This is a genomic window from Streptomyces sp. NBC_01267 (genome assembly GCF_036241575.1).
In the GTDB taxonomy this organism is placed as follows: domain Bacteria; phylum Actinomycetota; class Actinomycetes; order Streptomycetales; family Streptomycetaceae; genus Streptomyces.
This window is the reverse complement of the sequence record NZ_CP108455.1, coordinates 6,221,840-6,279,510: the sequence shown is the minus strand read 5'-3', so window position 1 is coordinate 6,279,510 and position 57,671 is coordinate 6,221,840. Positions and strand designations below refer to the sequence as shown.

Annotated in this window: 14 protein-coding genes (2 of these 14 running past the window's edge); 6 read left to right on the top strand and 8 right to left on the bottom strand. The window is 73.4% G+C overall.

What is annotated here, in order from left to right; translation table 11 throughout:
• From OG709_RS28425 to OG709_RS28405, 5 genes are all read right to left on the bottom strand, one after another.
• Window positions 1–5,436: the 5' end (the start) of a type I polyketide synthase gene (locus tag OG709_RS28425; RefSeq protein ID WP_329168070.1), read on the bottom strand. Its footprint begins 9,150 nt before the window's first position; 5,436 of the gene's 14,586 nt are visible here — the first part of the coding sequence; it begins with the start codon at window positions 5,434–5,436; the stop codon falls past the left edge of the window.
• A 1-nt stretch (window position 5,437) separates the two neighbouring features.
• Window positions 5,438–16,069 carry an SDR family NAD(P)-dependent oxidoreductase gene (locus OG709_RS28420; RefSeq protein ID WP_329168069.1) on the bottom strand — a complete coding sequence of 3,544 codons (10,632 nt, stop codon included), beginning with the start codon at window positions 16,067–16,069 and terminating at the stop codon, window positions 5,438–5,440.
• Window positions 16,070–16,138: 69 nt separating this feature from the next.
• Window positions 16,139–31,261, bottom strand: a complete 15,123-nt coding sequence (locus OG709_RS28415) for a type I polyketide synthase (protein ID WP_329168067.1) — start codon at window positions 31,259–31,261, stop codon at window positions 16,139–16,141.
• Complete coding sequence (locus tag OG709_RS28410; RefSeq protein WP_329168066.1) at window positions 31,261–43,695, bottom strand: type I polyketide synthase; 12,435 nt, start codon at window positions 43,693–43,695, stop codon at window positions 31,261–31,263. The genes OG709_RS28415 and OG709_RS28410 overlap by 1 nt, the downstream gene beginning before the upstream one ends.
• Before the next feature lie 281 nt (window positions 43,696–43,976).
• Window positions 43,977–45,353, bottom strand: a complete 1,377-nt coding sequence (locus OG709_RS28405) for an NDP-hexose 2,3-dehydratase family protein (RefSeq protein WP_266640326.1) — start codon at window positions 45,351–45,353, stop codon at window positions 43,977–43,979.
• Between the two features lie 269 nt (window positions 45,354–45,622).
• Between OG709_RS28405 and OG709_RS28400 the strand changes: the two genes are divergently transcribed.
• The 5 genes from OG709_RS28400 to OG709_RS28380 all read left to right on the top strand — a co-directional run bounded on the left by OG709_RS28400 (window position 45,623) and on the right by OG709_RS28380 (window position 50,876).
• On the top strand, window positions 45,623–46,384 hold the full coding sequence (locus OG709_RS28400) for a thioesterase II family protein (protein WP_250304658.1): 762 nt from the start codon (window positions 45,623–45,625) through the stop codon (window positions 46,382–46,384).
• 44 nt (window positions 46,385–46,428) lie between these two features.
• Window positions 46,429–47,697, top strand: coding sequence for a macrolide family glycosyltransferase (locus OG709_RS28395; RefSeq protein WP_329169223.1), 1,269 nt, complete (start codon window positions 46,429–46,431; stop codon window positions 47,695–47,697).
• Window positions 47,694–48,671, top strand: a complete 978-nt coding sequence (locus OG709_RS28390) for an ATP-binding cassette domain-containing protein (protein WP_250304661.1) — start codon at window positions 47,694–47,696, stop codon at window positions 48,669–48,671. The genes OG709_RS28395 and OG709_RS28390 overlap by 4 nt, the downstream gene beginning before the upstream one ends.
• Window positions 48,668–49,471 carry an ABC transporter permease gene (locus OG709_RS28385; protein ID WP_250304663.1) on the top strand — a complete coding sequence of 268 codons (804 nt, stop codon included), beginning with the start codon at window positions 48,668–48,670 and terminating at the stop codon, window positions 49,469–49,471. Before OG709_RS28390 ends, OG709_RS28385 begins: the two co-directional genes overlap by 4 nt.
• 181 nt (window positions 49,472–49,652) lie before the next feature.
• A complete protein-coding gene (locus tag OG709_RS28380; protein WP_329168063.1) occupies window positions 49,653–50,876 on the top strand; it encodes an aminotransferase class I/II-fold pyridoxal phosphate-dependent enzyme in 1,224 nt (407 codons plus the stop codon).
• A 93-nt stretch (window positions 50,877–50,969) separates the two neighbouring features.
• Here OG709_RS28380 and OG709_RS28375 read toward each other — a convergent pair whose 3' ends face one another.
• Both OG709_RS28375 and OG709_RS28370 read right to left on the bottom strand, forming a co-directional pair.
• Window positions 50,970–51,413: a sugar 3,4-ketoisomerase gene (locus OG709_RS28375; protein ID WP_250304666.1), complete on the bottom strand. Its 444-nt coding sequence runs from the start codon at window positions 51,411–51,413 to the stop codon at window positions 50,970–50,972.
• A gap of 132 nt (window positions 51,414–51,545) precedes the next feature.
• Complete coding sequence (locus OG709_RS28370; protein WP_329168061.1) at window positions 51,546–52,730, bottom strand: alpha/beta hydrolase; 1,185 nt, start codon at window positions 52,728–52,730, stop codon at window positions 51,546–51,548.
• 144 nt (window positions 52,731–52,874) lie between these two features.
• Here OG709_RS28370 and OG709_RS28365 point away from each other — a divergent pair, with 144 nt between their 5' ends.
• A complete protein-coding gene (locus OG709_RS28365; protein ID WP_326693826.1) occupies window positions 52,875–53,834 on the top strand; it encodes an acyltransferase domain-containing protein in 960 nt (319 codons plus the stop codon).
• Between the two features lie 58 nt (window positions 53,835–53,892).
• Here OG709_RS28365 and OG709_RS28360 read toward each other — a convergent pair whose 3' ends face one another.
• Window positions 53,893–57,671, bottom strand: the 3' portion of a protein-coding gene (locus OG709_RS28360) for an SDR family NAD(P)-dependent oxidoreductase (RefSeq protein ID WP_329168059.1). The gene runs 5,695 nt beyond the window's last position; the window shows 3,779 of its 9,474 coding nt (coding positions 5,696–9,474); its start codon lies beyond the right edge, outside the window — the gene reads right to left on this strand; the stop codon is at window positions 53,893–53,895.

Sequence of the window (57,671 nt, the reverse complement as noted above, 5' to 3'; positions counted from 1 at the left end):
GACGCCCTCGCCCCAGCCCGTACCGTCCGCCCCGTCGGAGAACGCCTTGCAGCGGCCGTCCCCGGCGAGTCCGCCCTGGCGGCTGAACTCGGTGAAACTGTCGGGCGTCACCAGCACGGTGACCCCGCCGGCCAGCGCCAGCGTGGACTCGCCCGAGCGCAGCGACCTGCTTGCCCAGTGCAGCGCCACCAGGGACGACGAGCACGCCGTGTCCAGTGTCACGGCGGGGCCTTCGAGCCCCAGGGTGTAGGCGACCCGCCCGGAGACGACGCTCGTCGCGTTCCCGACGAGCAGATGCCCCTGGACGCCTTCGGGGATGTCGGGGCCCGTCCCGTATCCCTGGTTGTTGGCTCCCATGAACACGCCGGTCCGGGTGGCGCGCACCGAGTCGGGGGCGATGCCCGCGTGTTCGAAGGCCTCCCAGGCGGCTTCGAGGACCAGCCGCTGCTGCGGGTCCGTCGCCAGTGCCTCGCGTGGGCTCATCCCGAAGAAGGCCGGATCGAAGTCGATCGCGTCGTGGACGAATCCCCCCTCGCTCACGCCGCCTTCGACGTGGGACGGCCAGCCGCGGTCGGCGGGGAACGGGGTCAGCGCGTCGGTGCCCGCGGCCAGGAGCTGCCAGAGCTCTTCCGGCGACCGCACGTTGCCGGGGAACCGGCAGCTCATCCCGATGATCGCGATGGGTTCGTCGTCGGCCGCGCCGCCCGGTACGACCGTGTCCTGCCCGGAGTCCTCCCCGGTCAGCTCGGTACGGAGACGGGCGGCCAGCGCCTGTGGCTGGGCGTGGTCGAAGACCAGGGTGGCGGGCAGTCGCAGCCCGGTCACCGTGCTCAGCCGGTTCCGCAGTTCGATCGCGGTCAGCGAGTCGAAGCCGAGTTCCCGGAAGGCGCGTCCGGCCTCGATGGCGCTCGTGTCCTCGTGGCCGAGTACCGCGGCGGCATGCGTGCACACCAGGGTGAGCAGGTCCCTCAGCTGCTCGGCCGGGGACCGTCCGGCCAGCCGGGTGCGGAGCGCGCCGGTGGTCGAGTCGGGATCGGCCGGGGGCTCCCCCGTCTCCGACACCGCCCGTACTTCGGCCAGTTCGTCGAGCAGCGGCCTCGGCCTGGCCGCCGTGAACGCGGGGGCGAACCGTTCCCAGTCCATGTCCGCGACGACGGTGAACGTCTCGTCGCGCTCGACCGCGCCACGGAGTGCCGCGAGGGCCAGTTCCGGCTGCATCGCCCGGATGCCCCGGGCGGTCAGGTGCTGCGCCATGCCCCCGTCGGCCGCCATGCCCGCGCCGCCCCAGGCGCCCCAGGCCACCGAGGTCGCCACCCGGCCGCGGGAGCGGCGGTCGGCGGCCAGCGCGTCCAGGAACGCGTTGGCCGCGGCGTACGCGGACTGCCCGCCGCTGCCCCAGACACCGGCGTTGGACGAGAACAGGACGAACGCGTCGAGCGGTCGGTCGCCGAGCAGCTCGTCGAGGTGCCGGGCGCCGAGCACCTTCGCTCGCATGACGTCGGCGAGGTCCGCGGGGTCGCAGGCCTCCAGCTGCCGGAACTGCCCGACGCCTGCCGCGTGCACGACCGTGGTGAGCGGGTGCTCGTCCGGTACGGAGTCGAGCACCCGGGCCAGCGCCGCGCGGTCCGCCACGTCACAGGCGACGACGGTGACCCCGACGCCGAGCGCTGTCAACTCCTCCTGGAGTTCGGGTACTCCGGGGGCTTCCGCACCGCGTCGGCCGGTCAGCACCAGGTGCTGGATACCGTGGGCCGCCAGCCAGCGGGCGAGCGTGGAGCCGATACCGCCGGTACCGCCAGTGATCAGCGCGGTGCCGTGCGGCTGCCACGGGGTGCCCGGCCGGTCGGTGGGCGGGGTGTGCACGAGCCGCCGTACGTAGGAGCTGGAGGCCCGCACGGCGATCTGGTCCTCGGTGCCGTCGGCGAGAGCTGCGGCGAGCCGCTGCGCCGCACGGGCGTCCAGGGCCTGCCCCGCGTCCAGGGCCTGCCCCGGCAGGTCGATCAGCCCGCCCCAGCGGTCCGGGTGCTCCAGTCCGACGACCCGGCCGAGGCCCCAGACCGCCGCCTGTTCCACGCTGCTCAGCGGGTCGGAGCGGCCGATACCGACCGCCCCTTCGGTGGCGATCCAGACCGGCGCCCCGATCCCCGCGTCGCCGAGACTCTGCACCAGGACGGCCGTGGTCGCCAGCCCGTAGGAGACCGACGGCTCGGCGGGCAGCGGCCGTTCGTCGAGTGCGGCCAGGGACAGCACGCCGTCGGGCCGAGGGGTGATCTCCCGGAGCAGGTCGGTGAGTGACGCCCGGTCGCAGGCGTCGGCGGGCAACGGCAGTGTGCGCACGTCCGCGCCGTGCGTGACCAGGGCGTCGACGACGGCCAAGGTCCGCTCCGTGGCCGCGTCGGCCTCGGGCACGACGACCAGCCAGTTGCCCGACAGTGCGGGCCGGCTGCCGGTGGTGCCGCTCCGCGGACGCCACTTGACCTCGTAGCGCCAGCTGTCCGTGGTGTTCTGCTCGCGCTGCTCCCTGCGCCACCGGGCGAGTGCGGGCAGCAGTGGATCCAGTGCTCCGGTATCGGTGTGCAGCGTGTGGGCGAGCGCCGGCGCGTCCTCGCGCTCGACGGCCGCCCAGAACTCCCCGTCCACGGTGTCGGCCCGGGTGGCCGGGGCGGTCTCTTCGGCGAACTCCGGCCAGTAGCTGCGGCGTTGGAAGGCGTACGTCGGGAGGTCGACCACGTGGGGCCGCGCATCCCGGAACGCGGCGGTCCAGTCGACCTCCGCCCCCCGTACCCACAGCTCCGCCACGCTCGTCAGGAACCGGTCCGGGCCGCCCTCGTTCCGGCGCAGCGACCCCACCACCACGCCGGGCTCGGCACCCGCCTGCTCGACGCTCTCCTCGACCGCGGCGGTGAGCACCGGGTGCGAGGAGACCTCCACGAAGGTGCCGTAGCCCTCGCCGGCCAACCGCTCGATCGCGTCGGCGAACCGCACCGGCTCGCGTAGGTTCCGGAACCAGTACGCGCCGTCCATCGTGAGCGGATCGACGAACACCCCGGTCACCGTGGACAGCAGCGGCACCCGCCCCGCGCGCGGAGCGACTCCGCTCAGCTCCGCCGCCAGCCCGACCCGCAGGACGTCCATCGCAGCCGAGTGCGAGGCATAGTCCACCGCGATACGACGGGCCCGGACACCCTGCCGACCACACTCGGCCACCAACTCGTCGACCGCGGCCACCTCCCCCGAAACCACCACCTGAGAAGGCCCGTTCACCGCAGCCACCGACACCCGGCCCGCCCACCCACCGAGCAGCTCCCGGACACGCCCGGCCGACACCCGGACCGACGCCATCGTCCCCTCGACACCGTCCGACCCGACCCCCGCACCAGCCAACGCCGCAATGGCACGCGACCGTGCGACCACGATCCGCGCGGCATCCTCCAGGGACAGCACACCCGCTACACACGCAGCCGCGATCTCCCCCTGCGAATGCCCCACCACCACCGACGGCACCACCCCGAACGACTCCCACAACGCCGCCAACGACACCATCACCGCGAACGACACCGGCTGCACCACATCCACCCGCTCCAACGACGGCGCACCCACCACCCCCCGCAACACATCCACCAACGACCAATCCACGAAGCCGGACAGAACCGTCTCGCACTCGGCCAACCGTCCCGCGAACACCGACGACGAAGCCGCCAGCTCCACCGCCATGCCCACCCACTGCGCCCCCTGCCCCGGGAACACGAACACCGGCCGGCCCACCGGCCCTGCCACACCGCTCACCACACCCGCTGCCAACTCGCCTGCGGCCAGCGCCGACAGGCCCTCACCGGAACCACCCGGCACCACGGCCCGGTGTTCGAACGACGACCGGGTCGTCGCCAGCGACCAGCCCACGTCCACCGGATCAGCCGTTCCGGCCACGTCGGCCAGCACCGCGGCCTGACCCCGCAGAGCCCCGGCGCTGCGCCCGGACAGCACCCACGGCACTGCCACCGGGGCCGCACCGACCGGCGCCACCGGGGGCTCGGCCGTCGCCGGAGGTTCCGGCGCCTCCTCCACGATCACGTGCGCGTTCGTCCCGCTCATCCCGAACGCGGACACACCCGCCCGCCTCGGCCGGTCCCCGCGCGGCCACTCCCGTTCCTCCGCGAGCAGTTCCACCGCGCCCGCCGACCAGTCCACGTGCGACGACGGCGTACCCACGTGCAGCGACCTGGGCATGACGCCGTGCTGCATGGCGAGCACCACCTTCATCACACCGGCGACGCCTGCGGCGCCCTGCGCGTGCCCCAGGTTCGACTTGACCGAGCCGAGCCACAGCGGCCTGCCCTCGGCACGGTCCTGGCCGTACGTGGCGAGGAGCGCCTGCGCCTCGATGGGGTCGCCGAGCGTGGTGCCCGTGCCGTGCGCCTCGACCACGTCGACCTCGGCGGGCGCCACCTCGGCGTTGGCGAGTGCCTGGCGGATCACCCGCTGCTGGGACAGGCCGTTCGGCGCGGTCAGACCGTTCGACGCACCGTCCTGGTTGGTCGCGCTGCCCCGTACGACGGCGAGCACCCGGTGCCCGTTGCGCCGGGCGTCCGACAGCCGCTCCACCAGGAGCAGGCCGACACCCTCGCTCCAGCTGGTGCCGTCCGCGTCGTCCGAGAACGCCTTGCACCGGCCGTCGACCGCGAGACCGCGCTGGCGGCTGAACTCCTGGAACGTGGAAGGGCTGGCCATCAGCGTCGCACCGCCCGCGAGGGCGAGCGAGCACTCGCCGGAGCGCAGCGCCTGCACGGCGAGGTGCAGCGCGACGAGCGAGGAGGAGCACGCCGTGTCGACGGTCACGGCCGGCCCCTCCAGGCCGAGGACGTACGAGATACGGCCCGACGCGACACTCGCGGCGCTGCCCGTCGCCAGGTAACCGTCGGTGTCGATCCCCGACTGGGCCATGAGCGGGCCGTAGTCCGCGCCGGTCGCGCCGGTGAACACACCGGTCGCGGTGGACCGCAGCGAGGCCGGTGGGATGCGGGCCTGTTCCAGCGTCTCCCAGGCGACCTCCAGGAGCAGCCGCTGCTGGGGGTCCATCGCCAGGGCCTCGCGCGGTGAGATGCCGAAGAAGCCAGCGTCGAACCGGTCCGCGTCGTGCAGGAAGCCGCCCTGGCTGACGTAGGTGGTGCCGCGCCGGTCCGGGTCGGGGTCGACGAGCTTCTCCACCTCCCAGCCCGGCCGCTCCGGGAAGTCGGAGATGGCGTCCGCGCCCCGGGACAGCAACTGCCAGAACTGCTCCGGGTTTTCGATGCCGCCGGGCAGTCGGCAGCCCATGCCCACGATCGCGATCGGCTCGTGCGCGACCTGTTCCAGGCGCTGGTTGTGCTGCTTGAGCCGCTCGTTGTCACGCAGCGCCGCACGCAGCGCATCGACGATCTTGTCGGAGGATGCCGTCATCTCAGCTTTCCCGTGAATCGGTGTCGGTGCCGAGTGCCAACTCGACGAGATCGGCCACATTCATGCCTTCGAACCGGTCCACGCCGTCGTCGGCCGCGTCGTCGGCTCCGGCTTCGGTTCCGGCGTCGGCTCCGGTCCGTTCCGGGGTCGCCGCGAGTTCGAGCAGCGCGTCGAGGAGTCCCCGCTCGCGCAGCCGGTTCAGCGGGATGGACCGCAGGGTCGCCCAGGTCGCCGCTTCCTCGGCGCTCTGCGCCGGGGCCTCGGTGCCCGCGCCGAAGAGCCGTGTCACCAGGTAGCGGACCAGGGCGGGGAACGTCGGATGGTCGAAGACCAGGGTCGTCGGCAGCTTCAGTCCGGTGACCGCGGAGAGCCGGTTCCGCAGGGCCACCACAGTCAGCGAGTCGAAGCCCAGCTCCCTGAGCGGGCGGTCGATGTGCATCTCGGCGGCCGACCCGTGCCCGAGCGCCACGGCTGCCTCCCGCCGTACCCGGTCGAGCAGCAGTCGCTGCCGTTCACCGTCGGCCAGGGCGGCCAGTTCGCCGACGAGTTCCGGCTCTCCGACGTCGGCGGTGCCGACGGTGTCCACTTCGGCCAGTGCCTGTCTGGCCTCGGCGACACCGAGGATCAGTGGCCTGCTCCTGGCCGCGTGGTACGTCGGCGCGAAGGCCTTCCAGCCGATGTCGGCGACCACCAGGTTTCCGTCCCGGCGGCCGACCGCGTCGGCCAGCACGCCCACCGCGAGCTCCGGGTCCATCTGCCGGTTGCCGAGCCGGCGCAGCTGGGTGGCGGTGTCCTCGTCCACCATCCCGCCGCCGCCCCAGGCGCCCCAGGCCAGCGACACCATGGGCAGTCCCGCGGCCCGGCGTTCGGCGGCGAAGGCGTCGAGGTAGGCGTTGGCCGCCCCGTACCCGATGCGTCCGGCGTTCCCCCAGGTGCCCGCGCCGGAGGAGAACAGGACGAAGGTGTCCAGCTCCAGACCGGCCGCGTGGGCGGTGAGATGGCGGGCGCCCGCGACCTTCGGTCCGAGCACCGAGGCCAGTTCGCCGGAGGTGAGGTCGTCGACGGACATCTCCCGGCCGCTGGTCCCGGCCGCGTGCAGTACCGCGCGGACCGGTGGCCCGTCGACGGCGACCTTGGCGAACAGGGTGGCGACCGCCTCCCCGTCGGTGAGGTCGCAGGCTTCGATGACCACCTCCGTGCCGAGGTCGATCAGTTCGTCGTGGAGTTCGGCCATGCCCTCGGCGGCGGACCCGCGCCGGCTGACCAGGACGACCCGGTCGGCGCCCGAGCGGGCCGCCCACCTGGCGAGGTGGCCGCCGAGCGCCCCGGTTCCGCCGGTGATCAGTACGGTGTCCCGGGGGCGCCACGGCGCCGAAGGGCCCTTGACGGGCGCGCGGACCAGTCGGCGGGCCGACACCCCGTCGGCCCTGATCGCGAGTTGCTCCTCACCCGTCGCACCGCTGAGGACGGCGCACAACTCCTCGCCGCTCTCCCGGCCGAGAACGGCAGGAAGATCGATCAACCCGCCCCAGCGGCGCGGCAGGTCAAGCCCGAGCACCACGCCCGCGCCCCACATCAGCGCCTGGGTCGGACGCCGCGGCGGGTCGTCCTGGCCGGTACCGACCGCTCCCGAGGTCGCGACCCAGAAGGGTGCCTCGCTCTCCAGGACGGTCAGCGCGCGGACGGCGGCCAGGCAGAGCCGGAGTCCGGTGGGGAGCACGGCGTACCCATCGGCCGGGGTCTCGTCGAGGCCGGTGAGGCAGAGCACCCCGGCGAGAGGGGTGGCACCGCACGCGGTGCGGATCCGGTCGGCGAGGCGGTTCGCTTCCTCCTCCGAAGCCCCCGGTCCATCCGTCAAGTCCCCTGCATTCAGGGGGAGTTCGGTGACCTGGGCTCCTGCGGCGGCCAGCGCGCGGACCGCTTCGTCCACCAGCTCTGCCGTGGCCTGCTCGGTGCCGGTGCCGGTGCCGGTGTCGCTTTCGCTGTCGGTACCAGTCCCGGAGCGCAGTACCAGCCAGTTGCCGGACAGCGAGGCCACGTCTGCGGGCCGTACCGGCACCCACTCCGTGCGGTAGCGCCAGGTGTCCAGGGTGGAGCGGACCCGGCGCCCGACGTGCCAGCGGGACAGCGCGGGGAGCACCGTCTCCAGCTCCTGACGGCCCAGGCCGATCCGTTCGGCGACCGCGTCGACGTCCTGCTCCTGCACGGCCTGCCAGAACTCGTCCTCCTGCGGGTCCGCGGCGGTCTCCGGGGCCGGTTCGTCGAACTCCGGCCAGAACCGCTGCCGGTGGAAGGCGTACGAGGGCAGGTCCACCGGCTGCGCGTCGGTGCCGTCGAAGACGCGGCGCCAGTCGACCGCGGCACCGACCGCGTACGCCTCCCCGAGGGACTGGAGGAAACGGGGGAGCCCGCCGTCCTGGCGGCGGAGCGAGCCGACCGCGCAGCCGCCCGCACCGCGCTCACCGCTACCGCTGTCACCGTCGGCCAGAGTCTCCTCGACGGCGCTGGTGAGGACCGGGTGCGCGCTCACCTCGATCATCGGTCCGAAGCCCTGCTCGGCGAGTGCCCGGACGGATTCGGCGAAGCGCACCGGCCGGCGCAGGTTCTCGAACCAGTAACCGGCGTCGAGCGGAAGGCTGTCCGCCCAGTCGGCGGTCACCGTGGAGAAGAACGGCACCTCCGGCGCCCCGGCGGCGACCGGGCCCAGCACGTCCGCGAGGCGGTCCTCGATGGCGTCCGCGTGCGACGAGTGCGAGGCGTAGTTGATGGGCACGCGCTTGGTACGGATGCCCAGGTCGCGGCAGTCGGAGACGAAGGACTCCAGCGCGTCGTCGTCCCCGGAGACCACGACGGCGCGGGGGCTGTTGACCGCACCGAGGACCAGCCGGTCCGCGTACGGCTGCAGCAGTTCCTCCGTCCGGGCGGGGGACGCCTCGACCGACACCAGGCCGCCGCGTCCGGCGAGCGCGGTGACCTCGCGCCCGCGCAGACACACGACCCGGGCGGCGTCGCGCAGCGAGAGCGCACCGGCGAAGCAGGCCGCCGCCATCTCGCCCTGCGAGTGTCCGACGACGGCGGCGGGCCGCACTCCGTGGGCCTGCCACAGTTCGGCGAGCGAGACGGTGACCGCGAACGTCGCGGGCTGCACCACGTCGTCGCCCTCCAGGCCCGGCGCACCGGGTGCACCGCGCAGTACGTCCGTGAGCTTCCAGTCGACGAACTCCGACAGCGCCCTCTCGCAGCGGGCGACGGACGCGGCGAAGACCGGCGAGGAGTCGAGCAACTCGGCGGCCATACCGGCCCATTGGGACCCCTGTCCGGGGAAGACGAAGACCGGCTTGGTACCCGGCCCGGCGACGCCCTCGACGAGGTTGCCGATCGGCTCACCGGCCGCCAGGGCGCGCAGTCCGTCGAGCAGTTCCGCCCGGTCGGAGCCGACGATCACCGCCCGGTGGTCGAACGGGGACCGCGTGGTGACCAGCGACAGGCCGACGTCGGCCGGGGCCAGGACCTGCGCCCTCGGGAGCAGCCGGGCCGCCTGCCTGCGCAGGGCGGGCACGCTCGGCGCGGACAGCGGCCAGACGACGGGCACGGGCCGGTGCCCGCCGCCGGACCCGGCCGGGCCGGTCGCCTCGGTCGCGGTCACCTCGGTCGCGATCGGATCGGCCCCCGTCACGCCGGTCCCGGCCGTGTCGCTCAAGGCCGTGTCGCTCAAGGCCGTGTCGCTCAAGGCCGTGTCGGTCCCGGCCCGGTCGGCCCCGGTCCGGTCGGTCCCGGTCCGGTCGGTCCCGGTCCGGTCGGTCCCGGTCCGGTCGGTCCCGGTCCGGTCCTTCCGTACGTCCTCGTCGGCCGCCTGCTCCAGCACCACATGGGCGTTGGTGCCACTGATCCCGAAGGACGACACAGCGGCGCGGCGCGGGCGTCCGGTGTCCGGCCAGTCCTGGTTCCGGTCCAGCAGCCGTACCGCGCCGTCCTCCCAGTCCACCCGGGACGACGGCGCGTCCAGGTGCAGGATCTTCGGCAGTACCCCGTGCCGCATGGCCATCACGGTCTTGATGACGCCCGCGACCCCCGCCGCCGCCTGGGTGTGGCCCAGGTTCGACTTGAGCGCCCCGACCAGCAGGGGCACGTCGGCCGGCCGGTCCTGGCCGTACGTGGCGATCAGCGCCTGCGCCTCGATGGGATCGCCCAGCGGGGTCCCCGTACCGTGCGCCTCCACGGTGTCGATGTCGACGGCGTCGAGCCCGGAGTTCGCCAGTGCCTGGCGGATCACCCGCTGCTGCGAGGGGCCGTTGGGCGCGGTCAGGCCGTTGGACGCGCCGTCGGAGTTCACCGCGGACCCTCGGACGACGCCCAGCACCTGGTGTCCGTTGCGGCGGGCGTCGGAGAGCCGTTCCAGCAGGAGGAGCCCCACGCCCTCGCCCCAGCTCGTACCGTCCCCGCCCTCCGCGAAGGGCTTGCACCGGCCGTCGGTGGCGAGGCCGCGCTGCCTGCTGAACTCCAGGAAGACCGTGGGGGTCGACATGACGGTGGCGCCACCGGCCACCGCGAGCGAGCACTCGCCGGAGCGCAGCGCGTTGGCCGCCCAGTGCATCGCCACCAGGGACGAGGAGCAGGCGGTGTCGACGGTGACGGCCGGGCCTTCGAGCCCGTACGTGTAGGCGATACGGCCGGAGGCGACGCTGCCCGCGCTGCCGTTGCCCAGATGGCCCTCCAGGTCGTGCTTGCGCCCGTGCAGCAGAACCGGGTAGTCGGTGTACATCAGGCCGACGAACACTCCGGTTCTGCTGCCCTTCAGCGAGCGGGCCGGGATTCCGGCCCGCTCGAACAACTCCCAGGAGGATTCGAGCAGGAGGCGCTGCTGCGGGTCCATGGCGAGCGCCTCGCGCGGCGATATCCCGAACAGCGACGGGTCGAACAGGTCGGCCCCCGCCAGGAAGCCGCCCTCGCGCACGTAGCTGGTGCCCGCCTGTTCCGGGTCCGGGTCGAAGAGGCCGTCGATGTCCCAGCCGCGGTTGTCCGGCATCGGCACGATGGCGTCCTCGCCACGCAGCACCAGCTCCCACAGCTCTTCGGGCGACTCGACACCGCCGGGCAGTCGGCAGGCCATGCCCACGATCGCGATCGGCTCCTCGGGGTCGGCGCCGCCCGTCGCGGGCACGGCGGCGGCGCGGTCCCCGGGTACGGCCTCCCCGTCGCCCGACAGTGACTCCAGGTGCGCCGCCAGCGCGGCCGGGGTGGGCTGGTCGAAGATCACCGAGGCGGGCAGCCGGACGCCGGTCTCCTCGCTGAGCTGGTTGCGCAGTTCGACCGCCATCAGCGAGTCGAAGCCCAGCTCGGAGAAGGCCCGGTCGGAGTCGACGGCACTCGCCGATGTGTACCGCAGGACCGCGGCGACCCGGGAGCGTACGACATCGATCATCGCGACCGGACGGACACCGGAGCGGGTACGGACGCCGGAAAGGGTACCGGCGCCGGGGCGGGCGGCCGTGGCGGGTACGGACACCGGCTTCCGTACCAGCCCGCGCAGCAGTGAGGGGAGGGCCAGCCGGCCCGCCTGCGCGCGCAGCAGCGAGAAGTCGAAGGCGACGGGCACCAGTCCGGCCTCGTCGCGCCGGAGAGCCGCGTCGAACAGCGCGAGCCCGTCCGGGCCGGTCAGGCTGAGCACTCCGATGCTCCCGGCGCGCTCCAGGTCCGCGTCGGTCAGGCCGCCGACCATGCCGTCGTCGCCCTCCCACAGCCCCCAGGCCAGCGACATACCGGGCAGGCCGGTACGGCGGCGGTGGTCGGCCAGCGCATCCAAGTAGGCATTGGCGGCTGCGTAGTTGCCCTGACCGGGTCCACCGAACGTACCGGCCGCCGAGGCGAACAGGACGAACGCCGAGAGGTCCGCCTCCCGGGTCAGCTCGTGCAGGTTCAGCGCACCGGACACCTTCGGGGCCAGTACGGCGTCGATCCGTTCCGGCGTCAGCGACTGGACGATTCCGTCGTCGAGCGTGCCCGCGAGATGGATGACCGCGGTCAGCGGGTGGTCGGCCGGGACCGTGTCGAGCGCCGCGCCGAGCGCGGCCCGGTCCGCCACGTCGCAGGCCACGAGGGTGACTTCGGCGTCCAGGCCGAGGAGTTCGGCCGCACCGGCGGAATCCGCCCCGGAGCGGCTGATCAGCAGGAGGTGCCGGACACCGTGCACGGCCACCAGGTGCTGGCAGAGTGCACGGCCCAGCCTGCCGGTGGCGCCGGTGACCAGGACCGTGCCGTCCGGGTCGAAGGCGGCGGGTCCTGATCCGGCCTGATCCGGGCGGATCGCCCCGGGGAGCGCGGGAACCCGGGCCAGCCGGGGTGCGTACCAGCGGCCGTCCCTGACCATCAGCTGCGGTTCGTCGTACGCGACGGCCTGCGCGGTGATCACAGGTTCGGCCCCGGCCAACCCGTCGGCCATGTCGGTCCCGTCGGCCCCATTGGTCCCGTCAGCCCCATCGGCGCCATCGGTCCCGTCACCCACGTCGATCAGCACGAACCGGTCGGGGTTCTCGGACTGCGCGGAGCGGACCAGGCCCTGGACGGCCGCCGCGTGCGGGGCGATCCTGCCGCTCTCCCCCGGCAGTTGCACCGCACCACGCGTACGCAGCACGAGCGGCGTGGCGCCCATGGGTTCGGCGAGCCGGGCCTGGAGCACGGCGAGGGTGCGGTGCACGGCTTCCCGTACCGCCTCGTGCGGATCTCCGGGCAGTTCGGAGCCGCCGGGCAGGTCCACGATCTCCGGTGCTTCCGCGGGCTGTTCCGCGCCCTCGGGCAGTCCGGCGGGCAGCTCCTGCCACTCCAGCCGGAACAGTGCGTCGAAGTGGCCCGGCAACCCGCCCACCCCCTGTTCGGCCAGGGGGCGCAGTTGCAGCGAGTCGACGGAGAGTACGGGGACACCGTTGCCGTCGGTGGCTGTGAGGGCGAGCGACCGGTCCGAGGGGCGGCTCAGGGTGACCCGCAAGGCGGCGGCGCCGGGCGTGCGCACCGAGACTCCGGACCAGGTGAAGGGGACCGCGGCGGTCGGGGCGTCCTCGCCCAGGGCCTGTCCGGCCGCTGCCGCGTGCAGGGCGGCGTCGAGCAGCGCCGGGTGCAACTCGTACCGCTCGGCGTCCACTTGGTGGGTCTCGGGCAGTTCGACCTCGGCGTGGATCTGCTCTCCGCTGCGCCAGGCCGCGCGCAGCCCCCGGAACAGCGGGCCGTACGCCAGTCCGGCGGCGGCCAGCTCCTCGTAGAGCCGCTCGGTGTCGACGGGCTCCGCACCGGGCGGTGGCCATGCGGCCGGGCCGTACTCGGTGGGGCCGTTCTCGGCGAGGCCGTCACTGCCGGTGTCGGGGGCCAGCGAGCCGGTGAAGTGGCGGGTCCACGGGCGGTCCCTGCCGCCCGCTTCGGCTTCCGCGTCACCGCTCTTCAGGTCCTGCCGGGAGTACCCGGTGACCGTCCTGCCGCCGTTCGGGTCGGCGGCGCCGATCACGACCTGGAGGGAGATCCGGTCGGTCGCGGTGAGGGCCAGCGGTTCGGTGAGGACCAGTTCGTCGACGCGGGCGCAACCGATCTGCCCACCGGCCCGCAGCGCGAGTTCGAGGAAGGCCGTGCCGGGCACCAGGATCCGGTCGGAGACCCGGTGGTCGGCCAGCCAGGGATGGGTGCGTACGGACAGCTCGCCGCCGAACACGAACCCGTCCGCGTCGGCGCGTTCCATCCGGACGCCGAGCAGTGGGTGCCCGGCGGCGAGGTCCTGCCGGGTCAGCGGCACATCGAGCCAGAAACGGCGCCGCTGGAACGCGAAGGTGGGCAGGTCCACGGTGGCCGCTCCGGTGCCGCCGTAGAACTCCGCCCAGTCGGGCTGCACACCGCGGGCCCACAGCTGGGCGACCGCGTCCGTCAGGGCCTGGGCCTCGGGAACGTCCTTGCGCAGCAGCGGCTGTACGAGGCACTGCTCCGGCAGGTCGTCGGCGACGGCCGCGCAGAGCGGCCCGGCGGGTCCGAGTTCGACGAAGCGGGTCGTGCCGAGCGCGTGCAGCCGTCCGATGCCGTCGGCGAAGCGCACCGCCTCGCGCACATGGCGTACCCAGTGGTCGGCGGTGAACGTGTCGACGACATCACCGGTCAGATTGGACACGACCGGGATCCGGGGCCGCAGATACTCCACCGACTCGGCCACCGCGCGGAATTCGGCGAGCATCGGCTCCATGCGGTGCGAGTGGAAGGCATGGCTGACCGTCAGGCGGTGGGTGCCTCGCCCGGCGAACGGCTCGGCGGCCCGCAGGACCGCGTCCTCGTCGCCGGAGAGCACGACCGAACCGGCGGCGTTGATCGCGGCGATGGACACCCCGTCGGCCGGCAGCGGTGTCACCTCCGCCTCGGTGGCGCGTACCGCGATCATCGCGCCGCCGGAGGGCAGCGCCTGCATCAGGCGACCGCGCGCGGCGACCAGTCGGCAGGCGTCCGGCAGGGACAACACGCCCGCCACGTGGGCGGCCGACAGCTCGCCGATGGAGTGACCGATCAGCCGGTCCGGCCGCACCCCCCAGGATTCGAGCAGCCGGAAGAGAGCCACTTCCAGGGCGAACAGGGCGGGTTGTGTGTAACCGGTGCGGTCGAGCAGGCCACTCTCACCGGATCCGTCGACCGGCTCGAACATCACGGTCCGCAGCGACGGGCCGGTGCCGGTAGCGGAGTCGGCCTCCGTAGCCGTGCCGGTGTCGGGGCCGGTGTCGGGGCCGGTGTCGGTGTCGAAGTGCGCGCAGATCTCGTCGAGAGCCGCAGCGAACACCGGGAACGCCTCGTACAACTCGCGCCCCATACCGATGCGTTGGGATCCCTGACCGCTGAACATGAACGCGACGGAGCCACCGGTGGCGCGCCCGCGCACCACACCGGGGGCGCTCTCCCCCGCGGCGATCGCGGAGAGTCCGGCGAGCAGTGCGTTCCGGTCGGTGCCGACCGCGACGGCACGGTGGTCGAGCGGCGCGCGCGTCGTGGCCAGCGAGAAGCCGATGTCCAGTGGAGCGCCGTCGGTCACTGCGGCCAGCAGCCGCTGCGCCTGGGCGGCGACTCCGTCCGCCGTCTTCGCCGACACCACCCAGGGAACGGCGGGCATCGGCCGGTACGCGTGTTCCTCAGCCGCCCCAACAGCCTCGGCCGACCCAGCAGCCTCAGCCCTCTCAGTAGTCTCAGCAGTCCCAGCCGAAGCCGGTCCTGCCGTCCCGGCCGCTTCGTCCGCCCCGGCCCGGGGGGCCTCCTCGACGATCAGATGCGCGTTGGTCCCGCTGACCCCGAACGCCGACACACCGGCTCTCCGGGGCCGGTCCAGCTCGGGCCACGGCTGCGCGTCCGTCAGCAGCCGTACGCCACCCGCCGACCAGTCCACGTGCCGGGACGGCGCGTCCACATGCAGGGTCTTCGGCAGCTTCCCGTGCCGCATCGCCATGACCATCTTGATCACTCCGGTCACACCGGCGGCGGCCTGGGTGTGCCCGAGGTTCGACTTCAGCGAACCCAGCCAGAGCCGGCGGTCGTCCGGCCGGTCCCGGCCGTACGTCGCCAGCAGCGCCTGTGCCTCGATCGGATCGCCCAGCGAGGTGCCCGTGCCGTGCGCCTCGACGGCGTCCACGTCGGCGGGCGTCAGGCCCGCGTTGTCCAGCGCCTGCCGGATGACCCGCTGCTGGGACGGGCCGTTCGGGGCGGTGAGGCCACTGCTGGCGCCGTCCTGGTTCACGGCGGTGCCGCGGATCACGGCCAGGACGCGGTGGCCCTTGCGCCGCGCCTCCGACAGCCGTTCCAGCGCGAGCAGGCCGACGCCCTCGGACCAGCCCGTACCGTCGGCGCCGTCCGCGAACGACTTGCAGCGTCCGTCCGGTGCCAGCCCCCGGTGCCTGCTGAACTGTACGAAGGTGACCGGCGTGGACATCACCGTCACGCCGCCCGCCAGGGCCAGCGAACACTCCCCCGACCGCAGGGCCTGGCAGGCCAGATGGATCGACACGAGCGACGACGAGCAGGCGGTGTCCAGTGTGACGGCGGGGCCCTCCAGGCCGAGGGTGTAAGCGACCCGGCCGGAGGCGATGCTCGGCGAACTGCCGTTGCCGATGTGGCCCTCCATGCCCTTCGGCGGGCGCAGGACGCGGGTGGCGTAGTCGTTGTACATCACGCCGACGTAGACCCCGGTGCGGCTGCCCCGCAGCGAGGCCGGGCTGATCCCCGCGCGCTCCAGCGCCTCCCACGACGCCTCCAGCAGGAGCCGCTGCTGCGGGTCGGTGGCCAGTGCCTCGCGCGGGCTCAGCCCGAACAGCTCCGGGTCGAACTCCGCCGCGTCGTGGAGGAAGCCGCCCTGCGTGGTGTAGCAGGTGCCCGGCTGGTCGGGGTCCGGGTCGTACAGCGACTCCAGGTCCCAGCCGCGGTCGGTCGGGAATCCGCCCACGGCGTCGGTGCCGTCGTCCAGCAGGCTCCACAGCTGCTCGGGCGACGCGACGTCACCGGGCAGGCGGCAGCTCATGCCGACGATCGCGATCGGCTCGGAGCTCCTCGCCTCCAGCTCCGACAGCTTCTGCCGGGTCCGGTGCAGGTCGGCACTTGCCCTCTTCAGGTACTCGCGCAGCCGCTGCTCATTCATCGGTTCGCCCCTCGTCCGGACCGCGTCGCCTCTTGCACGGCGTGCTCCCCATTCGGCATTCCGCTGCTCTCACGTGTCCAGCTGGTTGTCGAGGAACTGGAAGATCTCCTCGTCGGTGGCCGATTCGAGGTCGTCGACCGCCATGGACGTGACGGTGTCCGCCGTGTCCTCCGACGCCACCTCGGACAGCAGCTCCCGGAGCCTGCTCTCCACCCGGCCGCGCAGTTCGTCGGCGGCGGTCACCTCGGGCAGGTTCGCCGCCAGTTTCGCCAGCTCGTCGAGGATCGGGCCGAGTACCCGCTCGGCCTCCGACGGGAAGATCTCGCCGAGGTACGCGACGAGGGCGGCCGGCGTCGGGTAGTCGAAGAGCAGGGTCGCCGGAAGCGTCAGGCCGGTCTCCTTGCCGAGACGGTTGCGCAGCTCGATCGCGCTGAGCGAGTCGAATCCCATCTCCAGGAAGCCCCGCTCGGCTTCGACGAGTTCGGGCCCCGCGTAGGCCAGCACCCGTGCGGCTTCGGCCCGGACCAGCTCCAGCAGCGCGCGGGCACGTTCGGCGGCGGACATGGCGCCCAGCCGGTCCGCCGAACCGGTGGGCCGCTCCGGTACGGGAGCGACCACGGCGGGCCTGGCCCGGCCGCGCACCAGGCCGCGCAGCAGCGCGGGCACCTCGTGCGGCCCGGCGAACCCGGTGACGGAGATCCGGGCGGGCACCAGTACCGCCTCGTCGCGCGCACAGGCGGTGTCGAGCAGGGCGAGTCCGTCGTCCGAGGACAGCGGGGTCACCCCGCCCCGTGCGAACCGCGCGTGGTCCGATGCGGCGAGTCCGCCGGTCATCGTGGAGAGCTCGGCCCACGGCCCCCAGCACAGGGCGACCGCGGGGAGTCCGTGCGCCCTGCGGCGTGCGGCGAGCGCGTCGAGGAAGGCGTTCCCCGCGGCGTAGCCCGCCTGTCCTGCGCCGCCGAACGTCGAGGCCAGCGAGGAGAACAGGACGAAGGCCGAGACCGGCCGGGACGCGGTGAGTTCGTGCAGGTTGAGTGCGGCGTCGACCTTCGGTGCGAGCACCCCGTCGATCCGCTCGGGGGTGAGCGCGGTGATCAGCCCGTCGTCGACGACGCCGGCCGCGTGCACCACCGCGGTCAGCGGATGCGCGTCGGGGACGGTGTCCAGCAGCGCGCTCAGCGCCGCACGGTCCGCCGCGTCGCACGCCGCTACCGTCACCTCGGCGCCGAGAGCGGTCAGCTCGGCGCGCAGCTCGGCCGCGCCGTCGGCGGCGGGTCCGCTCCGGCTGAGCAGCAACAGCCGCCGGACACCGTGGGTGGTGACCAGGTGCCTGGCGACGAGGCGGCCCAGTGTGCCGGTGGCACCGGTGACCAGCGTGGTTCCGTACGAATCCCAGACCGGTTCCGTACGGTCCGCTGCCGCCGGGACCCGGGCCAGCCGGGCGGCGCGGACCCGGCCCTCGCGCACCACGAGTTGCGGTTCGCCGGAAGCTACGGCGAGGGGCAGCGCAGCCGCGGATTCCTCGGTCGCGTCGGTGTCGACCAGGGCGAAGCGCCCCGGGTGTTCGGAGGCGGCGGCCCGGATCAGCCCGTGCACGGCGGCGCCGGGCAGATCGGTCAGGTCCGCGCCGGGGTCGGCGGCGACCGCGCCGCGGGTCACGAACACCAGCCGGGATGCGGCGAACCGGTCGTCCGCGAGCCACTCTTTGACCAGGGCGAGCGCCCGGTGACACGCGGCCCGGACGGCTCGGGCCGACTCGCCGGCGGCGGGCGTGGCGGTGGTGGGCGTGGCGGCGGGTGTGTCGGCGGCGGGCGTGGCGCTCACGACGACCCGGTCGGGTACGGTCCCGCCCGCCCTGACCGCTTCGGACAGCGCGGCGATCGTCGGATACGCGCCGGGCGTTCCCGCGCGGGCGAGCGGGCCGTCGAGCCCCGGCCACCCATCGGGTGAGCCGATCAGCGCCCAGTCCGGTCCGGTCGGCAGCGGGGCCGCCGGGATCTCGGGCCACTCCGTGCGGAACAGCGTCTCCAGGGGTGCCGCCGTACGGTGCGGCCGGGCCCCGGCGGTCGGCCGGATCGCCAGCGAGTCGACGGAGGCGACCGGACGGCCGGAGGGGTCCCAGACCTGTACGGACACGGTGTTCTCGGCGGTGTCCCGGAGCCGGACCCGCAGGCGGGTCGCCCCTGAGGTGTGCAGGACCACCCCGCGCCAGGAGAACGGCATCACCCCCTGGCCCCGGTCACCCGCCGCGCCCAGCCCGATGGTGTGCAGTGCGGCGTCGAACAGCGCCGGGTGCAGGCCGTACCCGGTGACATCGACGCCCTCGGGCAGGCTCACCTCGGCGAAGACCTCGGACCCGTGCCGCCAGGCGGCACGAAGCCCCTGGAACGCGGGGCCGTAATCGGCACTCAGCTCGGCCAACGCGGCGTAGAAATCGCCCAGTTCGACCGGGGACGCCTCGGCGGGCGGCCACTGGTCCGGGGCGGGCTCCCCGACCGGAACACCGGTCGGCACATCGGCCCGCGCGTCGGACAGCAGCGTGCCGGTGGCGTGCTGCTGCCACGGTTCACCGTCGGGGGCTCCGGCCGGGCGGGAGTGCACCGTCAGGGTGCGCGCGCCCGCCGTGTCCTCGGCTCCCATCCGGATCTGCACCTGTACGGCACCTCGCTCGGGCAGCACCAGCGGCGCCTGCAGGGTCAGTTCGCCGATCTGCCCGCAGCCCGCCCGGTCGCCCGCCCGGACGGCCAGCTCGACGAAGGCGGTGCCGGGCAGCACGGTGGCACGGTCGATGACGTGATCGGCGAGCCAGGGATGGCGCTGGACGGAGAGCAGCGAGGTGAACAACAGCCCTTCACCGGCGGCGAGTTGCAGTACGGCGTCCAGCAGCGGATGGCCGTCCCGGCCGAGGCCCGCCGAGGTGACGTCCCCGTCCGGCCCCGGGGCGTCCAGCCAGTACCGCTGCCGGTCGAACGGGTAGGTGGGCAGCTCGGTGAGGCGGCCGTCCGGGCAGAACGCTGACCAGTCGCAGGGGGCGCCGTGGACGTACAGCTGAGCCGCCGCCGCGATCACCGACCCGGCCTCGTCCCGGCCGCGGCGGACCGCGGGCACCACCACCCCGGGAGCGTCGTCCGCCCGGCAGTCCACGGCCATCGCGGCGAGGACCGCGTCGGGGCCGACCTCCAGGAAGCGGCTGACCCCCTCGCGGGTGAGGAAACCGACGGCGTCGGCGAATCTGACCGGTTCGCGCAGCTGCGACGCCCAGTACTCGGGCGTGCACAGTTGCTCGGCGGTGGCCCGCTCCCCCGTGACGCCGGAGACCACGGGAAGGGTCGGCGGTGCCATCGGAATGCCCCGGACGATCTCGGCGAAGCGCTCCAGCATGGCGTCCATCTGAGGTGAGTGGAATGCGTGACTGACCCGCAACTGCCGTGTCTTCCTGCCCAGTCGGGTGAAGTGGTCCGCCACTCGGGCCACCTCGTCCGGCTCCCCGGAGACCACGGTCGCCGCCGGTCCGTTGAGTGCGGCCAGTGCGATCCGGTCCGCACGTCCGGCCAGCAGGGGCAGTACCTCGTCCTCGGCTGCGGCCACCGCGACCATGGCGCCGGCCGAGGGCAGTTCCTGCATCAGCCGTCCCCGGGCCACCACCAGCCGGCACGCGTCGGCGAGGGTGAACACCCCCGCCAGGTGGGCGGCGCTCAGCTCACCGATGGAGTGCCCGACCAGATAGTCCGGGGTGACACCCCAGGACTCGTAGAGCCGGTACAGCGCGACCTCGACGGCGAACAGTGCGGGCTGCGTGTAGTCCGTACGGTCGAGCAGCGCGGCGTCCGGCCCGTCGGGATCGGCGAACACCACGTCCCGCAGCGGCCGTTCGAGTTCCAGGTCGACATGCGCGCAGACCTGGTCGAAGGCGTCGGCGTAGACCTTGAAGGTCCGGTACAGCTCGCCGCCCATGCCGGGGCGCTGCGCGCCCTGGCCGGAGAAGAGGAAGGCGGTACGGCCGCCGCTCACGACACCTGCGGCGGACGGCGTCGCCGGGCGGCCGTCACCGGGCAGCCAGGCGGTGAGCCGGGCGCGCAGTTCCGCCCGGTCGGCTCCCCAGAGGACCAGCCGGTGATCGAAGCGGGCGCGCCCCGCCAGGGTGTGCGCGATGTCCACGGCCTCGGCGCCGGGGCGTCCTTCGACAGCCGCGAGCAGGTTCTCGGCCTGCGCGGTCAGGGCGGTGGCGGTGCGTGCGGACAGGGTCCAGGGCAGCAGTCCGGCCGTGGGGCCCCGGACAGGTTCTGGCGCCGGAGGCCCGGCCTGCGGGGACGCGGCGTGCGGCGCGTCGGACAGTTCGGCGGGCGGGTCGGTGGACGGGCCGGCGAAGGGGGCGGCCTGGTCGGCCGCCGTTTCGGCGGGCGGGGCCTGCTCGATGATCACGTGCGCGTTCGTGCCGCTCACACCGAACGAGGACACGCCGACCCGGTGCGGAGTGTCGCCGCCGGGCCACGGACGCTCCTCGGTGAGCAGCCGCACGGTGCCCGTCGACCAGTCGATGTACGGCGACGGCTCGGCGGCGTGGAGGGTGCGCGGCATGGTGCCGCGCTGGATGGCCAGTACGGCCTTGATGACCCCGGCGACACCCGAAGCCGCCTGGGTGTGACCGATGTTGGACTTCACCGAGCCGAGCCAGAGCGGCCGGTCCGCCGGGCGGTCCTTGCCGTAGGTCGCCAGCAGCGCCTCGGCCTCGATCGGGTCGCCCAGCTTGGTGCCGGTGCCGTGCGCCTCCACCATGTCCACGTCGGACGCGGTGAGACCGCCGTTGGCGAGGGCCTGCCGGATCACCCGCTGCTGGGCGGGGCCGCTCGGCGCGGTCAGCCCGTTGGACGCGCCGTCCTGATTGACCGCGGCGCCGCGGATGATCCCGACGACCGGGTGGCCGTGGCGGCGGGCCTCGGACAGCCGCTCCACCAGGAGCATGCCCACGCCCTCGGCCCAGCCCGCGCCGTCCGCCCCGGCGGAGAACGCCTTGCACCGGCCGTCCGGCGAGAGGGCGCCCTGCCGGCTGAACTCGATGAAGGTGTCCGGGGTGGAGATCACCGTCACCCCGCCCGCCAGCGCCATGGTGCACTCGCCGGACCGCACCGCCTGGGCCGCCAGGTTCAGTGCCACCAGCGACGACGAACAGGCGGTGTCCACGGTGACCGCCGGGCCTTCCAGCCCGAAGGTGTACGCCACCCGGCCCGAGGCGACACTGGCCGCGCTGCCGGTGGCCAGCTGCCCCTCGTACTCGCCCGGTGCGCTCCTCAGCCTGGACCCGTAGTCGTTGTAGTTGGAGCCGACGAAGACTCCGACCGGGCTGCCCTTGACCGCCGCCGGGTCGATCCCGGCCCGCTCGAACGCCTCCCACGCGGTTTCCAGCAGCAGCCGCTGCTGGGGGTCGATCGCCGGGGCGACCCGCGGCGAGATGCCGAAGAACAGCGGGTCGAAGCGGCCCGCGTCGTGCAGGAACCCGCCGCCCCGGGTGTAGAAGGTGCCGGGGCGGTCCGGGTCCGGGTCGTAGAGCCGCTCGATGTCCCAGCCACGGTCCGCCGGGAGGACCGAGACGGCGTCGCGGCCCTCGGCCAGCAGGTCCCAGTACTCCTCGGGGGTGCTGATCCCGCCCGGCAGACGGCAGCTCATCGCGACGATCGCGACCGGATCGTCGGTGAGGTCCGTTGCGGTGGCGGTCAGTTGCAGGGGGCTTTCGGGGTGCGGGGCCGTGGACGCCGCACCGAAGAGCTCGGTGTCCAGGTGCCTGGCCAGCCGGGCCGCCGTCGCGTGGTCGAAGACCACGGTGACCGGGAGCCGCAGACCGGTGACCGCGTTCAGCCGGTTCCGCAGATCGACCGCCGTCAGCGAGTCGAAACCGAGGTCGCGCAGGGCCCGGTCGGGATCGACCGCGTCGGGGCCCGGCAGGCCGAGCGCCGACGCCGCCTGGGTCCGTACGAGCGCCACCAGCGCCTGTTCCCGTTCGAGTGGCGCGTGCCCGGCGAGCGTCCCGGCGAATCCCGCGTCCGACGGTTCGCCGACGGGCCGGGAGCCGGTGTCGGCGCCGGAGGGGGTCGCACCTGGGGCGGTGGCACGGGCCTCGGGCAGACTGTCGAGTACCCGCCCGGAGCGGCCTTCGGTGCAGGTCGGCCCGTACCGCTGCCAGTCGACGTCGGTGACCGCGAGACAGGTCAGGTCCTGATCGAGCGCCTGCTGGAGCACGGTGAGCGCCAGTTCCGGAGCCATCTGCCCCATGCCGGTGCTGCGCAGCCGCTCACCCAACTCCCCGCTGGCCAGCCCCACTTCTCCCCAGACACCCCAGGCAAGGGAGGTGGCGGGCAGCCCCTGGGACCGTCGTGCGACGGCCAGGGCGTCGAGGTAGGCGTTGGCCGCAGCGTAACTGGCCTGACCGGGCCCGCCGAGGGTTCCGGCCAGCGAGGAGAAGAGTACGAAGGCGTCGAGGTCGGCGTCCTGCGTCAACTCGTGCAGATGGCGTGCCGCGTCCACCTTCGGGCGCAGGACCGTCGCGGCCCGCTCGGGGGTGAGCGCGTCGAGCAGACAGTCGTCGAGGACGGCTGCGGCGTGCACGACCGCGGTCAGCGGGTGCTCGTCCGGTACGGACTCCAGGAGCAGCGCCAGAGAGTCGCGGTCCGCCACATCGCACGCGGTCACGGTCACCTCGGCGCCGAGTGCTCCCAAGCGCGCCTTCAACTCCGTTGCCCCTGGGGCCTGTTCGCCCCGGCGGCTGGTGAGCAGCAGATGGCGGGCGCCGTTCCCGGCGAGCCACGCGGCGATCTCCGCGCCGATGCCGCCGGTGCCGCCGGTGACGAGGACGGTGCCGGTGGGCCGCCAGGAGCGCACGGCCGGGGTGTCGGACAGCGGCTTGCGGATCAGGCGGCGCACGTACAACCCGTTGGGGCGGACGGCCAGTTGGTCCTCGCCCTCCCGTCCGGTCACCGCTGCGACCAGGCGCTCGACCGCGCGGTCGTCCGGGGTGGCAGGGAGATCGACCAGTCCGCCGATCCGCTGCGGATACTCCAGCGCGGCGATCCGGCCGAGGCCCCAGAGCAGGGCGTGACCAGGGTCGACGGACCGGTCCGAACGCCCGACGGACACCGCGCCCCGGGTCGCGCACCAGAGCGGCGCCGTGATCCCGGCGTCGCCGAGCGCCTGGATCACGGCGACCGCCGTGTTCACATGCGACGGCCCGTCCGAACGGTGTTCCTGTCGTACGTCACGTTCATCGAGGGCCAGGAGCGACAGCACCCCGGTGCAGCCGTCGGCTGCCGCGTCCCGCAGTCGGCCGGTCAGTTCCGTGCGGTCGGCGCCCTCCACCTCGACGAACCGCACATGTGCGCCCTGCCGTTCCAGTCCCTGCCCGGCCTCGGACGCCCACGCGGACGCCCCTTCGGCCAGGCCTGCCGGGACGAGCAGGAGCCAACGGGAGCCGTCGATGCGGGAGATACGGGAGATGCGTGAACCAGCTTCGTCGGTGTCGGGCTGCCAGGAGATGCCGTAGCGCCAGGAATCCAGTACGGATGTCTGCTTCCGCCGGTGGCGCCAGTCGGCGAGTACGGGCAGCAGCGACCCGAGCCGGTCCTGGTCGTCGTCGATGCCGAGGGTGGCGGCGAGAGCCGCAGGGTCGTCGCCCTCGACGGCCGCCCAGAACTCGGCGTCGACCGGGTCGGACGCGGGAAGGGCCGGGGCTGCCTGCTCCTCCAGCCAGTAGTGCTGACGCTGGAAGGGGTACGTGGGCAGGTCGACGACGTGCGGCCGGGTGCCGTGGAACGCAGCCGACCAGTCGACCTCCGCACCCCGTACCCACAGCTCCGCCACGCTCGTCAGGAATCGCTCCGTGCCGCCCTCACCACGGCGCAACGACCCTGCCACGACGCCTTGTCCACCACCGCGCGCCTCCAGCAGCTCCTCGACGGCGCCCGTCAGCACCGGATGCGAGGACACCTCGACGAAGACACCGAAGCCGTCCTCCGCCAGACACTCCACCGCATCCGCGAACCGCACGCGCTCCCGCAGATTCGTGAACCAGTACCCGCCGTCCATGGTCAGCGGGTCCACGTACCCGCCCGACACGGACGACACCACCGGCACCCGGCCCGCCCGCGGTGACACCCCGCTCAGTTCGGCGGCCAGCCCCTCCCGCAGCTCCTCCATCGCCGCCGAGTGCGACGCGTAGTCCACCGCGACCCGGCGCGCCCGCACCCCCAGCCCCTCGCACACGCCGACGAACTCGTCCAGGGCGGCGCGCTCGCCCGAGACCACGACCTGCGAGGGACCATTCACCGCGGCGACGGAAACCCGCCCGTCCCAGCGTTCCAGCAGCCCCTCCACCACGGCCACCGAGGCCCCGACGGACACCATCCCGCCCCGGCCGGCCACCGCACCGATCGCCGCGCTGCGCACGCACACCACCCGCGCGGCGTCCTCCAGGGACAGCACACCCGCCACACACGCAGCCGCGATCTCCCCCTGCGAATGCCCCACCACCACCGACGGCACCACCCCGAACGACTCCCACAACGCCGCCAACGACACCATCACCGCGAACGACACCGGCTGCACCACATCCACCCGCTCCAACGACGGCGCACCCACCACCCCCCGCAACACATCCACCAACGACCAATCCACGAAGCCGGACAGAACCCGCTCGCACTCCGCCAACCGTCCCGCGAACACCGACGACGACCCCAGCAACTCCACCGCCATGCCCGCCCACTGCGCCCCCTGCCCCGGGAACACGAACACCGGCCGGCCCACCGGCCCTGCCACACCACTCACCACACCCGCGCCCGGTACACCTCCGGCGACGGCGGACAGGCCCTCGCCCAACTCCCCCACCACGACGGCCCGGTGCTCGAACGAGGACCGCGTACGCACCAGCGACCAACCCACATCCGCGCGGTCAGCCTCCTCGGCCGATCCGGCCAGCGTGGACGCCTGCTCCCGCAGCGCCCCGGCGCTGCGGCCCGACATCACCCACGGCACCACCGCTTCAGGGTCCGTCGCCACCGGATCGCCGGACTCGCCGGACTCGATCGTCTCGACCGCCTCGACCGCCTCGACCGCCTCGACCGCCTCGACCGGAGGCTCCGGCGCCTCTTCCAGGATGACGTGCGCGTTCGTCCCGCTGACGCCGAACGACGACACGCCCGCCCGGCGCGGCCGGTCCGTCCGGGGCCACGCCCGCTCCTCGGTCAGCAGTTCCACCGCTCCGGCCGACCAGTCCACGTACGACGAACGGGACTCCGCATGGAGCGACTTGGGCAACAGCTCGTGCCGCATCGCCAGCACCATCTTGATCAGCCCGGCAGCTCCCGCGGCGACCTGGGTGTGGCCGATGTTGGACTTCACGGACCCGAGCCACAGCGGCTCGCCGTCCGCCCGGTCCGCACGCCCCTGTCCGTACGTCGCGAGCAGCGCCTGCGCCTCGATCGGGTCGCCCAGCGGTGTGCCCGTACCGTGTGCCTCCACCGCGTCCACATCGGCGGGCGACAGTCCCGCGTCGGCCAACGCCTGCTGGATCACCCGCTGTTGGGAGGGGCCGTTGGGCGCGGTCAGGCCGTTGGAGGCGCCATCCTGGTTGGTCGCGCTGCCGCGCACCAGCGCCAGTACCCGGTGGCCGTTGCGCCGGGCGTCCGACAGCCGCTCCAGCAGGACCATCCCGGCGCCCTCGGCGAAGCCCATGCCGTCGGCGTCCTCGGAGAACGCCTTGCACCGGCCGTCCGCCGCGAGCCCGCGCTGGCGGCTGAAGCCCAGGAAGCCGATCGGCGCGGAGATCACCGAGGCGGCCCCGGCCAGGGCCAGCGAGCACTCCCCCGAGCGCAGCGACCGCACGGCGAGGTGCAGCGCCACCAGAGCCGACGAGCAGCCCGTGTCGAGGGTGACCGCGGGGCCTTCGAGGCCGAGCGTGTACGAGATACGGCCGGAGGCGACGCTGGTGACGGTGCCCGTGACCAGATGCCCCTCGACGCCTTCCGGTAGGTGTCGCAGGCTCGCCCCGTACCCGCTGTGTGCGGCGCCGACGAAGACGCCGCACTCGCTGCCGCGGAGGCTGTGCGGGTCGATCCTGCCGTGCTCGATGGCCTCCCAGGAGGTTTCGAGCAGGAGGCGCTGCTGCGGGTCCATCGCGAGGGCCTCGCGTGGTGAGATGCCGAAGAACGAGGCGTCGAAGCGGCCCGCGTCCCGGACGAAACCCCCGGTGCGGACGTACGTCTTGCCCGCCTCGTCCGGGTCGGGGCTGTAGAGCTGATCGAGGTTCCAGCCCCGGTCGTCGGGGAAGGGGCCGATGGCGTCCTCCCCGGCGCTCATCAGCCGCCACAGGTCCTCGGGGCCCGTCACCTCGCCGGGGAACCGGCAGCCCATGCCCACGATCGCGATGGCGTCGTCGTCGGACGCGCCCGTGGTGACGGCCGGTACCGGTGCCGGGGGGCGGGCGTCACCGAAGAGGACCGTGCCCAGATGGGCGGCCAGTCGGGTCACGCTCGGGTAGTCGAAGACGAGCGTGGTGGTGAGCTTCAGGCCGGTTGCCGCGTGGAGCGCGTTGCGCAGCGTGACCGCGAGCAGGGAGTCGAACCCGAGGTCGCGGAAGGGGCGTCCGTCGTCGATCCCGTCCGGGGTCCGGTGCCCGAGTACGGCAGCGACATACGTACGCACCAGGTCGCGCAGGGCGCTGCTCCGGTCCTGCGCGGACAGCGGGCGCAGCTGCTCCCGCAGTGCCCCGGCGGCCGAGTGGGCGTCGGTCGCCGGGGCGTCGGTGCGCTTCTCACGGTCGAGTACGGCGCGGACCTCGGGGACGGTGTCGAGCAGCGGGCGCGGGCGGGCGGCGGTGAAGACCGGGACGAACTGTTCCCAGTCCACGTCGGCGACGGCGAGGAACGCCTCGTCGTCGGTCACCGCCTGCCGCAGCCCGGCGATCGCGAGCTCGGGGTCCATGAACGGGAGTCCCCGCCACTTGAGTTCGGTGCTGACGACGTCCTTCGCCATGCCGCCGCCGTCGGCCGACCAGATGCCCCAGGCGAGGGTGGTTCCGGCGAGGCCCCGGGCGCGCCGGCTGCGGGTGACGGCGTCGAGGTAGGCGTTCCCGGCGGCGTAGGCGCCGTGGTCGGCGGCGCCCCAGAGCGCGGCCACCGACGAGTACAGGACGAACGCGTCCAGGTCGGCGCGGTCGAACAGCCGGTCCAGGTTCGCGGTCCCGGCCAGCTTCACGTGCGCGCCCGCGGCGAACGCGTCCAGGTCCGTCCCGGCCAGCGGCGCCAGCTCGCCGACCCCGGCGCTGTGCACGACGGTCCTGATCCGCGGTCCGTCGCCCTGCACGTCCGCCACGAGGCGGGCCAGCGCCGCGTGGTCGGTGACATCGCAGGCCACGACGGTGACCCGGGGGCCCAGGGCGGTGAGTTCCGCCGCCAGTTCGCGGGCGCCCGGCGCGTCGGGGCCACGGCGGCTGGTCAGTACGAGGTGTTCGGCGCCCGCCTGTGCCAGCCAGCGTGCGGTGTGCGCACCCAGGCCGCCGGTGCCGCCGGTGATGAGCGCGGCCCCGCTGGTCCGCCACTGCCGGCCGTCGTCCTGCGGCGCGGGGGCCCGGCGCAGTCGGCGCAGCAGGGTGGCGCCCGCGCGGATCGCCGTCTGGTCCTCGCCGTCGTCCGCGGCCAGTACGGCGGCGAGCTGCCCCGCGTCGCCGGGGCCGACAGCCGTCGGCAGATCGATCAACCCGCCCCAGTGGTCTGGGTGTTCGAGACCCATGCCCAGACCGAGGCCCCAGGTGGGGCTCTGCCCGGGACTGCTGACCCGGTCGTCGCCACCGGCCGGGACGGCGTCCTGGGTGCACAGCCACAGCGGGACGGGCGTGTCCTGGTCGGTGAGGGCCTGGGCCAGCAGGAGGTTGAGGGCGAGGCCGGTGGTCAGCGCGGGGTGGGCGGGGTGCGGGCGCTCGTCCAGGGCCAGCAGGGAGACCGCCCCGGCGGCATCGGGGTGGCCGGAGAGCAGCGCGGCGATCCCGGCCCGGTCCAGGTCGGCGGTGAGCGTCAACTCGGTTACGGTCGCGCCCTGTTGGCGGAGGGCATGCCCGATCAGTTCAGCTGCTTCATGGCCGGACTTCTCGTAGCCGGATTCGCAGCCGGACTTCCCGTCACCGGGCGTCCCCTCACCGTACGTCCCGTCACCGGGCGCCCGGTCCGCCGAGGTCAGCAGGAGCCAGTGGCCGGTGAGCCGCGCCGGGGTGCGACCGGTGGCCGGTACCCAGTCGACGCGGTAGCGCCAGGAGTCGAGCGTGGAGCGGTCGCGCTGCTGGGCGCGCCAGTGCGTGAGGGCCGGGAGGACGGCGCTCAGCGGCGCGTCCTCGCTCACTCGGAGCGCTCGGGCGACGGCGCTCGTGTCGCCGCTGCCGAGGGTGGCCCAGAAGGCGGCGTCGGCCGGGTCGGGCTCGTGGGCGCTTCCGGTGTCCGGGTCCGTCAGCCAGTAGTGCTCGCGCTGGAAGGCGTACGTCGGCAGGGGCGTGGCCGCCGCGCCGGACGGAGCGTGGAACCGGTGCCAGTCGACGGGGCAGCCGTCCGTCCACAGCCGGGCGAGGGCCGTCACCGCGGTCCGCGGCTCGGGGGTGTCGCGGTGCAGCAGCGCCACGGCGAGCGCCTCGTCGTCGCAGGTCTCACCGATCGCGCCGAGGAGTGATCCGGCCGGTCCCAGCTCCAGGAACCGGGTGACGCCCAGCGCCCGCGCCCCGGTCACCGCGTCGGCGAACCTGACCGTGCCCCGCACCTGGTCCGCCCAGTACCGGGCGGTGAACTCCTGTACGGGCTCGCCCGTCAGGGTGGAGACGACCGGGATCTGCGGGCGGCCGGTGCCGATGCCCGCCGCCGCCTCGCCGAACCGCTTCAGCATCGGGTCCATCAGTACCGAGTGGAAGGCGTGGCTGACCTCCAGCCAACGGTTCTCCCGGCCGGGCAGTGCGGCAGCGACCGACTCCACGGCTACGCGGGAGCCGGAGAGCACGAGTTGCCCCGGCGCGTTCACCGCGGCCACCGACACGCCCTCGGTCAGCAGCGGTGCGACCTCGGCAGCCGAGGCGCGCACCGCCCACATCGCGCCGCCCTGCGGCAGTTCCTGCATCAGCTCGGCCCGTGCCGCCACCAGGCGGCAGGCGTCCGCGAGCGACAGCGCACCGGCCACGTGGGCGGCGGCCAGTTCGCCGACGGAGTGTCCCACCAGACAGTCGGGGCGCACACCCCAGGACTCCACCAGCCGGAACAGCGCCACCTCGACGGCGAACAGCGCGGGCTGCGCCCAGCCCGTGTCCCTGAGCAGGCCGTCGGGGTCGTGGAACATCACCTCGCGCAACGGCAGCTCCAGCAGCCGGTCGAAGTGGTCGCACACGTCACTCAGCGCGGCGTCGAAAACCGGGTACGCGGCGGCCAACTCCCGTCCCATTCCGGCCCGTTGGCTGCCCTGGCCGGAGAAGACGAAGGCGGTCAGCCCGTCGCCCGCCACCCCGGACACCACTCCGGGCGCGGGCAGCGCGCCGTCGGCCAGCGCCCGCAGCCCGGTGCACAGCCCGTCCGGGTCGGTGCCGAGGACCACCGCGCGGTGTTCGAGGGCGGCGCGGGTCGTCGCCAGGGACAGTCCCACATCCGCCCCGGACAGGTGGTCCACCGCGGACAGCAGCCGGGCCGCCTGGGCGGGCAGCGCGGCGGGGGTGCGCGCGGAGATCACCCACGGCACCACCGGTACGGGTACGGACCGCGGGTGGGGCTGAGTCCCCTCGTCGGCCGGGTCGGCTTCGGGGGCCTGTTCCAGGATCACGTGCGCGTTCGTCCCGCTGGCGCCGAACGACGACACACCCGCCCGCCGGGGCCGGTCCGTCCGCGGCCACTCCCGCGTCCCGGTGAGGAGCTCGACGGCTCCGGACGACCAGTCCACGTACGACGAAGGCGTCCCGACGTGCAGCGACCTGGGCAGGGTCCCGTGCCGCATCGCCGAGACCATCTTCATGACACCCGCGATGCCGGAAGCCGCCTGGGTGTGGCCGATGTTCGACTTCACCGAGCCGAGCCACAGCGGGTCGCCGTCGCCGCGCCCCTGGCCGTACGTCGCGAGGATCGCCTGCGCCTCGATCGGGTCGCCCAGCGCGGTGCCCGTGCCGTGCGCCTCCACCGCGTCCACCTCGGCCGGCTGCACCCCGGCGTTCGCCAGTGCCTGGCGGATCACCCGCTGCTGCGAGGGGCCGTGCGGTGCGGTCAGGCCGTTGGACGCGCCGTCCTGGTTGGTCGCGCTGCCGCGTACCACCGCCAGTACCTGGTGACCGTTGCGCCGGGCGTCCGAGAGCCGTTCGAGGAGCAGGACGTTGACGCCCTCGCCCCAGCCCGTGCCGTCCGCGTCGTCCGAGAAGGACTTGCAGCGGCCGTCCACCGCGAGGCCCGACTGCCTGCTGAACTCGATGAAGTTGCGCGGTGTGCCCATCACGGTGGCGCCCGCCGCGAGCGCCAGCGTGCACTCGCCGGAGCGCAGCGCCTGGACCGCCAGGTGCAGGGCCACCAGGGAGGACGAACACATGGTGTCGACGGTGACGGCGGGACCCTCGAAACCGAGGGTGTACGCGATGCGGCCGGACAGGACGGCGCCGGAACCACCGGTCAGCAGGTGGCCCTCGACGCCCTCGGGGGTGGTGCGCAGCGAGGTGCCGTAGCCCTGGTTGCTGGCGCCGACGAAGACCCCGGCGCGCTCGCCGCGCAGGCTCTCCACGTCGATGCCCGCCCGTTCGAACACCTCCCACGCCGTCTCCAGGAGGAGCCGCTGCTGCGGGTCCATCGCCAGCGCCTCGCGCGGGGAGATCCCGAAGAATCCGGCGTCGAACCCGGCCGCGTCCCGGAGGAAGGCGCCGTGCCGGGTGTAGCTGGTGCCGGGGTGGTCGGGGTCCGGGTGGTAGAGGCCCGCCAGGTCCCAGCCGCGGTCGGTGGGCAGGTCGCCGACGAGGTCGGCGCCCGCCGCGACGAGGTCCCAGTACTTCTCGGGGGTGTCCGCGCCGCCCGGGTACCGGCAGCTCATCGAGACGATCGCGACGGGTTCGAGCTGCTGGTCCTCCAGCTCCCTGACCCGGTGCCGGGTGGTCCGCAGATCCGCGGTGACCCGGTTCAGGTACTCCCGGAGCCGCTCTTCGGTCGCGCCGCTCATCAGATGCCCAACTCCCGGTCGATCAGGTCGAAGATCTCATCGTTGGTCGCCGCCGCGAGGTCGTCGTGCGACTGCGCGCCTGTGCCGGAGCCGTCGGCCGCTTCGGCCCTGCGCAGCAGCGTGCGCAGCCGCTCGACGATGTCGGCGCGGGACCGGTCGTCCTCCGGCAGGGACGCGAGGCCTGCCTCCAGCAGGTCCAGCCCGTCCTGTACGGGGTCCGTGCGGCCGGACAGCTGGTCGCGCACCTGCCGGGCGAGGAGCAGCGGAGTGGGGTGGTCGAAGACGAGCGTGGCGGGCAGCCGCAGTCCGGTCGCCGCGTTGAGGCGGTTACGGAATTCGAGCGCCGTCAGTGAGTCGAAGCCGATCTCCTTGAAGGCCCGCTTCGGCCGGATCTCGTCCGGCTGTGCCTTCAACACCCCGGCGGCCTCCCGCCGTACGACGTCCACGAGTACCGCTTCCTGCTCGTCGGCGGACAGTCCGGCGAGGCGGCGGGCGAGCGCCGGGGTCCGGTCCTGCGGATCGGGCTCCGGCCCGCTGCCCTGGTCCCGCTGGTGCGGCACCTGCTGGGCCGCGACGAGCGCTTCGACCAGCGGTCTGGGCCGCTTCATCGTGTAGAGCGGCAGGAAGCGGGAGAGGTCGAACGAGGCGACGGCGATGCTGGTGTCGCGGCTGCCGACGGCGACCGCGAGGGCCCGTACGGCCGACTCGGGGCGCATCATCCGCACCCCGCGCCAGGTGAGCAGGTCGGCCACTTCACCGTCGACCATGCCGCCGCCCGCCCAGGCGCCCCAGGCGACGGCTGTCGCCACCTCGCCGCGGGCGTGCCGCTGGTGGGCGAGTGCGTCCAGGTGGGCGTTGGCCGCGGCGTAGGCGCCCTTGCCCCGGTCGCCCCAGGTTCCGGCGCCCGAGGAGAACAGCACGAAGGCGTCCAGTTCGGTGCCCGCGGTCAGGACGTCCAGATTGCGGGCCCCCTCGGTCTTGACCCGGATGACGCGGGCGAGTTCGTCGGTGGACAGGTGCGCCACGGGGATCTCGGGCTGGGTGAGTCCGGCCGCGTGCACCACCGCGGTGAGCGGATCACCGGCCGGGATCGCGGCGAGCACCGCGGCGAGTGCGCCGGAGTCGGCGACGTCGCAGGCCGCGATCGTGACCCGCGCGCCGAGTCCGGTCAGCTCCTCGTACAGCTCCTTCGCGCCGGGCGCGTCCGCGCCGCGGCGGCTGGTGAGGACCAGGTGCGCGGCGCCGTTCGCGGCGGCCCAGCGGGCCACATGGGCGCCGAGTGCCCCGGTACCGCCGGTGATCAGGACGGTGCCCCGGGGCCGCCACGGTTCGGCGGGTCCGGCGGGGGCCGGTACGAGCCGCCGCCCGAGTACGGTGCCCGCCCGCAGCGCCACCTCGTTCTCCCCGGTGCCCCCGGCGAGTACGTCCACCAGCCGGTCGAGGCCCGCGTCGTCCAGTACGGCCGGCAGGTCGAGCTGTCCGCTCCAGCGTTCGGGTTCGTCGAGACCGAGCACCACTCCGAGGCCCCAGATCTGCGCCTGCGCGGGGCTGGTCACCGGGTCGTCGTCGGCCGTGGTCACCGCGCCCCGGGTCGCCAGCCAGAGCGGTGCGTCGGCGGCTTCCCCGGCGAGGGCCCGTACCGAGGCGACCGTGTCGGCGAGACCCGTGGTCACCGCGGGCTGCGTCGCCTCGGGCCGCTCGTCGAGGGCGGCCAGGGACAGCACCCCGTCGACGAACGGCGGCAGTTCACCGGCCGCCGTCGCCAACTGGCCCGCGGTGAGCCGGTGCACGGTGGCGCCGCGTGCGGTGAGGCCCTTGACCACGGTCTCCACCAGCTCCGGCTGCACGGCCTCGCGCGGGGTCACCACGACCCAGTCGCCGGTCAGCCGGGAGGCGGCACCGGGCGCCGGTACCGGCGTCCACTCCAGGCGGTAGCGCCAGCCGTCGATGGCGGCCGACTCGTCCCTGCGGGCCGCCGCGGCCGGGGGTTCCAGCCAGTGGCGCCTGCGGGTGAACGGGTAGGTCGGCAGGGGTACGGTCCGCGCGGCGCCGTCGGTGAAGGCCCGGCCCCAGTCGACCGGGGCGCCGCGCACCCAGGCGGCGCCCAGCGACAACAGGAAGCGTTCCAGGCCGCCTTCGTCGCGGCGCAGCGAGCCCACCGCGCAGAGGTCGTCGCGGTCCTCCAGGGTCTCCTCGATCGCCGCGAGCAGCACCGGGTGCGGGCTGCACTCGACGAAGAGCCCGAAGCCCTGGGCGGAGAGGGCGCGGACCGCGTCGGCGAAGCGCACCGGCTGCCGCAGGTTCGCGCACCAGTAGGCGGCGTCCAGTAGGGGGCCGTCGATCCAGTCGCCGGTGACGGTGGAGAAGAACGGCACCTCCGGCGTCCTCGGTGCGACCGGTTCGAGCAGGGTGGCCAGTTCGTCGAGGATCTTCTCCACGTGCACGGAGTGCGAGGCGTAGTCGACGGGGATCATGCGCAGCCGGATCTCCCGGCGTTCGCAGACCCGGCGCAGCTCCTCCAGCGCGTCGCGGTCGCCGGAGAGGACCACCGAGCGGGGGCCGTTGACCGCGGCGACCGTGATGCGCCCTCCGTAGGGCCGCAGCAGGTCGGCGGTCCGGTCCTCGGGCAGGAAGACCATGGCCATGCCGCCCGCGCCCGCCAGCGCGGTGATCGCCCGGCTGCGCAGGCAGACCACCCGCGCGGCGTCCTCCAGCGACAGGGCCCCCGCCACGCAGGCCGCGGCGATCTCGCCCTGCGAGTGGCCGACGACCGCGGCGGGCCGCACCCCCCAGGACCGCCACAGTTCCGCCAGCGACACCATGACCGCGAACGACGCGGGCTGGACCACGTCGACCCGCTCCAGCGTCGGCGCGCCGTCCACGCCGTGCAGCACCTCGGTCAGCGACCAGTCCACGTACGCGGACATCGCGGTCTCGCACTCCGCGAGCCGGGCCGCGAACTCCGGGGATTCAGCGGCCAGTTCGACCGCCATACCGGCCCACTGCGCTCCCTGGCCGGGGAACGCGAACACGGTCCTGCCCAGCGGTCCCGCCACCCCCTGCACCAGCCCGGGGGCCGTGCCGTCGGCGGCCAGTGCGGTCAGCGCGGCGCCGTGGTCGCCCGTCACGACGGCGCGGTGCTCGAAGCGGGCGCGCCTGGTGGCGAGCGACCAGCCCACGTCGTACGGATCGGCCTCCCCGGCCGAAGCGGTCAGCGCGGTCGCCGTGGCCCGCAGCGCCGTCGGTCCGGTCGCCGAGAGGGTCCACGGCACGGCGCCCGTCGCGCGGGCGGCCGGGGCCGCCGGGCGGGGAGCGGGTTCGGGTGCCTGCTCCAGGATCACGTGCGCGTTGGTGCCGCTGATACCGAAGGCGGAGACCCCTGCCCGGCGCGGGCGGCCCGTCTCCGGCCACGGGCGGGACGCGGCGAGGAGCCGTACGCCGCCCGCGTCCCAGTCGACCCGTGAGGTGGGTTCACCGGCGTGCAGGGTCATCGGCAGGATGCCGTGCCGCAGCGACTCCACCATCTTGATCACCCCGACCACCCCGGCGGCGGCCTGGGTGTGCCCCAGGTTCGACTTGACCGAGCCCAGCCAGAGCGGGCTGTCGGCGGGCCGGCCGGCGCCGTACGTCGCGAGCACCGCCTGTGCCTCGATCGGGTCGCCGAGACGGGTGCCGGTGCCGTGCGCCTCCACCGCGTCCACCTCGGTGGCCGACAGGCCCGCGTTCGCCAGGGCCTGCCGGATCACCCGCTGCTGGGACGGGCCGTTGGGCGCGGTCAGGCCGTTGGACGCGCCGTCCTGGTTCACCGCCGAGCCGCGCACCACGGCCAGCACCTCGTGCCCGTCGCGCCGCGCCACCGACAGCGGCTCGACGAGGAGTACGGCGACGCCCTCGGCCATCCCGAAGCCGTCCGCGTCCTCGGCGAACGACCGGCACCGGCCGTCCGCCGACAGGGCGCGCTGCCTGCTGAAGCTGACCATCGGCGTCGGGGTCGACATCACCGCGGCGCCCGCGACCAGCGCGCGTTCGCACTCGCCGGACCGCAGGGCCCGCATCGCCAGGTGCAGGGCCACCAGTGAGGAGGAGCAGGCCGTGTCGACGGTGAGCGCGGGCCCGGTGAGACCGAAGGTGTACGCGATCCGGCCGGACGCCACACTCGGCGCGCCGCCCGTCACGTGGTAGCCCTCCAACTCGCCGGGCATGCCGTGCGGTTGTCCGTAGTCCGGCGCGAGGATGCCCGCGAACACCCCGGTGTTGCTGCCCTTCAGCTCGTCCGGGACGAGACCCGCGTCCTCGAACGCTTCCCAGGAGGTCTCCAGCAGCAGCCGCTGCTGCGGGTCCATCGCCAGCGCCTCCCGTGCGGAGATCCCGAAGAACTCGTGGTCGAACTCGGCTGCTCCGGACAGGAATCCGCCCGCCCTGGTGTAGCTGGTGCCGTGCCGGTCCGGGTCCGGGTCGAAGAGCGCGTCCAGGTCCCAGCCGCGGTCGGCGGGCAGCCCGCCCACGCCCTCGCCGCCCTCCGTCAGCAGCCGCCAGAGGTCGGCGGGCCCGGCGATGCCGCCGGGCAGCCGGCAGGCGGTACCGACGATCGCGAGCGGTTCGCCGTCCGCCGCACCGGACGGTCCCGGCTCCTCGGTCTCCGCGATCAGCCCTTCGGCCTCCCGCCACAGCTGCTCGGCGAGCAGCGTGGGCGTCGGGTGGTCGAAGACCAGCGTCGTGGGCAGCTTGGTGCCGGTCACCGCGGCCAGCCGGTTGCGCAGCTCGACCGCGGTCAGCGAGTCGAATCCGATGTCCCTGAAGGCGCGTCGGGCGGCGACGGCGCCGGGATCGGTGTGTCCGAGGACCTTCGCCGTCTCCTCCCGCACCAGGTCGAGAACCGCTTCCCGCCGGTCCGGTTCGGAGAGACCCGCCAGCCGCGTACGGAGCGCGGACGCGGGCGGGGTCTCCTCGGCGGGCCGCGTCCCGGCCGCCGGGGCGGAGGTCAGTTCGCCCAGCAGCGGGCTCGGCCGTGCGGCGCCGAACACGGCGGTGAAGCGTTCCCAGTCGACGTCCGCGACGGCGAGCGCGGTCTCGTCGTGGTCGAGTACGAGTTGCAGCGCGTCCAGGGCCAGGTCCGCGTCGATGACCGGGAGGCCGGTGGCGGCCAGCGCGGGCCACAGGCTCGGGTCGATCATCCCGCCGCCGCCCCAGGGGCCCCAGGCGATCGAGGTGGCGGACAGGCCGCGGGCCCTGCGCTGTTCGGCCAGGGCGTCCAGGCAGGCGTTGGCGGCGCCGTAGGCGGCGTGGTCGGCGACGCCCCAGGTCGCGGAGATCGAGGAGAAGAGGACGAAGGCGTCCAGCGGGGTGTCCGCGAGGAGTTCGTCGAGGACGGCCGCCCCTTCGGTCTTGGCGTGCAGGACGCGGGCCAGTTGCCCGGGTCCCGTCCGTACCAGCGGGTCCAGTTCGCAGGCCCCGGCCGCGTGGAACACCGCGGTCAGCGGCCGGTCCTGGCCGATCCCCGCGAGGAGTTCGCCCAGCGCGGCCCGGTCGGTCACGTCGCAGGCGACGACGGAGAGTGCGGTGGCCGTGTCCGCGAGGTCCGCCGCGAGCGCGCGGGCCCCCTCGGCGTCCGCTCCCCGGCGGCTCACCAGGACGAGGCGTTCGGCGCCGCGTCCGGCCAGCCACCGGGCGAGCCGCAGTCCCAGCGCGCCGGTGCCGCCGGTGATCAGGACCGTGCCGCGCGGCCTCCAGTCCGGTCGTACGGGCGCGCCGCGCACCGACCGGACGAGCCGGCGGGCGAACAGTCCGGCCTGCCGGATGGCCAGTTGGTCCTCCGGCCCGGCGCTGCCGAGCACCGCCGCCAGCCGGGCCCTGGACCGTACGTCCCAGCGTTCCGGAAGGTCGACCAGACCGCCCCAGGTCCGGGGGTGTTCGACGGCCGCGGCCCGGCCCGCCGCCCAGACCGCCGCCGGTGCCGTGCGGGCGGCGGGGTCGGACGGCCCGGTGGACACCGCGCCACGCGTGGCACACCACAGCGGCGCCGCGCATCCCGCCTCGTCCGACGCCCGCACCAGGGCGGCCGTGCCGGCCACCGCGGCGGCGGGGCCCGACCGCTCGTCGAGCGCGAGCAGGGACAGCACCCCGGCGAACTCCCGGCCCGTCAGCGCGTCCACGAGTGCGCGGTACAGGGTCGCGGCCGACGCATCGTCAGTGGCGTCCGCACTGTCCGCGCTGTCCGCGCTGTCCGCGCTGTCCGCGCTGTCCGCGCTGTCCGCGAGGGTGCACGGGACGATGTCCGCGCCCGCGTTCCGCAGGGCGCCGAGCACCTCCTCGTACTGCTGCGTACCGGCGGTCGCCGCAGGGGCCACCACCAGCCAGTCGCCCGACAGGGACCCGCCCGCGGGGTCGGGCACCGGCCGCCAGACGATGTCGTGGCGCCAGTCCGCCACGCCCGGCCCGGCCGCCGACGCCGCGTCGTGCGGCGCCGCCGCGGTCTCCGTCGGCGGCACCCACCAGTACCGCTCCCGGCTGAACGGGTACGTCGGCAGGTCGACCTGGCGCGCACCGTGCCCGGCGAACACCGCGTCCCAGTCCGGCTCCACCCCGTGGGCGTGCGCCTGCGCGAGTGAGGTGCGGAACCGGCGGAGCCCGCCGTCGCCCCGGCGCAGCGAGCCGATGGCCACCCCGTCGTGGGCGTCCGCGTGCTCCAGGGTCTGCTGCACCGCGATCGTCAGCGTCGGATGCGGGCTCGACTCCACGAAGATCCGGTGCCCGGCCTCGGCGAGCCGCCGGGTGGTCTCCTCGAACCGCACGGTGGAGCGCAGGTTGCGGTACCAGTAGTCGGCGTCCAGCTCGGTCCCTTCGAGCACGTTCGCGGTGACCGTCGACCAGAACGGCACCTCGGCGCGGCGCGGCCGGACCGGCGCGAGCACCTCGGCCAGTTCGGCCCGGAGGGTCTCGACCTGGGCGGAGTGGGAGGCGTAGTCGACCGGGACGGCCCTGGCGTGGATGTCCGACTCCGCACAGACGGCGAGCAGTTCGGCGACCGCCTCGGTCTCGCCCGAGACCACCACGGAGCCCGGCCCGTTGACGGCGGCGACGGAGATCCGGCCCTCCCACCGGCTCAGCAGTTCGGTCACCTGCTCCACGGGCCGGAAGACGGAGGCCATCGTGCCGTGCCCGGCCAGGGTGGTCAGCAGCGCCCGGCTGCGCAGTGCGACGACCCGGGCCGCGTCCCGCAGGCTCAGCGCCCCGGCCACGCAGGCGGCGGCGATCTCCCCCTGCGAGTGGCCGATCACCGCGGCGGGCCGGACCCCGTCGGCCTGCCACAGCGCGGCGAGCGAGACCATCGTCGCGAACAGCGCGGGCTGCACCACGTCGACGCGGTCCAGTGACGGCGCCCCCTCGACGCCTCGCAGGACATCGACGAGCGACCAGTCGACGAACTCGGAGAGCGCCAGGCCGCAGTCGCTCACCCGCTGCGCGAAGACCGGTGAGGAGTCGAGCAACTCGGCGGCCATGCCCAGCCATTGACCGCCCTGGCCGGGGAAGACGAAGACGACCCGGTGGTCCTCCGCAGGCACTCCGCGCACCAGTGCGGCGGCCTCGCCGTCGTCTTCGAGCACCGCGAGTGTCCGGTCGAGTTCCGCACGGTCCGCAGCGAGGACCACGGCACGCCGGTCGAACCGCGCCCGGCCGGTGGCCAGGGTGTAGGCGACATCGGCGGGTCGCACGGCAGGGTCGTCGCGCAGCAGCCCCCGGAGCAGACGGGCCTGTTCCCGCAGGGCGGAGGTGGTGCGGGCGGAGAACACGTACGGCAGCGGCTCGCCCGGGGACAGCAGAGCGGCCGGGGAGCCGGACCGGCCCTGGACGGCGGGCGCGGAACCGGTCTCCTCCACGAACCCCGCCCCGGTCTCCTCCGCGAACCCCGCCCCGGTCTCCGGCGCGATCTCCATCCCGGGTTCCGGCGTGAGCCCCTCCCCCGTCTCCGGTGCGACCTCCGCCCCGGCATCCTCCGCGATGATCACGTGCGCGTTGGTGCCGCTCACCCCGAACGCGGAGACGCCCGCCCGGCGCGGGCGGTCCCCCGCCGGCCACGGCGCCGGCCCGGTCAGCAGCCGGACGTCCCCGGCGGACCAGTCCACCTGCGTGGACGGCGGGTCCGCGTACAGGCTCTCCGGCAGCAGTCCGTGCCGGATCGACTGCACCGTCCTGATCACCCCGGCCATGCCCGCGGCGGCCTGGGTGTGCCCGATGTTGCCCTTCACCGAGCTGAGCCAGAGCGGCTGTCCCCCGGTGCGGTCGTGTCCGTAGACCTCGATGAGCGCGCCCGCCTCGATCGGGTCGCCGAGCACCGTGCCGGTGCCGTGCGCCTCCACGGCGTCGATGTCGGACGGGCGCAGCCCGGCATCGGCCAGGGCCTGCCGGATCACCCGTTGCTGCGAGGGCCCGTTCGGCGCGGTGAGTCCGTTGCTCGCGCCGTCGGAGTTGACCGCCGAACCTTCAAGGACGGCGAGCACCCGGTGTCCGTGGCGGCGGGCGTCGGAGAGCCGCTCCAGCACCAGGGTGCCGACACCCTCCCCCCATCCGGTGCCGTCGGCACGGTCCGAGAACGCCTTGACCCGCCCGTCCGGGGAGAGCCCGCTCTGCCGGCTGAACTCGACGAAGATGCCGGGGCGGGCCATCACGGTCGCCGCACCGGCCAGCGCCAGGGAGCACTCGCCGCCGCGCAGCGACCGTACGGCCAGATGGATCGCGACCAGAGAGGCCGAGCAGGCGGTGTCCACCGTCATCGCGGGCCCTTCCAGACCCAGTACGTAGGCGATCCGGCCGGACATCGCGCTGCCGGCGGTCCCGGTCAGTACGTAGCCTTCGAGCCCGTCCGACGCCTCGTGCAGGCGCGGACCGTACTCCTGCGCCATCGCGCCGACGAAGACACCGGTCCGGGTGCCACCGAGCTGCGACGGGTCGATCCCGGCGCGTTCCAGCGCCTCCCAGGAGGTTTCGAGCAGCAGCCGCTGCTGCGGGTCCATGGCCAGTGCCTCGCGCGGGCTGATCCCGAAGAACTCCGGGTCGAAGTCGCCCGCGTCGTGCAGGAATCCGCCCTGCGCCACGGCGGAGCCGCCGGGGAGGCCGGGGCCGGTCAGCAGCCGCTGGAGGTCCCAGCCGCGGTCCGCGGGGAACGGCGAGACGGCGTCGGTGCCCGAACTCACCAGCTCCCAGAGGTCCTCGGGCGAGCGGACGCCGCCAGGGAACCGGCAGCCCATGCCGACGATCGCGATCGGCTCGTGCGGCGCGGGCGCGGAAACGGAAGCGGAAACGGGTACGGGTACGGGTGCGGACCGGACCGCCGGAGCCGGCCGGGCTTCCGAGGCGTCCCGCGTGCCGCCCGGAGCGACGGCCGGGCCGTGCGTCCGGAGATGGTCACGGACATGGTCCGCCAGCCGGGCGGGTGTCGGGTGGTCGAAGAGGACGGTGTTCGGCAGCGTGATGTCCAGGGCCTCGCAGATCCGGTGGCGCAGGCGCAACGAGGACTGCGAGTCGAGGCCGAGGTCCTTGAACGGGCTCCGGGGCGGCACGGACGCGGTGTCGCCGTGGCCGAGGATCGCGGCGGTGTGCGCGCGCACCAGGTCCAGCAGGATGCGCAGCCGCTCGTCCGCTCCGGCCTGCGCCAGCCGCCCCGCCACCGCACCGGCCAGGGTGTCGTCGTCGGGGGTCTCGGGGGCCACGGTGTCGAACCAGTGGCGCCTGCGGCGGAAGGCGTACGTGGGCAGCGCGACGGTGTTCGGCCGCGTACCACGGTAGGCCGCCGTCCAGTCGACCTCGACACCCTTGACCCACAACTCCCCTACGGAGGAGAGGAGTCGGGCGAGTCCGCCGTCGTCGCGGCGGAGCGACCCGGTGACCGCGTCGGGTGCGGCCCCGGCCTGCTCGGCGGTCTCCTCCACGGCAGCGCCCAGCACCGGGTGCGAGGACACCTCGACGTACACGCCGTGCCCGTCGGCCGCCAGCCGTCCGATCGCGTCGGCGAACCGCACCGGCTCGCGCAGGTTCCGGAACCAGTACGCGCCGTCCATGGTGAGCGGGTCGGCGTACTCACCGGTCACCGTGGACAGCATCGGCACCCGTCCCGCGCGCGGGACGATCCCGGCCAGCCGGACGGCCAGCGGTTCGCGCAGTTCCTCCATCGCGGGCGAGTGCGAGGCGTAGTCCACCGCGATCCGGCGGGCCCGGATGTCCGACCGGGCGCACTCCAGGAGGAGTTCGTCGACGGCCGTCGTGGCGCCGGAGACGATCACCTGTGAAGGGCCGTTCACCGCCGCCACCGACACCTGGTCCTGCCAGGGCGCGAGAAGAGCCCCGGCGCGGTCCGCCGGGACACCCACCGACGCCATCGCGCCCCGGTCCGTACCTGGGTCCGTGTCCTCGGCGGTGAGCCCCGCGATGAGCGCGGACCGGGCCACGACCACCGTGAGCGCGTCCTCCAGTGACAGCACCCCGGCGACGTACGCCGCGGCGATCTCGCCCTGCGAATGCCCCACCACAGCCGCGGGCTCCACCCCGTACGAACGCCACAACTCCGCCAACGCCACCATCACCACGAACGAAGCAGGCTGCACCACATCCACCCGCTCCAACGACTCACCACCAGGAACACCCCGCAACGCATCCGTCACCGACCAGCCCACCAGCCCCGCCAACACCTCCTCACAACGCGCCACCATCCCCGCGAACACGGGTGAGGACTCCAGCAACGCCCGGCCCATCCCCGGCCACTGCGCCCCCTGCCCGGGGAACACGAACACCGTCCGCCCCACCGGGCGCGCCACACCCGACACCACACCGGCCGACGGCTCACCCGCCACCAACCCGGCAAGCCCGGACCCGAACCCGCCCACCACCACCGCACGGTGCTCGAACCGCGCACGCGTCGTCGCCAACGACCAACCCACATCCACCGGATCAGCCACATCCACCAGACCGCTCAACGCAGCCGCCTGACCCCGCAGACCAGCCGCACCACGACCCGACAACAACCACGGCACCACCGCGGGTTCCTGACCGGGTGCGACGTCCGCGTCCGACTCGGTGACCGGTGCCGGTGCCTGCGCCTGTGCCTGCGTCGGTGCCTGGGACAGCACCAGGTGGCAGTTGGTCCCGCCCATCCCGAACGCGCTGACCCCCGCGACCGCCGGGCGGTCCGGTTCGGGCCAGTCGGTGAGCTCCTGCGCAACGCGCAGGTTCAGTTCGGACAGGGGTATCCGCGGGTTGCCGCGGGTGTGGTGGAGGCTCGCCGGGATCCGTCCGTGCGCCAGTGCCAGCACCGTCTTGAGCAGGCCGGTGATCCCGGCGGCGCTCTCCAGGTGCCCGAGGTTCGTCTTGGCCGAGCCGACCAGCAGGGGGTTTCCGGGTGCCCGGTCCGCCCCCAGTACCGCGCCCAGCGCGGCGGCCTCGACCGGGTCGCCGACCGGCGTCCCGGTGCCGTGCAGCTCGACGTACTGCGCGGCGCCCGGCCGGATGCCTGCCGACCGGTAGGCCTCCCGGAGTACCGCCGCCTGCGCCTGCTCGCTCGGGACGGTCAGCCCGTCCGTGGCACCGTCGTTGTTGACGGCGCCGCCGCGGATGACGCTGTACACACGGTCCCCGGCGGCGAGGGCGTCCGAGAGCAGCTTGAGTACGACGACCACGCCGCCCTCACCGCGGACGAACCCGTTCGCCCGTTCGTCGAAGACGTAGCAGCGGCCGTCCGGCGAGAGCCCGCCGAACTCCTCGGCGATCAGGCCGGTTTCGGCCGCCAGGTTGAGGTTGATGCCGCCCGCGAGGGCCAGCGTGCTCTCCCCGCGCCGCAGGCTGTGCACCGCGTGGTGCACCGCGACGAGCGAGGACGCCTGCCCGGCGTCGATCACCAGGCTGGGCCCGCGCAGTCCGAGGAAGTGCGACACCCGGTTCGCGATGACGCCCCGGCTCACACCGGGCATCGTGTAGTGGTTGGCGGCCTCGGCGCCCGCCCGGTTGAGCAGGACGGCGTAGTCGTCACGCATCGCGCCGACGAACACGCCGGTCGGGCTCTCCCGCAGGTCGTCGCCGACCGTCCGGGCGTCCTCCAGCGCCTCCCAGGCGAGTTCGAGCACGAGGCGCTGCTGGGGATCGAGTACGGCCGCCTCGCGCGGGGTGATACCGAAGAACTCGGCGTCGAACCGGTCGACGCCGTCGAGGAACGCGCCCCAGCGGCCACCGGCCGGCTCGCGCCCCGCGGGCACCTCGGTGACGGCGTTCCGCCCGTCGCGGAGCAGCTGCCAGAAGGCCTCGGGGTCCGGCGCTCCGGGCAGTCGGCAGGCCAGTCCCACGATCGCGACCGGCTCGTCGCCGGAACCGAATGAGCCGGAACCGAATGAGCCGGAGTCGAGTGAGCCGGAGTCGAATGAGCCGGAACCGGACATGTCGGAACTGGACATGTCGGAACCGGGTGCGCCGGAGCCGGATGCGAAGTCCCCTGATGCGTCCACTGGTCGCCCTACTCCCGACTGTTCGGCGATCCCGGTGGTCCCGAGCCCGGCGCGGCGCCGCCGTCCGGCCCCCCGGTGGTGGCCGGGTCCGACGGTCTGCACGGTCTGCGCTGCCTGCTCGTCACCGGATCTGTGCTGGATCCTGGACTGTTCTGCGTGGGCCGCACGGGCTGCCGTGCGCCACCGCGCGGGCGGCTCGTGCCGCCCGCGTGTCCCGCGTACCGGCGGGGTCAGCCCGTGCAGGCGCGCAGGCAGGCGATGAGGCTGCGGGCCTGCACGTTCAGATAGTGCTGGTGCTGGAGGAGCCAGGTGATCTGCGGCAGGGTCGTCCAGCGGAACCCTTCCGGCTCCTGGTCCGGGTAGTTCTCGCCGACTTCGATGATCATGTAGCGGCTGCGGGAGTGGTAGAACCGGCCGCCCTCCTCCGACATCTCCGCGTCGAACAGCACCCGGCCCTCGTCGCGGTACCGCTCGATGTCCCGCAGTTGGTCCTGGACCAGACCCGGCAGATGGGCATGGTTCTCGGGGGTGCCCTGCACGGTCGGCGCGAGCTCGATGACGTCGACATAGCCGGGTTCGATGCGGGCCCTGAGCAGCGCGTGCAGCACTCCGTCGAAGCGCTTCACCAGCAGTGCGGCGACGCCGATGCCGTGCGGTTCGATCAGCGGCTGGGTCCACCCGGACACCTCGCGGCTGTTGGCCCTGACGTCCACGGCGCCCACGTGGAAGAAGAGTCCCCGCTCGTGCGAGATCGACCGCTCGGACCGTTCCCAGCCGGGCAGTCCGGAGAGCCCGACGACGGTGGTGGTCACATCGCGGGTGGCCTGGTTGGTGGTGATCCAGTGCAGCAGTTCGGTACTGGTGTGCACCCCGCTGCCGACACCGGGACCCGGCAGGCAGGAGAGCACCGTACGGGCGTCCATGTTCACCCGGTGGTCGATGCGCAGCTGCTCCTGCACCTGTCCGAGCGTCATCCAGCAGAAGTCCCCGTCGGCCTCGACCTCGGGGCCGACCTCGATGACCATGTTGCGGTTGCGCTTGCGGTAGAACCAGGCGCCGTGCTCGGACTGGAGCACATCGGCGACCACCCGGTGCGGGCGCACGTTCCTGAAGTGCTCGATGTACGGCACGGTCCGGCCGCGGTGGACGCCCGTGTAGTTGCTCTTGGTCGCCTGGACCGTCGGGGAGAGCTGCACGCCGTTCGGGTTGCCCGGCTCCGTCTTGGCCTGCATCAGCAGGTGCAGGACCCCGTCGATCTCCCGTACCGCGATGCCGAGCAGCCCGATCTCCTGCTGCACGATGATCGGCTGCGACCACTCCCGTACCGGCCCCTGGTCCACCTCGACGCGCAGGCCGACCACCGAGAAGAACCGGCCGCTGTCGTGCACCAGGTTCCCGGTGCCCGGCGCGAACGACCAGTTGCGCATCCGGTCGAACGGGATCGGGGTGACCTCGTGCACCTGGGCGGCGCTCCGGTCGGCGAACCACTTCTCGAACTGCTCGGTACTGGTGGCCACTCCGTCGACTGCCTGCGCGGACAGCGCGAGCCGCGCGGGCAGGTGCGCGTCCTCCTGGCGGAGGACGCCGAGTCCGGTGGTGTTCGGCATGGGAGTCTCTCTCCGGTTCATGAGTCGACGGATCACTCCGATTCCGGTCGGGGCGACCGGAGTTCAGCCCGTGGCGTTGCGTCCCAGGTGAACACGGCCGTGGAGGCGGGCCCAGGTGGAACCGGGGCACTCTAGGGGTTCACTCAGACCCGCCCTTCGACCCCCTGCGTCGCCATTACTCGGCGAATTTCACTAGATTGCCGAACCCTCGCGGCCAACCGGGTCCGGGCGCCTCCATGCTGACCCTGCTCGCGACCAGAGAGGCCAGCATGAACGACAGCGATTTGTGGATTCGGCGCTTCTTCCCCAGTACCCGGGCGGACTTCCAGTTGGTGGTGCTGCCGCACGCGGGCGGCTCGGCGAGTTTCTACCGCCCGGTCGCCCAGGCGCTGAGCCCCCGTATCGAGGTGCTCGCCGTCCAGTACCCGGGCAGGCAGGACCGGCGCCACGAACCCATGGCCGGCACCATCGCCGACCTGGCCGACGGGGTGTCCGAGGCGGTCGGAGCCGCCGTGGACCGCCCGTTCGCGATCTTCGGGCACAGCATGGGCGCCACCCTCGCGTACGAGGTGGCCGTCCGGCTCGAAGCCGACGGGATCCGCCCCGAACGGGTCTTCGCCTCGGGGCGGCGGGCGCCCTCCGCGTTCCGCGACGAGCGGGTGCACCAGCGCGACGACAACGGGCTGATCGCCGAGATGCAGTCGCTCAGCGGCACCGACCAGCAGATCTTCGGCGACGAGGAGTTGCTGCGCATGGTGCTCCCGGCCATCCGCAACGACTACCGCGCGGCGGAGACGTACCGGCACACCGGCGGCCCGCGGCTGGCCTGCCCGGTCACCGCGATGATCGGCGAGAGCGACCCCAAGGCCACCCTCGAAGAAGTACGGGCCTGGCGCACACACACCGACGGGGAGTTCGAACTGAAGACGTACACCGGCGGGCACTTCTATCTCGTCGAGCATGCGGCGGATGTGATCCGGGTGATCGGTGAACGGCTGAGTGAGCCGGCGACCGCAGTGCGGTCCCAGTGAGTACCCCAGGGCCTGCCCGGACGCCGCAGCACGTCGCGATCTTCATGTTCCCGGGGTACGGGCATGTGCATCCGACGCTCGAAATGAGCCGCTGCCTGGTCACGATGGGACACCGCGTGACGTACGTCCTCGACGAACAGCACACGGCGGAGGTGACGGCGACGGGCGCCGCGATCGTCCCCTACCGTTCGCGACGCGGCCGGATCGCGCAGGCCGCGACGGGCGAGGACATCGGAGCCCTGGGGCTGGAGTTCCTGCGGGAGTCGAAGGACGTGGTCCTGCCGCTGGCACTGGACGCCTTCCGGGACGACGTACCCGACCTGGTCCTCTACGACCTGGAGAGCTTCTTCGCGGCCCGGATCGCGGCCCGGCACTGGGACCGGCCCACCGCGCAGCTCTTTCCGTACGTCGCGACCAACGAGAAGTTCTCGCTGGCCCTGGAGGTCTTCGACGGGGCGGACGGACATGTGCAGCAGTGCATCGACCTCGCCACCGAGTACCTGACCGGTCAGGGCGAGGATCCCGACGCGGTCTGGACGTTCATGTCCAACTTCGACGAGCGCAACATCGTGCTGCTGCCCCGGGAGTTCCAGCCACTGGGCGAGACGTTCGACGAGCGGTACACCTTCACCGGTCACAGCTTCCCCACGGACCCGCCGGGCACCGGAAGTTGGCCGGGTCCGCCCGGTGGCGGCCCTGCGGTGCTCATCACGCTGGGCACCGAGGTGAACGAACGTCCGGACTTCTTCCGGCTGTGCGACAGCGCCTTCGCGGACGGCGGGCTGCACGTGGTGCTGCCGGTCGGCCGGGGCAACCTGCCCGCCGAGCCGGTCGCCGCGCATGTCGAGACGCACGAGTGGATCGCCTTCCACACGCTGGTTCCGCAGGTGGAGGCAGTGGTGTGCCACGGCGGCATGAGCACCATGCTGATGGCGATCCACTACGGCAAACCCCTCGTGGTCGTCGGCTTCACACCGGAGGAGAAGCTCAACGGGCGCCGGGTCGCCGAACTGGGCATCGGTGTGTCGCTGTCCGCCGAAGGACTCACCGCGGACCGGCTCCGCGCGGCCGTCGAACAGGCCATGAACGACCCGGCGATCCAGCACCGGGTCGCGCGGATGCGCATCGACATGCTGGCCTCGGGCGGACCGTCCCGGGCGGCCGTACTGGTCGAGGGCTGGCTGCGCGAAAGCACCCGCGCCCGGCTCTCCTGCCGGCCGCACGCGGCCACGACAGGCCGTCCGACAACTTACGGAGATCCCATGAGGCAGAGCGACCGGTGGGCCGAGCCCGACAGGACGGTCACGCCATGACGTACGCGTTCGAGACCGAAGGGCTCGTCAAGCGGTACGGCAAGGTCACCGCACTGAACGGGCTCGATCTGAAGGCGCGCCCCGGCACCGTGCTCGGCGTACTCGGCCCCAACGGCGCGGGCAAGACCACGGCGGTACGTGTCCTGGCCTCGCTCATCAAGCCGGACGCGGGCACCGCCCGGGTCGCCGGGTACGACGTGCAGCAGTACCCGCACGACGTCCGGCGGCTCATCGGGCTGACCGGGCAGTACGCGGCCGTCGACCAGGAGCTCACCGGCATCCAGAACATCGTGATGGTGGCCCGGCTGCTCGGTATGTCCCGGCCCGCCTCCAAGCGCCGCGCGGCGGAACTGCTGGAGCGGTTCGGGCTCTCGGACGCCGGGAGCCGCAAGGCGAGGACGTACTCCGGAGGCATGCGCCGGCGGCTCGACCTGGCGGTCAGCCTGGTCGGCGACCCCTCGGTGCTGTTCCTGGACGAGCCGACCACCGGCCTGGACCCGGAGAGCCGCTTCGAACTGTGGGACATCGTGCGTGACCTGGTCACCGGTGGTTCGACGGTGCTGCTCACCACCCAGTACCTGGACGAGGTCGACCATCTCGCCGACGACATCGTGGTGATCGACAAGGGCGTCTCCATCGCGGCCGGTACCTCCGCGGAGCTCAAGGCGAAGATCGACCAGCAGACCCTGGAGATCCAACCCGCCGACGAGAACATGCTGGACCGCACCTCGGAGATCGTCGAGGAGCTGAGCGGGGTGAAGCCGAACCGGCAGGGGCATCAGCTGATCCTCCAGGTCAACGACGCGGGCCTGCCCGCGGCGGTGCTGCGCAGGCTGGACGAGGCGGGCATCGAGGTGACCGAACTGGCGCTGCGTCAGCCGAGCCTCGACGAGGTGTTCCTCTCGCTGACCGGCAGCCGGGGCCGCCATGTACAGGAGAACCCGGCCGAATCGACGAAGAGTGGTGTGGCATGAGCGCGATCGCCGAGGCGCCGGTGAGGCACCGGCTCGAACCGTCCATGGTCATCCGTAACTGTCTGACCCTGGCCTGGCGCAATCTGGCGCACCTCAAGGCGAACCCGGCCGAGATCCTCGGCTTCGCCATCATCCAGCCGCTGATGGTGATCGTCCTCCTGGTGTACGTCTTCGGGGGCGCGATCTCCGGGGACTCGCACACCTACCTCCAGTACGCCCTGCCGGGCCTGATCGCGCAGTCGGCGGTCTTCTCGGTCCTCAGCAGCGGCGCCGGTCTCAACCAGGACATCAACAACGGGGTGTTCGACCGGCTGCGGTCCCTGCCGATCGCCCGGTTCGCCCCGCTGATGGGGCATCTGATCGGCGACATGGTGCGCTTCGCGTCCGGCCTGGTCATGTTGCTGACCTGCGGTGCGCTCCAGGGCTTCGAGATGCGCACCGGGCTGATCAAGACCCTTGCCGCGCTCTGGCTCGCCGCTGTGTTCGGCATGGGTCTGGCCTGGGTGTCGATGCTGGTGGGGCTGCTCGCCAAGTCGGCCACCACCGTGCATCTGTTCAGCAGCGTGCTGCTCTTCCCGCTCACCTTCGGCAGCAACGTGTACGTGAAGACCGACACCATGCCCGGCTGGCTGGCGGCCTGGGCCAACGTCAATCCGATCTCCCACGAGGCGACCGCGATGCGCGCGCTCATGTCGGGCGGCCCGCTCGGCAACTCGGTGTACTGGACGCTGGGCTGGGCGGCGGGCCTCACCCTCGTCTTCGCCCCGCTGGCGATCCGCGCCTACCGGCGGAGGATCTGATCGCGTGCGCCCGCGCGCCCGCGGCCCTCCTCCGGCCGCCCGAAAGGCCTCCCCCACCACCCCCCATGTCGCGGCCCCGGCCAGGGCTCACCGCCCGGCACCTCAGGGCCGGCGCCGCCGTGAACAAGGAAATGCCGACGGGATCACGTGACACCCATGGTTTGTGAAGGACGACCTTCAGATGAGAGACAGCATTCAACAGCTCGCGCTGTTCGGCGGACGGCCCGCGTTCAGCGAAAACCGCCGGGTGGGCCGCCCCAACACCGGAGACCGTGAGCGGTTCCTGGAGCGGATGAACCAGGTCCTGGACAACGAATGGCTGTCCAACATGGGGCCGATGATGTACGAGTTCGAAGCGCGGGTGGCCGAGCTGGCCCAGGTCCGCCACTGTGTCTCCCTGTGCAATGCGACGGTCGCGCTCCAACTGCTGGTCGGCGACCTGGCGACCGGCGGCGCCCCCGGTGACGAGGTGATCGTGCCGTCGCTGACCTTCCCGGCCACCGCGCACGCGGTGAAGTGGCGCGGTCTCACCCCTGTCTTCTGCGATGTCGACCCGGTGACCGGCCTGATCGACCCGGAGCAGGTGGAAGCACTCATCACGGACCGGACGCGGGCGATCATCGGAGTCCATCTCTGGGGGCAGGTCTGCGACGTGGCCCGGCTGGAGAAGATCGCCGAGAGTTACGGACTGCGTCTGTACTTCGACGCCGCGCCAGCCCTGGGCTGTTCGTACGGTGACGTACCCGTCGGCGGCCTGGGTCATGCGGAGGTGTTCAGCTTCCACGCCACGAAGATCGTGAACAGCTTCGAGGGCGGTGCCATCGTGACGGACGACGACGCGCTGGCCGAACGGATGCGGGCCGAACGGAACTTCGGGTTCGGCAAGGACGGCACCGTGCAGGCGGTCGGCACCAACGGCAAGCTGAGCGAGGCAGCCGCCGCCATGGGCCTCACCTCGCTGGAAGGGCTCGACGCCACCATCGCGCGCAACCGCACCAACTACGAGCAGTACCGGAGCGCGCTCACCGGGATCCCCGGTGTGACGGTCCTGGAGTTCGAGGGACCCAACCGCAACAACCACCACTACATGATGGTCAATGTCGTGGCGGGGGCGGCCGGGCTGCACCGCGACGTACTGCTCGACGTGCTGCGCGCCGAGAACATCCTGGCCCAGCCCTACTTCTCCCAGGTCATGCAGCAGATGACGCCGTACATCGGCGCACCGCCCGTACGGCTTCCCCGCTCCGAGGAACTCTGCGGGCAGTTGCTCGCGCTGCCCACAGGTCCGCAGGTGGACACCGACGACATCCTGCTGATCGGTGAGGTCATCCGGACCGCGGTGGCGTACGGGCACGAAGTGACCGCGCGCCGGCGGCTCCGTCCGGCCGTCGGTCTCGCGACGTGAGGCGTCCGGCGGCGCCGCCCGCCCGCACGGTGAGATGAGAGTCCGCGCCGGTCCTGCTGCGGACCGGCGCGGCCCCGTACGGACTGCTTCCGGCTACCCGAACTGCCGGCTGTCCCGCAGGAACTCCTCGTAGTCGCGGTAGTAGTCCGCCTCCTCGTAGTGCTGGGAGGCCAGCACCAGACAGACTCCGCCGTCGGAGAACCCGCTGAGGTCCCGCCACACCATCGGCCCCACGTACAGGCCGGTCCCCGGGTCGTTCAGTTCGTACTCGGCCTGGTGGTGGCCGTCGTCGAGCCTGATGGTGAAACTCCCGTGGGCGGCTATGAAGAGCTGCTCCAGCTGGCGGTGCGCATGCCCGCCGCGGGAGGTGCCGCTCGCCAGGTCGTGGAGGAAGTAGACCCGTTCGACCGGGAATCCCGCAGTGTGGTCGGACTCGACGACGGACACACATCCGCGCTCGTCCTTGTGCTGTTCCAGTCCGATCAGCCGGGTGGGCTTCACCCTGCCGACGGACGTCCCGGTGATGGTCGCCGCCATGTAGCTTCTCCTCGCTCCTGTCCGTCGCGCCGCGGCCACGGCGACGTCAGACTACGGAGCAAATACCGGGCATCTCCCTGGTAGTTGAGGGGTGTGAAAAGCGGGAGCCCGGCCATCGGCGGCGCGACGGGTTCACGCCTCGGTGGGTTCCTCGCGCGGGCTCTCACGCGTGGCGCGCACCCAGGCCGTGAACGCCTCGACACCGTCGACGACCGACTCGAAGCGGAGCGAGGTGAACAGGTCGAACGAGTGCTGTGCACCGGGTAGTCGGGCGTAGACCACGGGGCGCGGGGAGGTGCCGCGCAGTGTCTCGACGAAGCGCCGGGCGCCGTCCGCCGACAGCACCGTGTCCCGGTCGCCGTGCGCCACGAAGAACGGGGGTGCGTCGGCGCTCGCGTACGACAGGGGCGACGAGGGGACGCGTTCCCCGGAGCCGAGGCTGCCGTAGTACCCGTACAGGCAGACGGCGCCGGTGACGGAGGTGTCCGCGCTCTCGAACCCGGGCTGGAACTGCGGGTCGCCGGACGTCAGAGCCGCCAGCGCCGCCAGCTGGGCGCCCGAGGAGCTGCCCGCCACGAACACCGTCGAGGGGTCCGCGCCGTACTCGTGCCCGTGCTCACGCACCCAGGCCAGCACCTTCTTGACGTCGACCAGGTGGTCCGGGAACGTCGCGGCCGGACTCAGCCGGTAGTTGGCGCTGACGCACAACCAGCCCTGGGCGGCGAGCCGGTGGATGAGCGGCAGCGCCTCACGGTTCTTGCTTCCGCTGACCAGGCGTCCGCCGTGCAGATGCACCAGGACCGGGCTGCCGGTGGGCCGGGAACGGTGGCGGTAGACATCGAGCTGGTTGCGCACACCGGCAGGCCCGTAACTGATGTCCGCCAGCCTCTCGACCGCCCGGCTGCGGACCGCGAAGGGCGCGAACATGATGCGGCCGTACGGGAGTCGGCGGCGTAGCGGGGACGCGGTACCGGCATCGACAGCGGTACGCCAGCCCGCGCCGAGACCGTCGTCCAGGGCCGCGTCCACCACCGGGCCCGCCCGCATCCCGCGACGGGCGAGGACGAGGAGCCCGAGCGCCGTGAGGACGGCCAGCCCGAGGACCGCCCGGCCCCCGGGCGATCCGGTGTCACCCTGACTGACGGCCAGCAGGGTGGAGGCGACGATCCAGTAAAGGACCAGGAACGGGAGCTCGTTGAGGAGGAAGCCGAAGCGGAAGCTGAGGAGGGCCAGGGTCCACGGACGGCGCAGCGGCGCCAGAGCGAACCATGTGCACGCCGCGACCAGCGTCGTCGTCACCAGATATCCGATCGGCACCCGGGAACTGTACCAACCGGCCCCGCCGCAACAGGGGAACCGTTTCGGCACCGGGTGCCAAGTCTGGAAGAGTCACTCGACTCCCGTCCCTAGCCTGGTGAGATCCCCGGACCTTCCGGGATATTTCTCCATCGAGGTGACACCGTGGCTCTCGCGTCCATCTTCGGTACGAACCTTTTCCAGTACGAACCGGACCGAGTCATCGAGTTCTACGACGAATCCCCGGAGGTACGCGAGTCGTTCGCCCAGGCGTCCGCGTGGACCGGGCTGAGTGTCGAGGCCCTGCTGCGTCAGAACGGGAACTACGACGACGACGAGCAGCGCATCCAGGCGGTCTCCATCGGCCTCGCGGCGGCGCAGCTCGGCATCCAGGACGTGCTGTCCGGGAAGGGGCTGCGGCCGACCGTGGTCGGCGGGCTCAGCCTGGGCGGGATGGTCAGCAGTTGCGTCGCCGGGGCCATCGGCCGCAGAGAGCTGATGAGCATACTGCTCCGCGGCCGGCACGGGGTCGACCCGGCCGGGGGCGAGCGCGCCGAGGGCATCGCGGCGGCCTATCTGGCGCTCGACTACGACCCGGACCACTACTACGGGGAACAGCGCGAAGGGGTCTTCCTGAGCGGTGACTTCGGTTTGGATGCCGGCGGAAGGATCCGTATCCAACTGCTCTGCGGCTACCGCGACTCGCTGGAGAAACTGGCCGCCCAGGAGCCCGAGGGCGTCATCAACGTCACCGAGGGCGTCGATGTCGCGGTGCACAGCCCGCTGCGCGAAAGTGCCCGGAGATCGAGCCGGGAGTACATCGACACGCTCCCGTTCACCGACCCGGTCCTGCCGCTCTGCTCGTGCCTGGAGCAGAAGACACTCACCCGGGCCGGTGAAGTGCGTGACATGTTCGTCGACAACGTGGTGAAGCCGGTGAGCGTGGTCCACCTCTGCGAGGAGATGAAGCGGCACGGCACCCAACTCGCCCTGGTCGTGGGGCCGTCGCCGGTCATGAACGCGCTCCACTACCCGTTCCCCGTGGTGTTCGTCGACTCGCCGCGGGCGCTGCCGCAGGCGGTCGCGGCGGTCTTCGAGCACGGTGTCCCGCTGAGCCGCGGCTGACCGGGCCGCCGCCCGGCCCGTCCGGTGCGGGCGGCGGCGATCGTGCTCCGCGCGGATGTCAGGACCCGTCGGGTCCCGGTTCCGCGCCGAGCCATTCGCGTACCGCCCGCGCTGTCGTGGCCGCGTGCGTCTCCATCATGGTGAAGTGGTCCCCCGGTACGTCCACGGTGGTCCGTGCGCCCGGCCAGTGGGCCTGCCAGTCCCCTCCGCCGGCCGACGGCAGCGGCTGCGAGGCGCGGACCAGCAGCGTGGGCACGGACAGCGGTGCCGCGCGCCATTCCGCGAACAGCTCGAAGTAACGGCTCATGGCCGTCAGCCGGGTGAAGTCCATCGCCCCGAAGGCGCCCTGCCGCTCGTACATTCCCTCTACGAGGGCGTCGCGGAAGGCGTCGAGCGAGGATTCCACGCCGGTCGGTACATAGCTGTCCAGCAGGACCACCGCGTCCGGGGGCGTGCCCGACCCGGCCAGTCCGCACGCGACTTCATGGGCGAGCAGACCGCCCGACGAGGAGCCGACGAGCACGAAGGGGCCGCCCTCCGCGCACTGCTGCACGAGTGCGGTCTGCGCCTCGACGACGGTACGCCGGGTGAGCGGGAGCGGTTCACCCTCGCCGAACCCGGGGTTCGGCAGGGCCCGGACCGCGCGCTCGCCCCGGAAGTGCGAGGCGAAGCGGGCGTACTCGTGCACACCACCGAGTGCCACGTACGAGCTGAGGCAGACGAGGGTGGGCGCACCGGTGCCCGAGCTGAGTGCGACCGGGGCGCGGTCCCGTCCGAAGTCGCCGGGCGAGGTGAACGAGGGGCGCAACTCGGCCGCGCCGCGCAGGAACGCGAAGCCCTGGGCGGACCGGCCGGAGCGGCAGGCTTCGCGGAACAGGGTGCCGAGTGTCGGGGAGGTGTCCGCTTCCCCGTCGGCCGCGTACCGGCCGGGCACGGACCGCACGGACCGCACGGACTGCACGGACTGCACGGACTGCACGGACTTCACGGACTTCACGGACTTCACGGACTTCACGGACTGAGGCTGTACGGACGCGGACCCGGGCTGCGCGGACGCGGGATCCGGCGCCCCGGCGGGCAGTTGCTCCGCCAGGTGCTCGGCGAGTGCGGTGGGCGTCGGGCGGTCGAAGACCAGGGTCGTCGGCAGCCGCAGGGCGGTCGCCGCGCCCAGCCGGTTGCGCAGTTCCACAGCGGTGAGCGAGTCGAAGCCCGCCTCGCCGAGGCTCTGCGCCGGGGCGATGGCATCCGGCCCGGTGAAGCCGAGCACGGCGGCCACCTCGCTCCGTACCAGTGCCAGCAGGATGTCCTGCCGCTCGGGCGCGGAGCGGCCCGCCAGCCGCTGCAGCAGGCTCGCCGCCGCGCCGGGGCCGCTGTCCGCGGTGCGCCGGGCGGGGCGGCGTACCAGCCCACGCAGCAGCGCGGGCACGGGTTCCGTGTCCGCGCGCCGTGCCGCGGGGTCGATACGCGCGGCCACCAGGACCGCTTCGTCGTGGCCCGCCGCCGCGTCGAACAGGGCGAGCCCCTGGGCCGGGGAGAGCGCGCGCATCCCGTCCCTGGACATCCGGCCGCGGTCCGTCGCGGAGAGCCCGGCGGCCATCCCGGTGCCGTCCTGCGGTACCCACAGCCCCCAGGCCAGCGCGGTCCCGGGCAGTCCCTGGGCGCGCCGGTGCTGCACCAGGGCGTCCAGGAAGGCGTTGGCCGCCGCGTAGTTGGCCTGGCCGGGCCCGCCGAGCACACCGGCCACCGAGGAGAACACCACGAACTCGGCGAGGTCGGTGTGCCGGGTCAGCTCGTGCAGGTGGAGTGCGGCGTCGGCCTTGGGCCGCAGCACCCGGTCGACGCGTTCGGGCGTCAGCGAAGCGAGCACCCCGTCGTCCAGTACGCCCGCGGTGTGGATCACCGCGGTCAGCGGCCGGTCCAGACCGCCGACGAGCGCTGCCAGCGCGTCCGGGTCGGCCACGTCGCAGGAGACGGTCTCGGCCCGCGCCCCCGCTTCGGCGAGCTCCGCCACCAGTTCCCGGGCGCCCTCGGCGCGCTGTCCGGTCCGGCTGACCAGCAGCAGGTGCCGGGCCCCCCTCGCCGCCACCAGATGCCGGGCGAACAGCCGGCCGAGCGTCCCGGTACCGCCGGTGATCAGCACCACGCCTTCGGGATCGAGCGGTGTCGCGGTCCGGTCGGTGTCCGGGACCGGTACGCGGACCAGCCGGGGCACGAGTACGTCGCCCGACCGCAGCGCGAACTGTTCCTCACCCGACTCGACCGCGGCGGCCAGCGCGGCCACGGCGGCCATGCCCGAGCGATCCCGGGCGGCGGGGTCGAGGTCGGCGAGCACGATCCGGCCCGGGTGTTCGGACTGCGCCGAGCGCGCCAGTCCCCATACGGCCGCGTGTGCCAGGTCACCGACCGTGTCACCGGCCGCGGTGGAGACCGCGCCACGGGTCGCCAGCACCAGCCGCGAGGAGGCCAGCCGTTCGTCCGCCAGCCACTCCCTGATCCGGTCCAGCGCGTCCAGGACCGCCGTACGCACGGCGGTCGCCGAGGGTGCCTGCGCGGCGCCGTCGGCTGCCGTGGAGTCGACGGGCTCAAGCGGCACGAGGACGAAGTCCGGCGCCGCGCCCTCCCCCTCCGAGGCCCCCGCCGAGGCCCCGACAGCGGCCAGATCGGGGTAGGTCCACACGGCGTCGGTCGGCGCCCCGACGGCGCCGACCACCGCCCACCGCCGGTCGGGGACCACGGCGGGCGCCGCGACCGGCGTCCAGTCGGTGCGGAACAACGCGTCCCGGAGCGGGGCCGCCCCGGAGACCGTCGCGGCCGGGGAGACCGGCCGGGTCCGGAACGCCCCGATGGAGATCACCGGCGTCCCGCTCCGGTCGGCGGCCTCCACGGCGCACCCGCCGTCCGCGCCGCGCCGGAGCCGCACGCGCAGCGCCGTCGCTCCGGAGGCCGACAGCCGGACGTCGTGCCAGGAGAACGGGAGCCGCAGCACCCCGTCCTCCTCCGGCTGTCCGCCGACGATGTCGGCGTGCAGTGCGGCGTCGAGCAGCGCGGGATGGATTCCGAACTCCCCGGCCGGGACCGGCAGTTCGACCTCGGCGAAGGTCTCGTCGCCGCGTCGCCACAGGGCGCGCAGCCCCTGGAAAGCGGGGCCGTAGCCGTGCCCGCTCGCGGCCAGGCCGTCGTAGACCCCGTCGACCGGCACCGCCTCGGCGCCGTTCGGCGGCCAGACCGTGAAGTCGAACGGGGTCTGGGGCGAGGGCTCTGGTACGGCGGCTCGGTCCGTGCCGGTGAGGAAGCCGGACGCGTGCCGGGTCCACTCCGTCCCGCCCTCGGGGCCCGGGGCGTCCCCGTCGCCGTCCTCGGAGCAGGAGTACACGGCCACCGGACGTCTCCCTGACGCGTCGGGCTCCCCCACCCGTACCTGGATGCGGGTGCCGCCCTGCCGGTGCAGCACCAGCGGTGCCCCGATGACGAGTTCGTCGAGTGCGTCGCAGCCGACCTCGTCGCCCGCCCGGACGGCCAGCTCGACGAAGCCCGTTCCCGGGAACAGCACGGCCCCGCCCATCGCATGGTCGGCGAGCCACGGCTGGGACCGCACCGCGAGCCGCCCGGTGAGCAGCACACCCTCTCCGTCGGCCAGCCGCACCGCGGCGCCGAGCAGGGCGTGTGCGGCCGAGCGCTGGCCCAGGGAGGCCGGGTCGTCCGGCGCGGCCCCGGCTTCGAGCCAGTACCGCTCCCGCTGGAAGGCGTAGGTGGGGAGGTCGGTCCGGCGCGCCCCGGAGCCCGCGAAGAAGGCGGGCCAGTCGAGGTCCGTGCCGGTGGTGTACAGCGCGCCGAGGG

Coding starts and splice junctions, on each gene's coding strand:
- OG709_RS28420 (WP_329168069.1), bottom strand. CDS start 16,069: ATGAATGAGCAGCGGCTGCGCGAGTACCTGAAGAGGGCAAGTGCCGAC.
- OG709_RS28415 (WP_329168067.1), bottom strand. CDS start 31,261: ATGAGCGGCGCGACCGAAGAGCGGCTCCGGGAGTACCTGAACCGGGTC.
- OG709_RS28410 (WP_329168066.1), bottom strand. CDS start 43,695: ATGTCCAGTTCCGACATGTCCGGTTCCGGCTCATTCGACTCCGGCTCA.
- OG709_RS28405 (WP_266640326.1), bottom strand. CDS start 45,353: ATGCCGAACACCACCGGACTCGGCGTCCTCCGCCAGGAGGACGCGCAC.
- OG709_RS28400 (WP_250304658.1), top strand. CDS start 45,623: ATGAACGACAGCGATTTGTGGATTCGGCGCTTCTTCCCCAGTACCCGG.
- OG709_RS28395 (WP_329169223.1), top strand. CDS start 46,429: ATGTTCCCGGGGTACGGGCATGTGCATCCGACGCTCGAAATGAGCCGC.
- OG709_RS28390 (WP_250304661.1), top strand. CDS start 47,694: ATGACGTACGCGTTCGAGACCGAAGGGCTCGTCAAGCGGTACGGCAAG.
- OG709_RS28385 (WP_250304663.1), top strand. CDS start 48,668: ATGAGCGCGATCGCCGAGGCGCCGGTGAGGCACCGGCTCGAACCGTCC.
- OG709_RS28380 (WP_329168063.1), top strand. CDS start 49,653: ATGAGAGACAGCATTCAACAGCTCGCGCTGTTCGGCGGACGGCCCGCG.
- OG709_RS28375 (WP_250304666.1), bottom strand. CDS start 51,413: ATGGCGGCGACCATCACCGGGACGTCCGTCGGCAGGGTGAAGCCCACC.